Source organism: Actinoplanes sp. NPDC051388 (assembly GCF_055586225.1).
The window spans coordinates 509,543-551,673 of sequence record NZ_JBVJIP010000004.1 but is presented as its reverse complement, the minus strand read 5'-3'; the positions used below and the strand labels follow the sequence as shown (position 1 = coordinate 551,673).

At 69.0% G+C, this 42,131-nt stretch carries 33 protein-coding genes and 3 pseudogenes; 22 read left to right on the top strand and 14 right to left on the bottom strand.

Annotation, left to right across the window (positions count from 1 at the left end):
- A pseudogene (locus tag ACZ6TI_RS14225) lies at positions 1 to 325 on the bottom strand (hypothetical protein); the annotation flags it as partial.
- A 603-nt stretch (positions 326 to 928) separates the two neighbouring features.
- On the opposite strand from ACZ6TI_RS14225, the gene ACZ6TI_RS14220 reads away from it, so the two are divergent.
- Together ACZ6TI_RS14220 and ACZ6TI_RS14215 are read left to right on the top strand one after the other, a co-directional pair.
- Positions 929 to 1,915, top strand: a complete 987-nt coding sequence (locus ACZ6TI_RS14220) for an NAD(P)-dependent alcohol dehydrogenase (protein ID WP_465345446.1) — start codon at positions 929 to 931, stop codon at positions 1,913 to 1,915.
- 126 nt (positions 1,916 to 2,041) lie between these two features.
- Positions 2,042 to 2,293, top strand: a complete 252-nt coding sequence (locus ACZ6TI_RS14215) for a DUF7662 domain-containing protein (RefSeq protein WP_465345445.1) — start codon at positions 2,042 to 2,044, stop codon at positions 2,291 to 2,293.
- Between the two features lie 92 nt (positions 2,294 to 2,385).
- Here ACZ6TI_RS14215 and ACZ6TI_RS14210 read toward each other — a convergent pair whose 3' ends face one another.
- Positions 2,386 to 3,420, bottom strand: coding sequence for an SMP-30/gluconolactonase/LRE family protein (locus tag ACZ6TI_RS14210; protein WP_465345444.1), 1,035 nt, complete (start codon positions 3,418 to 3,420; stop codon positions 2,386 to 2,388).
- Between ACZ6TI_RS14210 and ACZ6TI_RS14205 the strand changes: the two genes are divergently transcribed.
- Positions 3,389 to 4,012, top strand: a complete 624-nt coding sequence (locus ACZ6TI_RS14205) for a TetR/AcrR family transcriptional regulator (RefSeq protein ID WP_465345443.1) — start codon at positions 3,389 to 3,391, stop codon at positions 4,010 to 4,012. The two genes, ACZ6TI_RS14210 and ACZ6TI_RS14205, sit on opposite strands and share 32 nt — an antisense overlap.
- A 346-nt stretch (positions 4,013 to 4,358) precedes the next feature.
- Here ACZ6TI_RS14205 and ACZ6TI_RS14200 read toward each other — a convergent pair whose 3' ends face one another.
- The 4 genes from ACZ6TI_RS14200 to ACZ6TI_RS14185 all read right to left on the bottom strand — a co-directional run bounded on the left by ACZ6TI_RS14200 (position 4,359) and on the right by ACZ6TI_RS14185 (position 5,831).
- Complete coding sequence (locus ACZ6TI_RS14200) at positions 4,359 to 4,778, bottom strand: DUF6069 family protein (protein ID WP_465345442.1); 420 nt, start codon at positions 4,776 to 4,778, stop codon at positions 4,359 to 4,361.
- Positions 4,771 to 5,217, bottom strand: coding sequence for an SRPBCC family protein (locus ACZ6TI_RS14195; RefSeq protein ID WP_465345441.1), 447 nt, complete (start codon positions 5,215 to 5,217; stop codon positions 4,771 to 4,773). The genes ACZ6TI_RS14200 and ACZ6TI_RS14195 overlap by 8 nt, the downstream gene beginning before the upstream one ends.
- Complete coding sequence (locus tag ACZ6TI_RS14190; protein ID WP_465345440.1) at positions 5,214 to 5,546, bottom strand: ArsR/SmtB family transcription factor; 333 nt, start codon at positions 5,544 to 5,546, stop codon at positions 5,214 to 5,216. Before ACZ6TI_RS14190 ends, ACZ6TI_RS14195 begins: the two co-directional genes overlap by 4 nt.
- 138 nt (positions 5,547 to 5,684) lie before the next feature.
- Entirely contained in the window at positions 5,685 to 5,831 is a 147-nt protein-coding gene (locus tag ACZ6TI_RS14185; RefSeq protein WP_465345439.1) for a hypothetical protein, read from the bottom strand.
- A 347-nt stretch (positions 5,832 to 6,178) separates the two neighbouring features.
- On the opposite strand from ACZ6TI_RS14185, the gene ACZ6TI_RS14180 reads away from it, so the two are divergent.
- Positions 6,179 to 6,895, top strand: a complete 717-nt coding sequence (locus ACZ6TI_RS14180) for a hypothetical protein (protein WP_465345438.1) — start codon at positions 6,179 to 6,181, stop codon at positions 6,893 to 6,895.
- Positions 6,896 to 7,173: 278 nt separating this feature from the next.
- On the opposite strand, the gene ACZ6TI_RS14175 is transcribed toward ACZ6TI_RS14180, so the two are convergent.
- A complete protein-coding gene (locus ACZ6TI_RS14175; RefSeq protein WP_465345437.1) occupies positions 7,174 to 7,440 on the bottom strand; it encodes a hypothetical protein in 267 nt (88 codons plus the stop codon).
- A 510-nt stretch (positions 7,441 to 7,950) separates the two neighbouring features.
- Here ACZ6TI_RS14175 and ACZ6TI_RS14170 point away from each other — a divergent pair.
- Positions 7,951 to 8,136: a hypothetical protein gene (locus tag ACZ6TI_RS14170; RefSeq protein WP_465345436.1), complete on the top strand. Its 186-nt coding sequence runs from the start codon at positions 7,951 to 7,953 to the stop codon at positions 8,134 to 8,136.
- Between the two features lie 56 nt (positions 8,137 to 8,192).
- On the top strand, positions 8,193 to 8,348 hold the full coding sequence (locus ACZ6TI_RS14165; RefSeq protein WP_465345459.1) for a hypothetical protein: 156 nt from the start codon (positions 8,193 to 8,195) through the stop codon (positions 8,346 to 8,348).
- Positions 8,349 to 8,399: 51 nt separating this feature from the next.
- On the opposite strand, the pseudogene ACZ6TI_RS14160 reads toward ACZ6TI_RS14165, so the two are convergent.
- The 3 genes and pseudogenes from ACZ6TI_RS14160 to ACZ6TI_RS14150 form a co-directional block, all read right to left on the bottom strand.
- Positions 8,400 to 8,608, bottom strand: a pseudogene (locus ACZ6TI_RS14160) (helix-turn-helix domain-containing protein); the annotation flags it as partial.
- A gap of 51 nt (positions 8,609 to 8,659) precedes the next feature.
- Positions 8,660 to 9,769, bottom strand: coding sequence for a glycosyltransferase (locus tag ACZ6TI_RS14155; RefSeq protein ID WP_465345435.1), 1,110 nt, complete (start codon positions 9,767 to 9,769; stop codon positions 8,660 to 8,662).
- A 581-nt stretch (positions 9,770 to 10,350) separates the two neighbouring features.
- Positions 10,351 to 10,593, bottom strand: a complete 243-nt coding sequence (locus ACZ6TI_RS14150; RefSeq protein ID WP_465345434.1) for a hypothetical protein — start codon at positions 10,591 to 10,593, stop codon at positions 10,351 to 10,353.
- 230 nt (positions 10,594 to 10,823) lie between these two features.
- Here ACZ6TI_RS14150 and ACZ6TI_RS14145 point away from each other — a divergent pair, with 230 nt between their 5' ends.
- From ACZ6TI_RS14145 to ACZ6TI_RS14135, 3 genes are read left to right on the top strand one after another with little or no spacing between them, the layout of a single operon-like run.
- Positions 10,824 to 16,787, top strand: coding sequence for an amino acid adenylation domain-containing protein (locus tag ACZ6TI_RS14145; RefSeq protein ID WP_465345433.1), 5,964 nt, complete (start codon positions 10,824 to 10,826; stop codon positions 16,785 to 16,787).
- Positions 16,784 to 17,005 carry an MbtH family protein gene (locus ACZ6TI_RS14140; RefSeq protein ID WP_465345432.1) on the top strand — a complete coding sequence of 74 codons (222 nt, stop codon included), beginning with the start codon at positions 16,784 to 16,786 and terminating at the stop codon, positions 17,003 to 17,005. Before ACZ6TI_RS14145 ends, ACZ6TI_RS14140 begins: the two co-directional genes overlap by 4 nt.
- 11 nt (positions 17,006 to 17,016) lie before the next feature.
- Positions 17,017 to 17,745, top strand: a complete 729-nt coding sequence (locus ACZ6TI_RS14135) for a sulfotransferase-like domain-containing protein (protein ID WP_465345431.1) — start codon at positions 17,017 to 17,019, stop codon at positions 17,743 to 17,745.
- Here the strand turns inward: ACZ6TI_RS14135 and ACZ6TI_RS14130 are convergent.
- The gene (locus tag ACZ6TI_RS14130) at positions 17,724 to 19,475 is read right to left on the bottom strand and encodes an ABC transporter ATP-binding protein (RefSeq protein WP_465345430.1); all 1,752 of its coding nucleotides are present in this window, start codon (positions 19,473 to 19,475) and stop codon (positions 17,724 to 17,726) included. The two genes, ACZ6TI_RS14135 and ACZ6TI_RS14130, sit on opposite strands and share 22 nt — an antisense overlap.
- A 111-nt stretch (positions 19,476 to 19,586) precedes the next feature.
- On the opposite strand from ACZ6TI_RS14130, the gene ACZ6TI_RS14125 reads away from it, so the two are divergent.
- The 5 genes from ACZ6TI_RS14125 (at position 19,587) to ACZ6TI_RS14105 (ending at position 23,584) form a co-directional block, all read left to right on the top strand.
- A complete protein-coding gene (locus ACZ6TI_RS14125) occupies positions 19,587 to 20,048 on the top strand; it encodes a metal-sensing transcriptional repressor (RefSeq protein ID WP_465345429.1) in 462 nt (153 codons plus the stop codon).
- 261 nt (positions 20,049 to 20,309) lie between these two features.
- Positions 20,310 to 20,540, top strand: coding sequence for a hypothetical protein (locus tag ACZ6TI_RS14120; protein ID WP_465345428.1), 231 nt, complete (start codon positions 20,310 to 20,312; stop codon positions 20,538 to 20,540).
- Positions 20,541 to 20,662: 122 nt separating this feature from the next.
- Complete coding sequence (locus ACZ6TI_RS14115) at positions 20,663 to 21,325, top strand: response regulator transcription factor (protein ID WP_465345427.1); 663 nt, start codon at positions 20,663 to 20,665, stop codon at positions 21,323 to 21,325.
- A 61-nt stretch (positions 21,326 to 21,386) separates the two neighbouring features.
- Positions 21,387 to 22,469, top strand: a complete 1,083-nt coding sequence (locus ACZ6TI_RS14110) for a sensor histidine kinase (RefSeq protein WP_465345457.1) — start codon at positions 21,387 to 21,389, stop codon at positions 22,467 to 22,469.
- Between the two features lie 368 nt (positions 22,470 to 22,837).
- Positions 22,838 to 23,584: an AfsR/SARP family transcriptional regulator gene (locus ACZ6TI_RS14105; RefSeq protein WP_465345426.1), complete on the top strand. Its 747-nt coding sequence runs from the start codon at positions 22,838 to 22,840 to the stop codon at positions 23,582 to 23,584.
- Between the two features lie 7 nt (positions 23,585 to 23,591).
- Here the strand turns inward: ACZ6TI_RS14105 and ACZ6TI_RS14100 are convergent, their stop codons facing one another.
- From ACZ6TI_RS14100 to ACZ6TI_RS14090, 3 genes are read right to left on the bottom strand one after another with little or no spacing between them, the layout of a single operon-like run.
- The gene (locus ACZ6TI_RS14100; RefSeq protein ID WP_465345425.1) at positions 23,592 to 24,863 is read right to left on the bottom strand and encodes a BNR-4 repeat-containing protein; all 1,272 of its coding nucleotides are present in this window, start codon (positions 24,861 to 24,863) and stop codon (positions 23,592 to 23,594) included.
- 12 nt (positions 24,864 to 24,875) lie between these two features.
- Positions 24,876 to 25,814 carry an FG-GAP repeat domain-containing protein gene (locus tag ACZ6TI_RS14095; RefSeq protein ID WP_465345424.1) on the bottom strand — a complete coding sequence of 313 codons (939 nt, stop codon included), beginning with the start codon at positions 25,812 to 25,814 and terminating at the stop codon, positions 24,876 to 24,878.
- Between the two features lie 45 nt (positions 25,815 to 25,859).
- Positions 25,860 to 31,781 carry an RHS repeat-associated core domain-containing protein gene (locus ACZ6TI_RS14090; protein WP_465345423.1) on the bottom strand — a complete coding sequence of 1,974 codons (5,922 nt, stop codon included), beginning with the start codon at positions 31,779 to 31,781 and terminating at the stop codon, positions 25,860 to 25,862.
- Between the two features lie 223 nt (positions 31,782 to 32,004).
- On the opposite strand from ACZ6TI_RS14090, the gene ACZ6TI_RS14085 reads away from it, so the two are divergent.
- The 8 genes and pseudogenes from ACZ6TI_RS14085 to ACZ6TI_RS14050 all read left to right on the top strand — a co-directional run.
- On the top strand, positions 32,005 to 33,258 hold the full coding sequence (locus ACZ6TI_RS14085) for an SMP-30/gluconolactonase/LRE family protein (protein ID WP_465345422.1): 1,254 nt from the start codon (positions 32,005 to 32,007) through the stop codon (positions 33,256 to 33,258).
- A 601-nt stretch (positions 33,259 to 33,859) separates the two neighbouring features.
- Positions 33,860 to 34,363 carry a SigE family RNA polymerase sigma factor gene (locus ACZ6TI_RS14080; protein WP_465345421.1) on the top strand — a complete coding sequence of 168 codons (504 nt, stop codon included), beginning with the start codon at positions 33,860 to 33,862 and terminating at the stop codon, positions 34,361 to 34,363.
- 38 nt (positions 34,364 to 34,401) lie between these two features.
- The gene (locus ACZ6TI_RS14075) at positions 34,402 to 35,094 is read left to right on the top strand and encodes a hypothetical protein (RefSeq protein ID WP_465345420.1); all 693 of its coding nucleotides are present in this window, start codon (positions 34,402 to 34,404) and stop codon (positions 35,092 to 35,094) included.
- Positions 35,095 to 35,668: 574 nt separating this feature from the next.
- The gene (locus tag ACZ6TI_RS14070; RefSeq protein ID WP_465345419.1) at positions 35,669 to 38,662 is read left to right on the top strand and encodes an AfsR/SARP family transcriptional regulator; all 2,994 of its coding nucleotides are present in this window, start codon (positions 35,669 to 35,671) and stop codon (positions 38,660 to 38,662) included.
- A 171-nt stretch (positions 38,663 to 38,833) separates the two neighbouring features.
- A complete protein-coding gene (locus ACZ6TI_RS14065; RefSeq protein WP_465345418.1) occupies positions 38,834 to 39,175 on the top strand; it encodes a M15 family metallopeptidase domain-containing protein in 342 nt (113 codons plus the stop codon).
- Between the two features lie 106 nt (positions 39,176 to 39,281).
- Positions 39,282 to 39,863, top strand: a complete 582-nt coding sequence (locus ACZ6TI_RS14060) for a hypothetical protein (protein WP_465345417.1) — start codon at positions 39,282 to 39,284, stop codon at positions 39,861 to 39,863.
- 36 nt (positions 39,864 to 39,899) lie between these two features.
- Entirely contained in the window at positions 39,900 to 41,285 is a 1,386-nt protein-coding gene (locus ACZ6TI_RS14055) for a GH25 family lysozyme (RefSeq protein ID WP_465345416.1), read from the top strand.
- Between the two features lie 62 nt (positions 41,286 to 41,347).
- A pseudogene (locus tag ACZ6TI_RS14050) lies at positions 41,348 to 42,131 on the top strand (hypothetical protein); the annotation flags it as partial.

Sequence of the window (42,131 nt, the reverse complement as noted above, 5' to 3'; positions counted from 1 at the left end):
CGTCGTAGGGGGAGTACCAGCGTCCGGAGGTCGCGGCGCAGGAGCTGTCGGTGACAACGGAGGTGCCGTCTCGTTTGAGGACGGTCTCGCGGGTGCTGCAGGTGCCGGAGATGGTGATCCAGTGCGGGAACTTGTCCCGCGAGTAGCCGCTCATCGAGCCCTGCGTGGCTACGGTCAGGCCGTGGAGCTGCGACTGCGCAGTCGCCTTCGACGGGATGCCCGGTGGTGTGGCCAGCGCCGGGGTCGCCGGTGCGAGTAGGCAGACGGTCGCCGCGATGGCGGTGGTGATCAGGGTTCGGACAGGGTGGCGGGATGTACGGGTCATGGCCTGCTCCCATCAACTGATCTTGGCGGCAAACGACTTCCTGCGCTGCCGGCCTCGATATTGATGGGTGCAAGTGTGAACGAGGGTGCGGTCCTAGTGAACATCCCGTAGCGGTCCTATCAGCGCCGCGTGACAGCCGTGTTCAGCACCACGTCGGTAGGACAGCCGCTGGTTTCCCGAGTAGGACGGCATCGCCGGATTTCCGTGATATCCGCGGTGGCACGACCGATCGGTGCCGTCCCTCGGTGGTGAGGCCATCGCGGTCGAGGCCACGAAGCCTGAGATCGACCGCCGGTCAGAATGAGCAAAGGCCGCAGACCTGTCGGACTTTCCGACGCCAGTCTGAGCCGTCATCCATGCTCGGGCCAGACCGAGGCTGACCTTTTGCTACGTGGGCGGAGCGCTCGCTGTGGCTCCGGCGAGGACGTGCCAAGCCGTCGAGGGCTCAGCCGAATTTCATGCCGTGCTGTCGGCGCCTTCGACGATCACGCGCACGATTCCGATGAGCGGGCGTTCCGCTCGTTCTGCGCGAGGGTGGTCGTCCTGGACTCGAGCTGATCGTCCTCAGCGGGCGCACAGAGGGTCTGCCGCATCATCGTCGGCATGCGAGCGGTGATGTTCGACCGGTATGGTCCGCCCGATGTGCTCACCCAGGTCGACCTGCTGACGCCCGTGCCGCGGGCGGACCAGGTGCTGGTCCGGGTGCACGCCACCACGGTTACCTCGGCCGAATGTGGGATGCGCCGGGGCGAGCCTCGGTGGGGGCGGATCATCATCGGTCTGCGTCGCCCGCGCCGGGGTATCCGGGTGCTCGGGTTGGAGTTCGCCGGCGAGGTCACGGCGGTCGGGTCGGCGGCGTGTCGGTTCGGGGTCGGGGATCGGGTCTTCGGCTTCACCGGCTTCGGCGTCGGCGCGAACGCCGAGTACAAGAGCCTGTCCGAGCGGGCGTCCATGACGACGATGCCGGCGGACGTGACGTACGCACAGGCCGCGGCCACGGTCGATGGATTCACCACCGCTTGGCACTTCCTGCACGATCTGGCCGAACTCCGACCTGGACAGAGAGTGCTGGTCATCGGCGCCTCCGGCAGTATCGGCGCGTATGCCGTCCAGCTCGCCAAGCACCTTGGCGCCGTCGTGCACGGCGTGTGCAGCGGCCGGAACGTCAAGCTGGTCGAGTCGCTCGGCGCGGAACGGGTGTTCGACTACACCGTCGAGGACTTCACCGTCAGCGGCGAGCGCTACGACGCGGTCTTCGACACGGTAGGTCGCAGTTCGTTCGCCCGCTGCCGGCCGGTGCTGGCACCGCGAGGCTGCTACCTGCCGACAACAGGCCTGGTGAACAATGTGCTCGCGGTCCGCACGGCGGTCACCGGTGGCCGGCGGGTCCGGACCGGGATGTCGGTACGCAAGCACGCGGCCCTGGCCGCGTTGCGCGACCTGCTCAGCGATGACCGGCTCCAGATTGTCATCGACCGGAGCTATCCGCTGGCCGAGATCGTCGAGGCCCACCGGTACGTCGACAGCGGACACAAGGTCGGCAACGTCGTGATCACTATCGTGGACGCGGGACACCCCGCCCTGCCGTGATCTAGGAGGGGCGCGCCACAGCCGAACAGCCCGGGGACGCGACCGTCGATCCCTGATCGGCAAAGACGAGCTGCACGCCGAGATCTCGCACTGCCTCGGCGGGCGGCGAGCCAGGAGAGCTTCGCTGTGGCGAAGTACCAACCACTGACAGCGTTTCTAGAACGACAGGAACGACCCTCGATTCAGATGTCGTTCCAGCGGCTCGAGCAGATCATCGCGGCGTCGCTGCCGCCGAGCGCCCGCGTGGACCGCACCTGGTGGGGTAACACCGTCAACCGATCCCGCGTCCAAGCACACGCGTGGCTAAACGCGGGGTGGGAGGTCGATGCGGTCAACCTCGCCAAAGAACTGGTGATCTTCAATCACAACCGGAGATGATCCGTCGGACCGATCCAGGCATGCAGACATGCCGATGAGTTGGTCGTGGAGTAGGTGGCTGGTGCCGAGACCGGGGGTCCGGGACCAGGTGATCAGGGCCAGCCGACGTGTGGGGCGGGTGCCTCGGTAGCGAGTACCTGTCCTGTTCTTGGGCCGCCGAAGGGATTCTCCGGGTTCCACACCGCGGCCATGATGAACAGCGTTTGTCCGTCCGGGCCGCCGAGCATGCAGGCGAACGGGTCGCGGTCCAGTTCGACGCGGTCGAGGATCTTGCCGCCTTCGGCCACCCGTACGCAGTCCCGTTGCCCTTGGGAGGTCCAGACCGCGCCCTCTGCGTCGATGCAGATTCCGTCCGGGCCAAGGCCGTCGGCGAACACCCGCCGGTTCGACAGCTGCCCGTCCTCGGCGATGTCGAACGCGGTGAGAGTGCCGGTGAAGGATTCCGAGATGATCAGGGTGCGGTTGTCCGGGGTGACCACCATCCCGTTGGGGAAGGCGATGTCGTTGGCCACCTGCCGCGCTTTGCCGTCCGGTGTGATCAATGCGATGTAGCCGGGCACGAAGTCCGGGCGCTGGTGCAGCGGAGTCTGGTCACCCGCGGCCATGTCTGTCATCGCCCGGTCGAGGAACGCCAGGAAGTCGAAGTCGGCGCCGTTGACGTAGACGTTGCCGCGACCGTCGACGGTGATCTCGTTGAACCCGCTCGGCAGCCCGTCGAGGTGTCCGTACGGGGTGAGGGATCCGTCCGCATCCTGCACCAGCAGCCGCACCCCGTAGTTGGCCGTGCCCGGAACGATCAGCAGCCTGCCGTCGGGCAGCCAGTCGATGGAGTGCGGGGACACCGTGGCGTCGTCCATCACCACCTCGCTGTTGCCCTCGACGTCGACCGCGACGATCTGGTTGGTGCCCCAGTTGCAGAACCACAACCTGTCGTCGTGCCAGCGCGGGCACTCCCCGATACCGAGCCCGTCGAGCAGTACACGGGTGACCCTTCGCGGTGCCGACACGATCCCTCCCGAAAGTAAACTGACCAGTACTTGCGAAACTAGACGGTATAGTACTGACCGTGGCAGGTACAGCGCCGGGTCGAGGCCAGTGAGCCCCCCGGAGACCCGCTCGGCCCGCAAGCGCCGCGCAATCCTGTCAGCGGCGACGGTCGTATTCCTGCGCGAGGGCTACGCCAGCACAACCATGGACCAGGTCGCGGCACTCGCCGAGGTATCAAAGCTGACGATCTACCGGCACTTCGCCGACAAATCAACCCTGTTCACCGAGGTCGTAACGAGCACCGTCGACCACGCCAGCAACGTGGTCCAGCAAGAAATCCTCGCGCTCGGCCGCACCGATGACCTGGAAGCCGATCTGCGCGCCCTGGCCCGCCGCCAGCTGGGCCTGGTGATGCAGCCGCACCTGCTACGGCTGCGCCGGCTCGTCATCGCCGAACTGGCGCGGTTCCCCGCGCTCGGAAGAATCTTCTACGACCGCGGCCCCGGACGCACGATCGTCACCCTCGCGTCGATCTTCGACAAACTCACCGCCGACGGCATGCTCAGCGCCGAAGACCCACACCTGGCAGCGACCCAATTCAACTGGCTCGTGATGGCCGAACCACTGAACCGGGCCATGCTCCTCGGCGTCGAGGAAACCCCGGCCACAGCGGACCTCGACCGCCACGCCGACCATGCCGTACGGACCTTCCTCGCCGCCTATCGGCGTTGACAAGCAACGAACCTCTGTTCGCCGTACCCAACCGCGGCAAGAACCTCCCGATGAGCTGCGCCAACGTGATCGAGGCGCAGGTGGATCTCGGTGGCGGGATACAACCCAAAACTGCTCCCCACGGGGACGGCTAGCCATAACGGCTGACCTGCCGATATAGCGGTATTGGATCACCGGGCGGTGCGTCCGCTGACGGGGTGATGATCTCGGCAGCCGGGTTCCGCCTGCGCTGGTAAGGCGTCGGCAGGCCTGGCGGCACGACCCCGTCTTGTAGATGGCTGGTGATCATGAGGCCCGCCGTCTCTCGTCCACGTCCCCAGGGCCGGCGCCGGAGGCCCGGCGAGGCTCACGCCGTCGAGGGCTCCCGTTGCCTCGTCCGGTGGCGCAGGGCCAGGACCGCGACCACCGTGATGGGCACGAGCACGACGTGGCACAGCGCCAACGTGGTCTTGCTCGTCGCGTCGAAGTCGGCCGGCAACGTCATCAGGGCGATCGTGCCCAGCGCCAGCACCGGCCCAATCACCAGCGCCGCCTTCGTCACCCAGTCGCCGAAGCGGGACAACAGCGCCACCGCGCTCAGCCCGATCAGCAGCGGCACGGCGCTGAACCCGGCGACCGTCACTGCGTCCACTTCGGACGGACCGGCGGCCGCGGTGAACCGGAACGTGCCGCCGGCGGCACGGCCCGCGGCGTACACCAGCAGATTGATCACGACCGCGGCGAGCACGCTGATCGCGACGACGGCGGGCCGCGGGAGCCTAGCCATGGCGCTTCAGGAATTCTTCGATGCGGTCGAGGGCGCCGGCCCAGACCTCGGCGACGAAGAAGTCTCGGACCTCGGGCACCGGGAATCCGCTCTGCTGCACGGTCATCAGCGTGCCGCCGTCCTTCTCTTCGAAGGTGATCTCGATGCGGGTGGTCATGGTCATGCCGTCCGGGCCGGATCCGGTGGACTCGGTGACCAGCCGGTGCGGGCGGTCGATCTCCAGGAAGGTCTGCGTCTCGCGGAACAGGGTGTCGCGGTCCGGCCCCCAGACCGCGGTCTGCTGACCGCCGACCCGCAGGTCGACCTCGATCTCCACGATGCCGGGTTGCTCGTCGAGGATGGTGTACCAGATCTTCTGCTTCTCGGCGTCGGTGTACGCGTCGAAGACCTGCTCGGGCGATGCCGGCAACAGCCGGGTCACCCGCATGTCCAAGGTCATGAGTCCTGCCCTTTCGTACGGAAGTAGGCCTCGAGACCGTCGAACCGACGCTCCCAGAGCCGTTGGTAGAAGTTGATCCAGGCCATCGCGTCATCCAGTCGCTCGGCGCCGAGCCGGCATTGCCGGGAGCGGCCGACCTTCGTGGTCTCCACGAGGCCGGCGTCCTCGAGAACCTGCACGTGCTTCTTCATGCCGGTCAGGCTCATCCCGGTGGGTCCGGCGAGCTCACCGATGGACTTCGGGCCGTCGCCGAGGCGGGCCAGGATGGCGCGCCGGGTCGGGTCCGCCAGGGAGGCGAAGACCCGGTCGAGGACATCTTGCTGAACCATGTGGTTCACCTTATGACACTGAACTTATTAGTTCAATGTCGGGTGCAGGATTTCCCGCGGCCATCACTCGACCGGTGCCCCTCCGCCGAGCAGCTCCGTCACGCGTTACCGCCCGACGCCGGCGTCACCGCGCGCCACTCAGCCTGCGTCGAGCCCGAGGGACGACGCCATCAAGGGGTCCATGTTGCCGATGTCCGGTCCGTGCTCACGGCCCTGCATGACCTCGTCGTCCGCGTCCGCCTTGGCTGAACACCACACCCCACGCACCCGGACACCCGCCAGCACGCCAGCACGCCAGCACAACCCGCAACGTATCAAGATCCCGGACCGCGGTGACATCCCAGCCAAGCCCGCACGCAAGGTCGCGACATTCAGCAACGGCGAACGCGCGGAACTGCCGACGAGTGGGCGGCTGTGGCTGATGCGTGCTTCGCGGGCCAGCAGCGAGCGTGCCTCAGAACGCCAGGATCTACCATGACGCCGTGGGCGGAATCGGAGAGTTTCAGCGTTGGTTCTGGAGTGTTCTGACCCCGAGTCGCTCGCGCGATTCTGGTCTGACGTCTCGGGATCCCATTGCCCGGACTGACGAATCCTCGGCGCCCCTGGAGGTTTCTGGACTCGGCCGAGGTGGCATGAGTTACGCGGCGCTGATCCGACCCGTGATCGACCGGGTGTACGTGGGCTTCCGCAGTGCGGGACGAGAGCGCATACAAGCGGTCTACGACGAGTACAAGGTGCGGCCGGGTTTCGAGAGCAGCTTCTATTTCGGGTTGCTGGCCCGACCGATGCCGGCCGACAGCTTCGCGGCGGTGACCACGTACTCCGGCTCAGACATGACCGTTGAGCTGGCGCAGGGCGTGGCCGAGGTCGACACCGATGGCGCCTGGCGGCTGACCGGGCTGGGCCGGCAGGTGGCGCTGGCGGTGCAACGTGGATATGGCGACTGGGCTGCGGAGCTCTGGGACCGGAAATTGATCGAGACGATGCCCGGCATGGCCGTAGTGCCCCGGCTCACGGAACTGGTCGGCCGCCTGCTGGAGGCGGGTCAGGCTACTCGGGGCCCGGCGTTTCGGGCGATGACCCCAGTGTACGAACCGCCCAACTCACCCGCGGCGCTGCGCCTGACCACTCGCCTCGGCGCGCTGCGCCACCACCGGGGCGACGCGCACCGGGCGGCCTGGGCAGCCTGCGGGCTCACGCTCGCGCAGCTGCGGGCGATGCCGGTGGACGACCCTCAGCGACGGGCCGTCGAGGACGAGACCAACCGGCTGGACGAGCCCATCTACAAGGCATTGTCACCGCAGGAGCGCGACGAGCTGCTCGCCGGGCTAGGAGCGCTGCCCGGCTGACCGGTTGCTCTACCGCATCCACGGACCAGCATGCGCGAATCACGGAATGCGTGCCAGAGCCGTTCGTTTGGCCCCACCATGACGGGGCGGATTCCCTCTGAATGGGGGAGGCTGGCGCGTCCAGTCCTCTCCGTAGACCCCGCGGGCAGCCTCAGGCGGTGAGGCCGTTCGCTCCGGCGAACATCAGCGTACTGCCGAGCGGCGATGCAACCGTGACGTCACCAACATCGATACACCCCGTTGCCCCGTCGAGCGTGAGGCTCCACGGCGGATGCCGGTCACCGAGCGGCTTCAAGTGCGACAGCGCTATCTTGATCTCCGCTCTGTCCCCAGAGGGAAACGACGGAGCCAGCGCCAGCGGTCAACATCCGGTTGCTGTAAACATCGTCCAGTTGCCTCGGTGCCCGGTTGTCGTTGCTGGACTTGCGGTTGTGATGAATCTCGATCCACTCAACGCCGCTCACCGCCGCCTCTTGCCGCCCCGCGTTGTACCCGCCTGCCCCGATCTCGTCGGAGAGGCTGGTCAACACGTCCTTCTCGTGCATGACTCTACCGATGGTCCAAGCGGCTGACCGCCACCGCCAACGGCAACGGCAACGGTCTCATCGCCCACGCCGGTGCCGCCGTGCTACGACTGACCGCGGACCGTACGGGTCTGATCCGGGCGCTGTCGGACGCTCTACACCGCGACGACTTCACGCCCGGCCATGACTGGGGTCGGGTGCTGACCGACACCGCGTCATGATGGCCGACGGCGGGAACATCATGCGCGCCATCGGCGTGTTCCGTTACCAGAGCGACCTCCTCGGCGAGGTCGCCTCCCCGGCCACGCTGAGTCGCGCGCTCGACGATGCGGGCCCGCATCGCCTCGACGCCGCTCGGCGCCCGGGTCTGGAACGTCGTCCCAGCCCACCACGGCGGTATCCCCGCGGCCTTGGCCCCCACCGGCGACCTCGGCGAGACCATCGTGCTGCGCATCGACGCGCACTTCATCGACACCGACTTCCGCGACGAACACAGCCGAGCGGCCGCGCGGCCGTTACGGACACCACCCCATGGCCGTCATTTGTGCGAACACCGGCGAATGCCTGGCCCAGCACTTGAGTCCCGGCACCGCCGGCGCCAACGACGCCGCCGATCACATCGCGCTGCTGACACGGGCCATCGCTCAGATCCCGGCCCGCTACCGGAGCAACATGCTCATCACCGCCGACGGCGCCGGCGCCACCACGACCCGCTGAACTGGATCACCGCACTGAACCGTCACGCCGACGACGGCGATCCCCGACTACGACCGATGCCCGGACTCCAGACCGATCGGACCGCCCAGGTGGCCATCGCCGGGCACGCCTTCGTGCAGAATCTGCGACGCGGCCACTACGACATCTCACTCGACACTCCGCCGGCCACCAGACTCGCCGCGGCGTTCACCTGTCTCGCGCGAGCCATCTGACCGGCGGCGGCCGAGGAATTCGTCGCGCTCGCCGAACAGATAATGCAACGGAGCCATCTCGTGTTTGCACAGCACCTGCCGTAGCCGTTCGCGGCCGAGAGCGACGTGCCGGTCAGGTAGCCGACGAGTTTGCGGATGCTCCAGCGGGTGAACGGTTGCCCGAGTTTCACCGGGCGAGTGTTGGCCGTCGTGACGATGAACTGCTCATCGTCATCACTGATCTGGCGGGGACGGCCACCCGCCATTAGGGTCCAGGCTGGCCATCCCCATCGACTTGGGCTCGCGGCCGATGCGGCTACGGTTCGACGCGGCTAACGGCTGCGGCTGACGGACCGGATCTCGCCACGCCGGCCGATCTCGTATCGGACGCCACGCCAGATGATGCTCCGCGCGACCAGCCCGCGAGCGAACAGCACCGGCACAGCGAGTAGCTCGTACGGCACGGACCACAGCGCTGTGGCCACGCCCGTGCCGGGGTACGCCCGCCGGACCAGCACGGCGGTGGCCAGGAACCGCACCGCGAGCGCTGCCGCGGCCACGACGAGCGCACCCGGCAGGGCCGGCCGGGTCGCTGGCACGGCAGCGGTTGCGAGCAAGGCGACGGCGGCCATCAGCACCGGGTGCCAGACCAGCAGGATCGCCAGATACGTGCCGAGCCCTTCCGCTCGCAACAGGGTCAGCCACTTCAGCAGCTGTCGTACCCCGCCGGTCAATGGCACCTGCTCGTACCGCATCGACACGGTGCGTGGCACCAGCTCATTGCGCAGCCCGGCCGCGACCACCGCCCGACCTATTGCCGCGTCGTCGCTGACCGTCGTGGTGAACGGTTCCAGCCCGCCGATGCGCTCGCGTGCGGCCGGGCTCATCAGCCACAGGCCACCGGTGACGAACGGCGCGTTGCGGGTCAACGCGAACGCTCCCATGTAGAGCTGGTAGTAGAGGTTGCTGTAGATGGCGACCAGGACGCCGCCTGCCGGCCCCGGGCCTCGGTAGCGGGGCAGCATATAGACCACGCCGGCGTCCCGCGCGGCCAGCGCGCGCAAGCCCGTGGCCAGGGTGTCCGGGTCGACGCGCACATCGGCGTCCATCGACGCGATCACGGGATGCCTCGCACCCGCCGCGGCGACGACGAGGTTGTGCTGCTTGCCCATCCGGTCGCCGGCCGATCCGGTGACCACCACCGCGATGTCGACGTTGGGGTGCCGCCCGCGCACCCGTTCCGCGACGGCGTAGGCCGGGTCGTCCTCGGACTCCATCGCGAACCGGTACTCGACCTGCCCCGGCAGTCGGGAGGCGACCAGTGCCTCGAAGTTGTCCTCGGTCGCCGCGTCGGCGCCTTTCACCGGCACGAGCACCGACAGCGGGACCGGATCGACGGCCGCTGCGGCCGGGTCGAGCCGGAATCTTGACGCGAAGGTCACGGCCGAACCAAGACACGCCAGGACCGGAAAGGCCGCGATTGCCAGGAATACTAACCCCAGGACCATGCACCGAGGATACGACGACCGTTCGGAGCGAGGCTCACGCTTGGTCGTCACGTCGAAGTCAGGTCCACGTCCTCAGCCTGGTCGAGGACCCCGCGTACCGGCGGGAGATGAACCGGATGCGCAACCTGCAGGAACAACGCCATGGCCTGGGCCACAAGGTGTTCCACGGCCGCAGACCAACTCGGCGCGCTCGGCTTTGTCTTGAACTGCATCAAGCTGCGGAACACCATCTATCCAGATCGCGCGCTGGCCACCTTGCGGGAGCTGGGTTATCCGGTACGTGACGTCGACGCGGCCCGTTTGTCGGTCTACCGACACGAACTCCCACGACCCGTATGGCAGGGGTCCGGCGCCCCCGTTTACCCCCCGAAAACCCCCGTCGGCGGGCGACAATCGGTGACAACTGCTGATCAATGCTTGGTTGCGTTTGTCCAGCTCAACGCAAGGTTTCGACAACCAATGACAAGTGATGGACCGTCGCGGTCGGTAACAAGGGGTCGCAGGTTCAAATCCTGTCAGCCCGACAGCGAAACGGACAGGCCACGCTCGTCGGCCATCCGACGCACCGCCTCCGGCGAGAGCGGCGGCAGGCGCCGGGTGCCGCGGTGGGAGGCCTCCTCGCCGATCACCGTACGCAGACCGGCGACGTCGCCCGGCCCGTCGTCGCGGAAGCTGACCACGACCACGGCATGAGCAGATGACCGTAGTTGGTTGCCGGATCGAGGCGCCGGGTTGCCCTTGCGCGGCTTTGCTTCCATGGTCACTCGGATTGTCCTGCCTGGTCATTGCTCATTTTCGGTGGCCGGCTAGTGATAGCGACGCAGCAGACCGCCTTCTTGTGCATCGGTTTCGCGGTGATTTTTAGCATGTTGCGTTTCTTGTCGGAGAACTCCACAGTTGCCGAGCATTACGCCAGTTGTGATCGTCGCTGCGACGGCGAACGTCCTAATGACGTCGGTCGCCGAGGCGCCGCTTCGAGGAGGCAGTTGTGCTCGACTTTCCGCCAGGCAACCCGCCGACGCTGCCGGAGTTGTTCGCTGCGCAGGTGGAGCGCGGTGCCCGGGAAACGTCCGTGGTGAGCGACGACGGCTCGATGTCCTTCGTGGAGCTGGACGAGCGTTCCAACCGGCTGGCCCGGCACCTCATCGACCAGGGCGTCGGCCCCGAGGTCGTGGTGGCGCTGCGGATGGGCCGCTCGGTCGAGTTCGTCGTGGCGGCCCTCGCGGTGGCCAAGGCCGGCGGGGCCTACCTGCCGGTGGACGTGGCCTATCCAGCGGCGCGCGCCGAGTTCATGATGGCCGACGCACAGGCCCGATGCGTGGTGACGACGAGCAGCGCCGGAACATTGCCGTCCTCGGCGATCACCGAGGTGGTACTCGACGACACGAAGATCGCGGACGAGATCGCCGGCCTCGACGCGAGCGCCATACGGAGTTCCGACCGCCACGAGACCCTGCTGCCGGAACACGCCGCGTACATCATCTACACCTCGGGCTCGACCGGCGTGCCGAAGGGCGTCGTGGTGACCCACCGCAGCGCGCAGAACCTCGTCCGGACCCAGGCCGGGATTCTCGGGCTGGGCCCCGGGCGCCGGCGGCTGCAATTCGCATCGGTCAGTTTCGACGCGTCGGTGTCCGAGGTGTGGACCACGCTGCTGTCTGGTGCGGCCCTGGTCGTGGCGGACGGATCGCGGCTGGTTCCCGGGCGCGAGCTGGTTGACCTGGTGCAGAGCCGAGGCGTCACGCATGTGACGCTGCCGCCCTCGTTGCTGTCTGCTGTGGAGGATGCCGGGGGCCTGCCGGGTCGGGTGACGCTCATCGTGGCCGGGGAGGCGTGCCCACCCGCGGTGGCGGCCCGTTGGTGCCGCGATCGGAGCATGCTCAACGCCTACGGACCCACCGAGGCCACGGTCGCGGCGACCGTGAGCGACCCGCTGACCGGCGACGGCACGCCACCGATCGGGCGGCCCCTGCCCAACGTTCGGGCGTACGTGCTGGATGAGCTTCTGCGGGAACAACCGGTCGGTGTCGCCGGTGAGCTGTACCTGGCCGGTGCCGGGCTGGCCCGCGGATACGCCGGACAGCCCGCATTGACCGCACAGCGCTTCGTCGCGAACCCGTTCGGCACACCCGGTGAGCGGATGTACCGCACCGGTGACGTGGTGCGGCGGCGGACCGACGGTCAGATGGAGTACCAGGGCCGCGCCGACGACCAGGTCAAGATCCGGGGCGTACGGGTGGAGCTGGGCGAGATCGAGTCGGCGCTGATGGGTTTGGCCGGCGTGGACCAGGCCGTCGTCGTCGCGCACGGCGACGGCGCGGATCGACGGCTGGTCGCCTACGTCGTGGCCGACCCCGATGGCCCGGACGCCGCCACTCTGCGGCGGGACCTGGCCGCGGTGGTGCCCGACCATCTTGTGCCCTCAGTGCTCATGATGGTCGACTCGATGCCGGTGACGGTGAACGGCAAGGTCGACCGTCAGGCTCTGCCGGATCCGACCGCCGACGCGGGTGTACGGGACTACGTGGCTCCGGTTGGCGCGGTCGAGCGGGCGCTGGCGCGGCTTTGGGAAGAGGTGCTCGGCGTTCCCCGCGTCGGTCGCACCGACGAGTTCTACCGCCTCGGTGGTCATTCGCTGCTGGCGACGCAGCTGGTGAACCGCGTCCGGACGACGATGAAGGTCGAACTGCCGGTCCGCGACCTCTTCGAGGCCTCGACCCTGGCCGACCTCGCCCAGCGGGTGTCGGTGCTGAAGGCCGGCACGCGCCCGGTGCTGCGGCGCCAGGTGCGCCCGGCGATGGTGCCGCTGTCCTACCCGCAGCAGCGGATGTGGCTGACCACGCAGTTGCGCGGCAACGACGGGGCTTATCACATTCCGGTGGTCGTCCGCCTGTCCGACGGCCTCGACGAGGGGGCCCTGCGTGCCGCGGTCACCGATGTCGTCCGGCGGCACGAGCCGTTGCGCACCCGCTTTCCGGTGCTGGACGGGCAGCCCCGGCAGCAGGTCGTGCCGATGGCCGAGCTCGGCGAGTTGCTCGTGCGCGAGTGCGTCGCACCCGGGGAACGGGAAGACACCGTCCGGCGTGTCGTCCGGGAAGGATTCGACCTGACGACGCAGATCCCGCTGCGGGCGCGTCTGCTGGAGCTCGGATCGGACGACTTCATGCTGGTCCTGGTTCTGCACCACATCACCGCAGACGGCGCCTCGATGGAGCCGCTGATGCGCGACCTGCAAGAGGCGTACGAGCGGAGACGCGCGGGCCGCCGGCCACAGTGGACCGAGCTGCCGGTGCAGTACGCCGACTTCGCCGTGTGGCAGCGGGAGCTGGTGCGGCTCGCCCGGCCCCGGCTCGCGTACTGGCGGGACCTTCTCGCCGATGTTCCTCACGAGCTGGCACTGCCGGCCGACCGGGGCCGGCCGGCCGAACCGACGTACCGCGGCCGGTCGGTGCCGATAACAGTGCCGGCCCAGGTGCACGAGCAGGTGACGGCGACGGCGCGCCGGCACGGTGCCACCGTCTTCATGGTGCTGCAGTCGGCCGTGGCCGCATTGCTCTTCCGGCTCGGCGCCGGCCCCGACATCCCGCTCGGGTGGCCGGTGTCCGGCCGGGTCGACGAGGCCTTGGAAGATCTGGTCGGCTTCTTCGTCAACACTCTGGTGCTGCGGGCCGACCTCACCGGCGACCCGTCCTTCGACCAGCTCATCGGCCGGGTACGCGAGCAGGACCTGCTGGCCTTCGGCAACCAGGACGTGCCCTTCGAGAGCGTGGTCGAGGAACTGAACCCGCCCCGGGCGCCGGGCCGGCATCCGCTGTTCCAGGTCATGGTCGCCTCGCAGGTCGGCCGGTCGGCGCGATTCGGCCTGGCCGGCGTGCGCTCGGAGCGGATGGGCGTGGGCTCCGGATCGGCGAAGTTCGACCTGAGCATTCAGTTCGTGGAGTTCCACGATCCGGCCGGCCGCCCGTCCGGCATCGGCGGCGAGGTGATGTATGCCTGTGACCTGTTCGACCACGACACCGCCGAGCGGATGGTCGGCATGCTCGGCCGTCTGCTGGCCGAGGCAGTGGTGCAACCGGGCCTTCCCATCGGCCGGCTGCCACTGATGAGCACGGAGGAGCGGCTCGCGGTCGAGGCGGCGAGCACGGGGGACGTACGCGATTGGGACGCGCGGCCCTGGCCGCATCACCTCATCGAGGAACACGCCCGCCGGAACCCGGACGCGACCGCTGTGCGCTTCGAGGGGGTGGATCTGTCGTACGGGGAGCTGAATCGCCGTGCGAACCGACTGGCGCATCACCTGATCACGCTCGGAGCGGGCCGCGACACACTCGTGGGCATCAGCATGGAACGTGGGTTCGACCTGGTCGTGGCCGTCCTGGCGATCTGGAAGACTGGAGGCGCGTTCGTCCCGCTGGACCCCGACCTGCCGGCCGCCCGCCTGTCGTCGATGATCGCCGACGCCGCCGTCAGCATCGTCGTCACGCACCGGGCCACCCACGATCGGCTGGCCGGTCACGACGACCTGCTGTTCTGTCTGGACGAGCCGGACAACGCTCTTTCCGCACAGCCCGCGCATGATCCCGGCGTGCCGGTCGACGGCGAGGACGCCGTGTACGCGATCTACACCTCCGGATCGACCGGCACGCCGAAGGGCGTAGTGAACGTCCGCGCGGCCGTCGGCAACCGGCTGAACTGGATGAACGAGCGGTTCGGCCTCGGCCCGGAGGGCCGGGTGCTGCAGAAGTCCCCGTTCACTTTCGACACCTCGGTCTGGGAGTTGTTCTGGGCGCTGATGAACGGGGCGACCCTGGTCATGTCCCGGCCCGGCGGGCACCGGGACGCCCGCTATCTGGTTGAGCTCATCCAGCGGGAGCGGGTCACGTTCGTCGACTTCGTCCCATCGATGCTCGAGATGTTCCTGCGTGAGCCGGACGCCGTGCGCTGCACCAGTCTGCGCCACATCATCGCCGGCGGGGAGACGCTGACGCGCAGCCTGCGGACCCGCTTCGCCGAAGCGCTACCCAGCACCGAGATCTACAACCTGTACGGGCCGACCGAGGCCGCCATCGGCGTGACGAGCTGGCTGTGCCGCGACGACGACGGCCGTAGCGCGCCGATCGGCGTCCCGATCGCCAACGCGCGCGTCTACGTGCTCGGTCCCGACCTCGGCCACGTGCCGCTGGGCATGCCGGGCGAGATCTACATCGCCGCACGTCCGCTCGCCCGGGGCTACCTGAACCGGGCCTCCCTGACCGCGCAGCGGTTCGTCGCCGACCCGTTCGTACCCGGGGAACGGATGTATCGCACCGGTGACCGCGCCCGACGGCGCGCCGACGGGGCGATCGAGTTCCTCGGCCGCGACGACGAACAGGTGAAGATCCGCGGCGTCCGGGTGGAGCTAGGTGAGGTCGAGGCGGCGCTGCTGGGGATGCACGGGGTGGAGCAGGCGGTGGCCATGGTGCATGGCGACGGCGTGGACAAGCGGCTCGTGGCGTACGTCGTCGGCTTCGACCCCGACCCGGTGCGGCTGCGCCGGCAGATGCCGGCGGTGGTGCCGGCCCACCTGGTGCCGTCGGCATTCATGGCGATGGACGCGTTTCCTGTCACCGTGAACGGCAAGGTGGATCGCCGCCGGCTGCCGGATCCAGGCGTGACGAACACCGAACAGGCTTACGAGGCGCCGGTCGGACCGGTCGAGAAGTCGTTGGCCGAGCTCTGGCAGCGCCTGCTCGGCGTGGCGCGGGTGGGTCGCGACGACAATTTCTTCGCGCTCGGCGGTCACTCGCTGCTGGCGATGCAGATGGTCAACGAGCTCCGGACACTGCTCCGCGTCGAACTGCCATTCCGGGCCGTCTTCGAGAGCCTGACGCTCGCCGGCCTGGCCGCCCGCATCGACGACCTGCCGCGGTTGCCGGATGCCGAGTCGCAGGCCTCGCCCGAGGACCGGATGCGCGTCCTGGTCGCTCAGGCGCTGGGCGTCGGCGAGGTGGCGGCCGAGGACAACCTCTTCGACCTCGGCGGCGGCCGGGAAACCGTCGAATCGCTCACGCGGGCCATTGGGGCCGAGTTCGGGGTAACCGTCAACCCCCTCGTGGTGTCTGCCGTGCCGACCGCCAAGGACCTGGCCGGGTGGCTCGCGGCCGAGCCGGAGGAGGCGACCCTTGACGTGGTGGTGCCGCTCCGGGCCGGTACCGGCCCGGTGTCGCTGTTCTGCATCCACCCTTTGGGCGGGCTTAGCTGGCTCTACTACCCGCTGGTCAACGCGATCCCGCCGCCCGTCGGCGTGTACGGGGTCCAGGCTCGCGGCCTGGGACCGGGCGAGGAGTTGCCGGCGACCGTGACGGCGATGGCCGCCGACTACGTCCAGCAGATCCGCCTCGTCCAGCCGGAAGGGCCGTACCACCTGCTGGGTCTGAGCACGGGCGGCGAGATCGCCCACGAGATGGCCGTGCAGTTGCAGCGTGGCGGCGAGGAGGTCGCCCTAGTCGCGATGCTGGACGCGCGCCCGACGCCGCAGCGCCCGGCGACCCAGGTGGAGCGGCTGAACGCGGTCGCCCGCCACTTCGACCTCAACGTCCCGGCCGAGCAGCGTCCCCACCTCACCGGCGACATCCTCTACGAGCAGCTCCGGCAGCGGCAGGGACCGTACTCGTTCCTGATGCGGCAGAAGGGCCGGGCCACGGTGGACTTCTACGAGAACATGATCAAGCTGACCGACGGCCACAAATTCTCCGTCCTCGAGGGCGACGTGCTATTCGTCGAGGCGATCGCCGCGCGCCCGGAGGAGCACTACTTCGCACCGATGTGGCACCCGTACGTCTCCGGCATCGTCGACGTCATGGCCCTCAACTACAAGCACCGGCAACTCGCCCGGGCCGAGGTGCTGGAGCTGATCGGCGCACGGGTGGCCGAACACATCCGTCTCACTCCCACGAAAGGGCCGACAGCGTGAGCAACCCGTTCGAACGCGAGGACATCAGCTACTTCGTGCTGGTCAACGACGAAGGCCAGCATTCGCTGTGGCCGCAGATGATCGACGTGCCGGCCGGCTGGCGTACGGTGCTGGGCCCGGAGAGCCGCGACAACTGCCTGGCCTACGTCGAGAAGTCGTGGTGGGACATCCGGCCGGCGAGCCTGATCACCCGCATGGCGTCGGCGCAGAACGATTGAGGGCCGCCGCCATGCACTCGAACCTGCTCTTCCTCTGGGGAACCCCCCGGTCGATGTCGACGGCGTTCCTGCGGATGATGGTGGAACGAGGGGACCACGAGGTCTTCCACGAACCGTTCTCGAGCATCGTCGTACAGGGCTGGACCGTCGTCGGTGACCGCATCGCGACCAGACACGACGAGCTGCTGAAGCTGCTCGAGGAGCGCGCCGACGAACACCCGGTGTTCGTCAAGGAGACCACCGAGTACGACTACCTCACGACCGGCGGTGAGTGCATCCCGCAGGTCGGGCAGCACACCTTCATCATCCGCGACCCGCGCTCGGTGATCCCGTCGCACTACGCCATGAACCCGGACATGGTCTGCGAGGAGATCGGGTACGGCTATCAGGTGCAGATGGCGCGGCGCGTCCGCGAGTGGACCGGCGTAAGGCCGTACGTGGTCGAGGCCGAGGATCTGCTCACCGATGCGCACGGTGCGGTCGAACGCTACTGCCGGCACACCGGAATACCGTTCCTGGAGTCATCACTGTCCTGGCAGCCCGGGGACCAGAAGGTGTGGAGCCGCACCTCGCAGTGGCACCGCGACGCGGCCGGCAGTTCCTGCTTCACTCGCCCCGCGCGCACCTACAAAGCCACAGTAAAGAACGACCGCTTTCTGTACGAGTGCTATTGGCACCATCGGCCGTACTACAACGTGTTGCGCAAGTGGTCGCGTTCTTACGCCGTCAACGCTGCATAGAAGCCGCCGATCGAGATCAGGCTGTCGTGGGTGCCCGCCTCGAGGATCCGGCCGCCGCGCATGACGACGATCTGGTCGGCATCGCGGATGGTGGACAGCCGGTGCGCGATGGTCACCGTGGTACGGCCGCGAGCGAGTTCTTCGAGAGCGCGCTGGACCGCCCGCTCGGTCGAGTTGTCCAGCGCGCTGGTCGCCTCGTCAAGCACCAGGATCGGCGGATCACGCAGCAGCGTCCGGGCGATGGCGATCCGCTGTTTCTCCCCGCCGGAGAACCGATGCCCGCGCGAACCCACGACGGTGTCGTAACCCTGGGGAAGCGCGACGATGACATCGTGGACCTGAGCGGCCCGCGCGGCCCATTCGACCTGCTCGTCGGTGGCGTCGGGTCGCGCGTACCGAAGATTCTCCCGAACCGAGGCGTGCAGCAGATAGGTGTCTTGGCCCACCATGCCGATCGTGTGGACCAGCTCGTTGAGCCGCAGTGCGCGTAGGTCGAAGCCGTCGACGGTGATCCGGCCCGCGGTCGGGTCGTAGAGCCGCACGATCAACGTGGCCACCGTGCTCTTGCCCGAGCCGGTCTCGCCCACCAGCGCGAGCGAGGAGCCGGGCGGCACGTCCAAGGTGATGCCGCTGATCGCGGGTTTCTCGCTGCCCGGATAGGTCAAGCTCACGTCCTCGAAGCGCAGGTGGCCGCGGACCGGCCGGGGCAGCCGCACCGGCAGAACGGGGTCGTCGACCTCGACCGGCAGGTCCAGGTACTCGAAGATGCGCGCGAACAGCGCCGTCGACGAACTCAGCGAGACGCCGACGTCGAGCAGGCCCATCATCGGCTGGAACAGCCGCGACTGCAGGCTGGTGAAGGCCACGATGGTGCCGATCGTCAACTTGCCGGCGGCAGGCGGCAGGCCCGCGCTCAGATAGATGATCGCCGGGATGGCGGCGAAGATGATGTTCATGGAGGCGCCCCGCCAGCGACCGGCAAGCTGCGAGCGCAGTTGCAGATCGACGAGGCGGGCCGACGACCCGGCGAAGCGTTCGATCAGCGCCGGGCCGGTACCCATGATCTTGCTGAGTTGCACACCGCTGATCGACAGGCTCTCCTCGATGATGACGTTGAGGTCGGCGAGCTCGCGCTGACGTTTCGCGGTGATCTCCTTACGCATCCGTGCGACCCGGCGGGCCAGGAAGAGCGCCGGCGGCAGCACGATCACCGACACGAGGAAGAGTTGCCAGGACAACACGAGCATGGCGACCGCCGTGGCGACGACGGTGGTCACGTTCGACGCGATCGAGGTGGCGGTCGAGGTGACGACCGCCTGCATGCCGCCGATGTCGTTGGTGATCCGCGACTGGATTTCGCCGGCGCGGGTGCGGGTGAAGAACGCGACCGACTGCCGGTGCAGATGGGTGAAGACGTCCACCCGCAACTTGTGCATGATCCGCTGGCCGACGGCGGTGGCGATCCAGGTCTGGGTGATGCCGAACACCGCGGTCAGGAAGGCCACCGCGACCAGACCGGCGACCAGCCAGCTCAGCAGATTCAGGTTCTGGGTGGGCAGCGCCTGGTCGATGATCCCGCGCAGCAGGAAAGGCGTAGCCATGCCGACCAGCGACGATGCGACGATGATGGCCGTGACCGCGGTCAGCCGTGGCCAATGCGGTTTGAGGAGGCCGCCGACGCGGCGCAGGGATACCTGGGGCGGCTGCTCCTCGTCCGTGGAACCATCCAAAACGTCGAACCTTCCTCCTGAGCGATGTGGCGTTGAGGGTACGGCGCAGAACCGGCCAAATCGCTGCTCCACCGATGATTGTGAAGTTGTCTGTTCGAGTGCACATTTTCGATGACCAAGAAATCGCAGGTGGGGGCCCGGATCGAGTCGGTCGAGCGGGCCGCGGGCCGGCCAAACGCGGTGCATTGGACGGAAGTGCCATCCGCGCCACGTGGTCCGGCGCTGACGTTCAAGACCGGGATGACGGTGACTTTCCAGGCTTCGACGGTTCCGCCCGGCTGCGTCCGGCGCCACCACGTCCCGAGGAATCAAGCACATGAACGACGAACACGGCATGTTTCCCTGCGCGGCATGGTTGCCGTGGTCACGGGGCGGGAAGCGGTTGGGCCTGGAGCGCTTCGGGATGCTCGGGCACTCCGCTGGCGGGGCCTACAGCGAGGACTGGACCCCGAGCCGAAGGACGGTCGGGATTGCGCCGATGCGGTGACTCAGCTCGCCGCCGTGTCCCGCGCTCTCGACCGAGTGGGCTTCAGGATCATTGCTAGCGGGGCTTCGGCAGTGCGTGAAGGCTGAGGAGGGCGGCGCTGACCAGAGCGTCGATCGCCACCACGACCGGCGCGCCGGTGTCGGTCCACACCGGATCTCGTCTTCCGGCGTGCGGCAGCAGGTCCGCGAGACGACCACGATCGCACTCACCAGGCCTTACGCGGTGGACATCGTAGGGACCGACCTTGCTCGCCGAGCGGGGCTCGATCTTTACGACCCCGCAACAGTGGATCACCTTGAATGATGTCTGCCGACGCCGAAGGGCGGCTCGGCAGAAAGGTCGACGTCATGAAGATCAAGAGTCCTCTCGCCGGGGCCGTGCTCGTCCTCGCCCTGGCCGGTGGCGGGGTGGCGATCGCGGCGTCCGTGGCCAACGCGGGCACCTCCGGCAAGACCGCCCCGGCGGGCCAGACTGCTGCCACGGACACGCCGGAGATCGGCGCGGTGGGTCAGACGGGTGACAAGCGTCCCGCTGGGGTGACCGTCGAGAAGGCTGAGGCGGCGACGCCGGCCAAGTAGAGCCACAGTGGTGGGCTGGGTCCAAGGTTTGACCGGCGCCCAGCCCGCCGTGGCGTCGTCCAGGCGAACCGGATGAGGGCACAACCGGGAGCGTAGGGTGAAAGCATCGAAGGGGAGCCTGCGTGAGAGTTCTGCTGGCGGAGGATGAGCGGATCCTCGCCCGAACCATTCGGAATGGGCTGCAGCGTGCGGGCTTGACGGTCGACATCGTTCATGACGGCCAGGCCGCGATGGAACTCTTGCAGTCTGAGGAGTACGAGGCGGTCGTCCTGGACCGCGACCTGCCGTTGCTCTCGGGTGATGACGTGTGCAAGTACATCATCTCCCACCGTTGCCCGGTGGGAGTGCTGATGCTGACCGCGTCGGCGGCGCTGGTCGACCGAGTCGCCGGTTTGCAGATAGGGGCTGACGACTATCTCGTCAAGCCATTCGAGTTTCCCGAACTCGTCGCGCGGCTGCGCGCACTACAGCGGCGGTCCGGTCATCGAGCACCGCCGGAACTCCGCTTCGGGGACCTTCGGCTCGACCCTTTCACGCACCAGGCGTTTCGTGGTGACACCTTGTTGTCGCTGAGTCCAAAGGAGTTTCGCATTCTCGAGCAGTTGCTGCGCGCGGATGGCGGCGTCCTCAGTGCCGGGACTCTTCTGCAGCGCGCGTGGGATGAGCACGCCGATCCCTTCACCAACTCCCCCCGGGTGGTCATCTCCACGTTGCGCAAAAAGCTCGGCAAGCCATGGCCGATCGAGACCGTTCCCGGTGTCGGGTACCGCGTTGTCCGCACCTGACGAGGAGAAGACTCCGCGGTTCGGCTCCCGCGGGTCCATCGGCACTCGCGTCATTGGGAGCATGGTCGCTGTCATCGCCGTGCTGGCTCTGGTCATGACCGCAACCATCACGCTGCTGATGACCTACGTTCCGGACAGCATTGTGGGTGCGGCGCCTGGGGTATCGCCCGACGGCAGCAGCAGTTCCTTTGCGTCGCCGGCGGGCGTATCGGGGCCAATGCTGCCTCGGCGAGAGGTCGAACGGCTGCTCGGGTTTTCGGCCGTTAGCGTCGCCGTCGTAGTCATCGCAGGAGCATTTGCCGTGCGCTGCATAGTGCGACGCTCACTCGCACCCTTGAATTTGATGATCGACGCGGCACGTCAGGCCGCGAAAACGAATCTGCGGGCTCGAGTGCCCGTCGGTCGTGGTCGGGATGAGGTCACCGACCTGGCTGTCAGCTTCAACATGATGCTTACGCGGCTGGACGACGCGTTCGAGGCGCAACGCCGTTTCGCCGCGAACGCCTCCCACGAACTTCAGACGCCACTGGCCGTCACACAAGCCGTTCTCGATGACGCGTTGGCCGATGCGCCGCCGGGATTGACACGTGAGCTCCTGCAAGACCTGCGCAACCTGAACAGCCGGAGCGTTCAAACCGTACGTACGCTGCTGGATCTGGCGGAGGCCCAAGGTGGCAAAGCCTTCCTGGGGCAGGTCGACCTGGCTCCTGTTCTCCGCGAGGAAGCGGAGAGTCATCAGGGAGCCGCGGTGGATCATGGCGTGACGATGCGCGCGGATTTCGATCATCCCGTCATTGTTGAGGCAGATGCGACTCTGGTCCGGCTCATGGTCCGCAACCTGCTCGACAATGCGATACGCCACAATCGTCGCGGTGGCCGGGTTGAGCTGGGCCTGCATGACGCGGGGCAGGAATTCGTCCTTGTTGTCGCCAACACCGGCGTACCGATGAGCGCGGACGAGGTCGCCAAGATTGTCGAACCATTCCATCGCGGCGCCGGGCGCCTGCAGATCCGGGGTAGCGGTCTCGGTGCCGCGCTTGTGGCCGCCATCATCGCTCGACACGGCTGGCAGCTTCGCCTGCGTCCCGGAGCAGGGGGCGGGCTGATCGCCGAGGTCCGGATGCCGCACGCCCAGGCAAGGTGAAACCGGCTCGTGCAGGGTGGACGTCCGCCGGCTCGGCTGCGTTCCAGCGGTGAACGCACGCGACATCGAGTCGGCTGGGTCACGTCGGGCGGCATCGGCCAGGTCCTCGCCGTTACGCAGAAAGCCGCCGGGCAGCGCGAGGCGGCCACGGTAGGGCTTCTTGCCCCGCTCCACCAGCAGCACCTGCGGCCGCCCCTCCCGCAGCGTGAGAATCACCAGGTCCACCGTGGCCTGCACGCTCGCGTGAGCGCGGTCGAGGAATCGCCATGGTCATCAGCACACCGCCTACTTGTCACATTGACACTAATCAGTTCGGGGATTACTGTCTGACAGACACAAAGTCGAGAACCTGACGGTGGGTGACCGCCATGAGCCACTTCCACCTGCTGGGCCCGGTGGAGATCGTCATCGGCGACGAGGAGGTGACGTTCGCCCGCCGCCAGCAGCGCGACCTGCTCGTGCTGCTGTTGCTGCACGCCAACCGCCCGCTCACCGTCGACCGCATCGTCGAGCAGATGTGGGGTGGCAGGCCGCCCTCCACCGCCAAGGCCCAGCTCAGCAATATGGTCTCCGCCATCCGGGGCAGGCTCGCCAGCGCCGCCACGCTCGCTCACCGGCACGGCGGCTACGTGCTGGACATCGCCGCCGACCTGGTGGACCTGTCCCGGTTCGCCAGCCTGACCGCGCGGGCCCAGGAGGCGCCCAGCCCCGCCGAGACGGCGATGCTGCTGCGCGCCGCCATCGGCCTGTGGCGGGGGCCGGCGCTGACCGGTGTCCGCGCCCCGTACGCCACCGCCGCCCGGACCGCCCTGGAGGAGCGGCGGGTCGGTGTGGTGGAGGACATGAACCAGGCGGAGCTCGACCTCGGCCTGCACACCCGCATCGTGTCCCGGCTCGCGGCGGAGGTCGCGGCACACCCGTTCCGGGAGCGGCTGCTGAGCCAACTGATGATCGCCCTGTACCGCAGCGGCCGCCAGGTCGAGGCGCTCGCCGCCTACCGCGGGGCGCGGCGACTGCTGGCCGACGAGCACGGACTCGAACCGGGCCCCGGTCTGCGGGCGATCGAGCGCCGGATCCTGCGCGCGGACCCGACGCTCGATCACGTTCCCCGGTGAGTTGCTGCTACCAGGTGTTGGTGCCGTAGAAGAGCTCGTGGGTGCCGGGGGAGGCCAGGTAGAGGTGGTCGGTCGCGCCGCGACGGATGACCGAGAGCCGCTCCACCGGCACCCCGGGCAGCAGCAGCCGCTCGGTCCAGGCGCCACCGCTGCGGCCGGCGGCGAACGCCTGGTCGCTCGCCTGCGTCTGCGCCTTGGCGTAGTAGATGCGGACACCCGAGCCGTACGCGGTCACGTCCACCGCGGCGGTGGTGTCGTAGCTGCCCTCGTACACCACTGAACGCCGCCACGCGCCGGCCCACTCGGCGAGCCGCACCCGGAACGGCCCACCCGGCGTCGACCGGTACCGGTAGGCGATCACCGGCTGCCCGTCGGCGGTGACGGCCACCTTCGCGCTCTGCACGCCCGGATCCACCGCCGCGTCCCGGTCGGTGATCTGCTCCTGCCCCTGCACCGGCTGGTACACGGCCGCGGTGCCCGGCCAGGTGGGCAACAGGATCCGGCCCCCGTCCGCGGTGGTGAACCGACCGGTGGCCCGGCTGTAGCGCAGGTACGACGCGTCGTGCCGCAGCCCGCTCGCGCCGCCGTACGCCCACTCCCAGACGATGTGCAGGTCGCCCGAGGGGTCGCTGGAGATGTCGTCGGGGTAGACGACGTAGCCATCAGCCTGGGCGAAGGTCACCACCCGCGACCACGCGTCGGCGACGTCGTCCCAACGGTAGAGGCGGCCGGCCGGGTACGCGCGGATGATGAGGTAGATGTCGCCGTTGTCGGTGCGGGTCGTGGCCGGGTACGTGTACTGGCCGCCGTGGTCCGGCATCTGCGCGGAGCGGTCCACGATGGACGTGACATCGCCCGGCGCGGTGGAGCGGTAGTAGCGCCAGTTGTCGTCGTGCATCGACGCGAACACGTGGATGTACCCGTCACCGTCGATCGCCATCGTCGGCTGGTGGTGCCCGACGTCGTCCGGATAGACGACGCATTCACCGGCGGCGGTACGCAGGCAGCCACGGGTCCAGGCGCCGTCGGCCTCCCGCCGGGCCACGTACACGGTGTGCCGGTCGGTGGCGCCGCCCTCGGACGCGCTGCCCCACGCGTTGTAGACCAGGTACGGCAGCCCGTCGAACTCGATCGGCTTCCACCACCCCGCCTGGTTGGAGGCGTCCATCCGGTACGGCACGAGGGTCGTGCTGACCGCCGCGCCGGCCGGGGTCGCCGGCACCACGATCCCGGCGACGACGCACAGGCAGGCGACCAGCATCGCACGGAACCTGCTCACCCTAACCTCCATTCAGGACACGCCGCCGGTGCGGACAGTCGGGTGTGTAGCGCCTTCCCAGTCCCAGACGAACGAGGACACCGAGCCGTACCAGAACACGTCCTCGTAACCGTCGCCGAGGAAGTCCCCCGCGACGGGCGCGTAGGTGCCGGTGATCAGCTCGTCGTGGACTTCCTTGCCGCCCGCTCTGAGATTCCACAATGGATCTATAGTGGAGGCGGTGTTGTAGAACAGGATGTCCGTCCACCCGTCCGCGAAGGCGTCCAGGGCGACCGGTCGATGCGCCGGCCCGGTGACCGGTCCGAACGCACTGATCGTCGGCGCGGCGAACCCGGTCACGAAGTCAACGAGGTGGTCGGCGTCGTTGCCACGACCGTAGAGGATGATGTCCGTGCCGCCGGTGCCGCTGAAGTCGCCGGCCAGCGGCACGTAGTCACCGGTGAAGTTCCGCACCGGCACGCTGACATGCGCGAGATCGCCACCGGGCGGGAACGTCCACAGTTGATCGGCCACCGCACCCGGCGCGTACCAGAAGACATCGTCGGTGCCGTTGTCGTCGAAGTCCCCGACGACCGGGTGGTACAGCCCGCCCTGGGTCTTGGCCACCTCCCGGCGTTCGGCGATGCCGTTGAAGTCCCAGATGAAGTCGCCCGCGTCCCCGGCCCCGAAGAAAAACAGCTCATCCTTGCCGTCACCGTCGAAGTCCCCGGTGAACGGCGTGTACGTGTGGGTGACGGGCAGCGTGTACGTTGGCCCCGACACGATGCCCGCACCCGCCTTGACGAACTCCGTGTACATCAGATCCAGGCCGTTGCCGGGCCGGTACTCGAAGATCTCGTCCCGTTCGTCCCCGATGAAGTCCCCCGCGACGCGGATGACGGTGGCCGCGCCCGCCGCCGGTCCGTCCGGCAGCACGCCGACCGTCGCGACGAGGACAACGATAGACGCCATTGTACTGGCGAACCTCTTTCTGCTGGCCGGCATGCGGCTTCCTCCCTACGGGCCTGAAATCTGAACGTGATTAGTGACGATGCCGCTCACGCACAGGCCAATGCCCGCGATGAGGGCAGGGGCTCCGGCCGCGGCCATCGGTCCTGCCGTGGCCACCTTCGTCAGGGCTCCGGAGCTTGCTGATTTTGCCGTGGCCGCGACGCCGACCGCGCGAACGGCACCCTCGATCAGGTCGCCGGTGAAGCCGTTGGTGCAACCGGCTGTCACCTCGTTCATGCCATCATCGATGTAGTCGGAAGCCGTGAACTCGCAGGGAATCCGGTTCGGGTATCGTCCCGCCTGCGACACCTGGCACGCGACACCCTCGGCGAAGTTGTCGAAGCTTTCGTCGACTCCTCCAAGCACGCACCCACCATCGGTGTGGTGGACGCAGGGGAAGTCAAAGTGGACGCCGCGCCCGAAGCCGTACCGGACGGCAGCGGCGTTGGCGCGCTTTGCCCGCTTGGCAATCGCCACCAGCCGCTTCGCGCCGCCCGGCTCCGCGATGGCTTTCCAGAAACCAGGATCCGGGTTCGCGGCCCGCATACCTATGAGGATCAGTGCCTGGCCGCTTCCCGCCCGCGCGACCGCCCTCCAGAAGGCCGGGTCCGGGTTCGCCCGGGCCATCGCCTTCAGCGTCGTGATTTCCCGCAGGCGCCGCACGTAGGCGGCTCGCAGTTCGTGTAGCGCAGAACTGTTGTACTTGTTGACTTTGTACTGCACCTTCCTCACCCATTTGCCGAGCGGTGCGCTGCTGCGCGTGTGCACCTTCAGCGCGCGGGCCAGATTATTGCTGTTCGTGGCCGGGCTCCATCGGGCGTTGTAGCCGACCCTCGGCCCGCCGCCGTTGGTGATCGGCACCCAGGCGCCGGACGGGTCGCTGAACGTGACCGGGTTGTTGAGCGCGTAGGCGTACGGGTTGAGGGACTGCGGCGAGTCGGCATCGTAGATCGGGTCAGGCGAGATGAACTGTCCGATCGACGGGTCGTCGTAGCGTGCGTTGAGGTGGGACAGGTTCGTCGTCTGGTCCTCGACCTCCCCGAGCCAGCCGCGGTCGGTGTCCGGGTCGCCGCCCGAGCGCTTCTGCCCGTGCGGTGTGTAGGTGCGGGTGACCTCCACCGCTCCGCCGGAGGGCAGGGTCGCCTCGACCGAGCCCTGCTGGTCGGCGACCAGGTAGTCGACGCCGCTCGGGGTCCGGGTGGCGACCGGCTCGCCGCTGAACGAGTAGCTGCGCACCGCGGTCACGCTCGTGCCGGCGATGTTCGCGGTGACCTCGTGGCCGGCGATGTAGATGGTGCGCCCCTCGGGTGTGGTGCGCAGCAGGCGGGCGCCGTCGGCGTCGTACACGTGGCCGGTGGTGCCGTCCGGGGTGGTGACCGCGGTCAGCATGCGTTCGGCGTCCCAGGCCAGGGTTTCGGCGCGACCGCCGACGGTGCGCGCGCTGAGGTTGCCGTTCGGGTCCCAGGTGTACCGGTCGGCGCCCACGGCGGTGGGGGCGTGCGGCCGGTCCGCGCCCGCGCCGGTCGGGTACGAGTAGGTGTCGGTGACGCCGCTCTCCACCCGTGAGCGCGTGTTGCCGTCCGGCGTGTAGGCGTACGTGTTGTCGTACGGCTCCGCGCCGGTGCCCTTCCCTGTGCCGTCGCAGGCCGCGGCGGTTGTGGTGTACGCCGAGGTGAGCCGGTCGCGCACGTCGTAGCCGTAGCACTCCCGCCACGCCTGGCCGCCGTCGGCCGTGGTCCGCGAGGTCAGCGTGCCGACCGCGTCGTACCCGAACTCGTGGTCGACCACGGTGGCGCCGTTGACCGCGCTGCGCATCCGTTCGGGTCGCTGGTCCGCGTCGTAGGTCCAGTTCCGGGCGAGCCACGGCTGGCCGTTCGGACGCGGGCCGAGGCCCATTGTGGACGGTCGGCCTCGATCGTCATAGGTGGCCGTCCACACGTATGGGTCGGCGCCGGACAGGGACGTCGGCAGCCCGAGGGTGTCGTAGTCGGTGGTGACCGTCTCCGCGGGCAGACCGCCGACCGCCGGGTACGCGACCGAGGTGAGGTGGTCCGCCCGGTCGTAGCCGAGGCGGACGGTGTAGCTTCCGGAGAGCCCGGGCACCCCGGCGGGCACCGTCCACCGTGTTCCGCGTGCCCGGCCGCGCTCGTCGTAACCGGTCACGTCGACCGCCCACTCGCCCGTCCCGGTGACCCGGACGGCACGGTCGAGCAGGCCCTTCTCCCCGGTGGCGTCGTACTCCCAGCGGGCCAGGACCGGACCGGTGGAGCTACCGCTGCGCCGGTGCGTGGGTCGGCCGATGGCGTCGTAAGCCGTGACGGTCACGCCGCCCTTGGCGTCGGTGACGGTGGTCTGGTTTCCGGCGTCGTCGTAGCCGAACGTCCAGTCACCGGCGTCGGGGTCGCTCTGGGACAGGCGCCAGCCGGCCTTGTTGTAGCCGTACGTGATCCGGTTGCCGGCCGGGTCCAGAATGGACGTCAGTCGGTCGGCGAGGTCGTACCCGTGGGTGACGGTCTGCCACGCCGTGCCGTCGTACTCGGCGATCTGTATGTCGCGGCCGAGCCCGTCGACCACCGTGCGGGACCTGCGCCCGCCGGGATTCTCCACCAGCGTGGTGTCGTGGGTGTAGGTGGTGACCGTCGCCGACTTTTCGGCGTCGTCCTGGTACCAGCCCTGCCGGGCGATCCTGCCCAGCGCGTCGTAGGTGTTGCGGGTCTTGTTCTCCCAGGACACCGGCAGCAGTCTCCAGCCGGGGACGCCGTCGACGGCCTGCGGCTCGGTCTGGGTGTCCACCAGGCCACGGTCGTTGTACGAGGTGCCGGTCACGATGACCTTGCCGGTCGCGGGTGAGTACGTCTGGGTCTGCCGGCCCCGCAGCAGCGAGTCGTAGACCACCCATGAGTCCTCGTACCGGACCGGGTCGGTCGCCTGCAACCGCCGGCTGCGCACGATCGGCGGCACCGACTTGTCGGCCGACACCGCGTATCCGAACTGGTAGGAGTACACATCGGATGGCGCGCTCTGCTCGGTCGGGCGCCGCACGGTCTGCGTCCGACCCAGCGGGTCGTAGCTGTAGGTGGTGACATGTCCGTTGGGATCGGTCTCCCGCAGCGGCGCGCCGCGCTCGGGCAACCACTCGGTGCTCGACGTGTGCGTGCTGTTCCCGGCACGCAGCGTGGTCGTGGACGTGCCGGGGAAGCCGCCGTTCGGTGTGCTGCCGTGGGCCGTCTCGGTGACCAGTCCCTTGGCGTCCGTCACCCGGTAAGCCCGGCCGAACGCGTCGTACGCCGTCTGCACCGTCGTGACCCACCTGGAATCGTCGACCCGGGTGCGTTGCTGTGTCGCGTTGCCGCGGGTGTCGTACACCGTCTCGGTCTGTGAGAGCACGTCGGTGGAGGAGCAGCCGCCGGCGAGCAGCGTGACGTTGGCGGGGTTGACCACGATAGCGCCGATCGTCGCGTACGTGGTCCGCGTGCAGCGTTCGTCGCCCTGCTGGTCCAGGCGACCCTCCTCGAAGACCGTCTCCGGCTGGAACCGGGCGTTGTACCCCGACGTGGTGCGCTGGCGCATGAAGCTGCCGGTGGTTGTGGCGGTGTGGGCGGTCGTGCGGTTCTCGCCGACCCAGGCCACGTAGTCCTGCGGGTCACCGCCGGCGAAGCTCAGGTGCGAGACCTGGTATTCGTGCAGGGTGGCGGACGCCACCGCGGAACTGGCGTCGAGCTGTGCCTCCATGTAGGTGCCGCCGGCCAGCCAGGGGTCATCCGGTACGGGGGTGTCGCCGAAGCCGGCGCCGGCTATCGGCCGGACCCAGGCCTGCCGCGTACCGCTCGGTAGGCGGTCCCCGTTCATGCCACGGTGCACGGTGACGCGGGTGCGTTCGACGCCCTCGGTGATCAGCGTCGTGCCGTAGCCGCGCCAGTCCGACCACGACTGGTCGGCCAGCGGCACGAACTCGTCATCGTCGTGGTGCCATGCCGGGGGGCCCTCGTACGCGTAGGCGGTGACCGTGGCGGGCTGTCCGCCGCCGAGCGTGTCCCGGTGCTCGACCCTGGTGGTCAGGTACTTGTGGAAGACCCGGGTGCGGGTGCCGACTTTCTGCGGGAAGCAGTCCTTCAGGTTGGTCTCCCACGGGCCGATGTACCCGTCGGCGCACCGGTTCTGCTGCCCGTACGTCACCGCGGTCGTGCCGCCGTACTCGTCGACGACGCCGGTGAGCCGATGATGTCCCATCCTTCGCCCGCCCGCCGCGGTCACGTCGACCCGGTTGGGCAGCTCGGTGTAGGTCAGCTCCACCTTCGGCAGGACCAGCGCCTGGTCCAGTCGGCCGTCCTCGACCCCGGTCAGCCCGACCCGGGAGATCGAATCCAGGTACAGCTTGGTGTGGCCGTCGTCGTTGGTCAGGGCGCGGTGGTACAGGTTCACCTGCTCGACGGGGCGCCACCGGTTGCCGGCTCGGACCTCGGTGCGTACCGCGGAGTACCGCCGGCCTGAGTAGAACGTCGGCGAGGTCACCACACAGTTGGCAGAACAGTGCAGGTCGGTCGGCACGTCGCCGAAGGGCGCGCGGTCCTGCGTGTCGATGATCACCCGGCCGGCCGGGAAGACGTCGCCGCCGGTGGCGGCCGGCTTGCCGTAGTCGATCCGGGCCAGGTAGCCGGCGCGCACATAGGACGCGTCTGACAGCAGCGCGCCCTGCGACAGGTACTTGTTGGTCTCGGTGCTGTAGTAATACGTGGTGGCGATGCCGTTAGGATCGATCACCTGGTCCAGGTTCCACCGCCACGCCTGGCTGCACACGCCGGGGGAGGAGCACGGGTCGCCGGCCGCGGCGGCGAACACCGGCACCGTCCACGTCGAGTTCGTCGCCGCTGCGGAGCCCGGGTCGCTGCCCCGCCCGAAGAAGTACTGCGTGCCGTCCGGCGTGGTGACCTTCCAGTACTCCCGGTTCTCGTCACCGTTGGCGTACGTGCCGTGCAGGTGGTCCACGGTCCAGCCCGCGTGGTCCTTCAACAGCCAGCTGTCGTACGTGGTGTCGGTGGCGAGCATCTCCGACGCGCGACCGTTGAGGGAGATGGTCGCGTTGTGGCCGTTCCAGCACAGGTCGCCGGTCGTCGCGCAGGGCTTGTATCGGCGTTCGACGTAGGCTGACGCGAAGTCGCTCCAGCCGACACCGGACGGCGGTCCCTGGGTGTTGCGGGTGGACACCAGCCCGTCGACGGCACCGGAGGAGTACCCCAGTCCGACCGCCGGCGCCGCGCCGATCGGTGGCTGCGGCACCGTGACGTCGTACGACCACGAGAACTCGCCCGTGCCCGGTGTCACCTGCCAGTTGTCCGAGACCGCCAGTGGCGAGGCGGCGTAGTTGCCGGTCTCGCCCGACACGTCCGAGGTGACCGCGAGCAGGGTACCCGCCGCCGCGGTGACCACGAGCCGCGACGACGCCGTGTCGTTGCGCGATGGCAGCCTGCGCCCCGTCGCGCACTTTGTGGGTCGGGGTGTGGCGAGCGCGCAGTCGGGCAGCGCCACGACGGCCAGCCGATCGGCGTACCCACCGCCGTAGGCCTTCGCGAAGCCCGAGTAGTCGATCGCGACCTCCACCGGTCCGGCCTGGACACCCTCCACAGGGGACAACCGAACGACGGGACCCGAGGCGGCCCCACGGGTAGCCTGACGGTCCAGCACCTCGACGCGTACCCGGTCGCTCGCCGCGCCGCGCGCCACGACCTGCGCGCCCGCGCGCGGCCAGCTGACCGTGGGCGCGCCGGCCGGTGTGTCCCTTCCCAACGGTGCGGAGGCCGCCCGCCGCACCGGCGTCGACTCCGGCCCCTTCCCCGCCTCTCGTACCCCCGACAGCCAGTCCGGCCTGGCGCCGGCCGTCGCCGCCCCAAGCGGCACAGTGAGCCCGGACGCCACAACGACCAGAGCCATCGCGACAGACGCGACCCGCCCGCTGACTGTGAACCCTCGCAACCCGAGCATCGTCGTCTCCCCTGTCGCCAACGCATGATGGCGCGAGAAACGTAGCCCCGGCCATTCACCCGGCCGTTCACACGCCGGTTCACCAGCGGGCTGTGACCTGGGCGGGACTGCGTCGCCCGCACCCTTCGTCATGCCTACGACTCAGGGGCAGTTAGGACTTACTCGTCCAGGGGTGTCCACCGCCGACGCCGCCCTCGCCGACCCGATCGCCACCACCGCAGCCGTGTACTGGCTCGGCTACGACGCCCCCGACGACGTCCCCGCCGCCGGCCGGCCATTCGCCCCGCGGCGCGGATCACTATGCGACAGGCGCATAGCGCCCATCGGCGAACTGCGTTGGCTGGATGAGGCGCCCCCGGGCACGCTCGTTCACGTGACGCCGTCGAGTGGATCTGAGGGTGTCACCTTCCCGGTCAACCTGATCACCTCGCTCGAAGGGCTCATCATGAAGACACTGCTCCGCCGCGCCATCCTGGGTGCCGGCGCCATCACGACGGTTGTCGCACTCGCAGCGTCCACGCTTGCCCCCGCGGCGGCAGCGGGCGCCGGCCGCGGCGAGGCTTCCACCCACATCGGCCTGCCCGACGGCTTCCCGCCCGAGAGCATCGCGATCGAGCAGGGCACGGCGTACCTCGGCAACCGCGTCGACGGCGACATCTTCGCGCTCAACCTCGCGACCGGCAGGGGCGAGGTGATCAGCGAGGGGCCGGGGCCCGGCGCGGAGTGCCAGATCGCCTGCGGCTCGCTCGGGCTGACGATCGACACCCGCCGGCACCGGCTCTGGGTCGCGGGCGGCGGGGGCGGCAACGCGCGCGTGATCGACCTGCGCAGCGGTGCGGTGCTGGCCGAGTACCAGCTGGCGCCCGCGGGCACGTCGACGTTCATCGACGACGTGTTCCTGACGAACCAGGCTGCCTGGTTCACCGACGCGTTCGACAACGCCCTCTACCGGGTCAAGGACGGCCGGGTCACGAAGGTGCCGCTGCGCGGGGAGTGGGTGCAGGTGCCGGATGGGTTCAACGCCAACGGCATCACGACCACCCCCGACGGCCGGGCTCTGCTGGTCAACAACTCCACCACCGGCGAGCTCTACCGCGTGGCGGAGAACGGTACGGCGACCCGGGTCGACCTCGGCGGGCAGACCCTGGCCCACCCCGACGGCATGCTCCGTGAGGATCGCACCCTGTACGCGGTGCAGAGCGACATCAACGCCGTCGCCGTCGTCCACCTCGACCGGTCCGGCACCAGTGGCAAGGTCGTGGACACGCTGACTTCGGCAGACTTCGACATTCCGACCGCGATCGCTCGCCACGGTGCCCGGCTCTATGTGCCCAACGCCCGATTCGAGGTCGAGGAGACGCCCGAGACCGAGTACTGGTTGACCGCGCTCGCGGCCCGCCGCGGGCCCGGACACGGCACGGAGTAGCGAGACCCCGATGCCGGCCGGCAACCGGCCTTGCGGTTGCCGCGCTGCTGACCGGTTGCGGCACCGTCGCCACCTCGGCGCCGGTGCTGCCCGGCAGCACCGTCCCCCGGCTCAAATCGGTACCGATGCAGCAAGAACCCCCGGCAGAGACGTTCCAGCTGAAGTAGCTCCAACTCTTCGAAGGGTGCCGAATGCGCTTGAATCAGCCGGAGCATCCGGAGCGCCGCCGATCAGCTGCTGTCCAGCTCCGGCTAACTCGAAATCGACCGTGACCGGACGCGCGGTAGCGTCCCGGCCGCGGTGGCGAACGGCGCTATCACCTTTGCGCTATCCCCGAGGCATCGGCTACGTCTCCATTCGTGTGATCGCGACCAGCGCGACCCATGCCCAGACGGCGCAAACAGTTGTCCGTGCCTACCTCTATCGATAGAGCCGCAGGTGCGGCGGACCGCTAGTGCGCGCCCCGCACAACGCCTCGTCAGCGGGCGGGTGCGCCTACTGCCGGCGCGGCGGGGATTTTCGCCTGGCATGCAACGGCTGGCGAGCCAGTGCCGTAGAAGAGGCGTCCGATTGTGAGCGTGATGAGGAAGGTCATGGATATATGAGACGGCGTTCCGGACAGGATCGCGAGTTCACCGACTTCGTGACGGCACGGCGTCCCGCGCTGGTGCGGATCGCTGCGTTGCTTGTCTCCGGTGATGCCGCCAGGGCCGAGGATGTGGTGCAGACGGCCCTCGTCCGTCTGTACACGGCGTGGCCGAGGGTGCGGCAGGAAACCGTTGACGCGTACGCGCGACGGTGCGTCGTGAACGCGGCGATCGACGAGCGCCGGAGCCCTTTCCGCAGGCGGGAGCAGACCTGGGCCGAGGTGCCCGATGTCGCGATCGAGGAAACACGCAGTGACGAGGCAGCGGTGCTCGCCTTGCTGGCGACGCTGCCGGCAAGCATGCGGGCTGCGGTGGTGCTGCGCTACGTCGAAGGGCTCAATGTCGCCGAGACCGCCGACGCCATGGGATGCAGCGAGGGCAATGTCAAGAGCCAGAGCGCACGTGGCCTGGACCGCCTGCGCTCCCGCTTTCCCGTTCAGGCACACCACTTCTCCTGACCGATCCCCAGAACCGAGACTGAAGAGAGAGTATTGACATGCCAGATCTCATGGATGTCTTGCGTAACCTGCCGCAGGCCGTCACCACTGACCCGGCCGACCTGGATGTCGTTGCCGCCGACGTGGCCCGCGGACATCACGCCGTGACCCGACGCCGCCGCCAGCGCCTCACGCTGTCCGGGGCGGCTGTCGCCGTTGTCGCCGCCGTGGCTGTGGGTGCCGCCCAGATGGGTCAACCGCCCAGCGGCCCGGTCACCAATGCCGGCGGAGGCAGCGCGACGGCGCAGGCGACGCGGCTCCGGCTGGTGGCCTACACCGGCGAACAGCCCAGGGGCTTCAAGGTCAACACTGTGCCCGACGGCTGGCAGGTGATCTCCGATGACGCGTCATCGTTCGTCGTCGCGCCACCGGGACGGGACGTCAGCCCGCCGAAGCCCGGGCACGCCTTCAGCCTGGCGGACCGGATCGCGGTGTCCCTTCAAGGGCTGACGACCTTCGACAAGGACCAGCAGGTTCAGAAGGTCGATATCAACGGCGAAGAGGGACAGATCGGGTTCGCGCAGGAGTCCGAAGGCAAGGCCTCGGATACGCGTTGGCTCATGTTTCCCGACGTCTCAGGTCGTCGCGTCCTGGTCCAGATCCCGGCCTCGGTGAACCTGGCCGACGATCAGCTCGTGAGCTTCGCCCGAGGAATCAGCGTCACTGATCAGGTGCAGGAGATCGGCGGCTGATCCGGTTTGCTCGGCACTGAGGCGGCGCGGCGGATCGCCGCGCCGCGGATGCCCAGGCAGTTCCACAGCGGAACCGCTCCGCAAGGCGGGGCCTGGCACGCTCGGCGCGTCGATCCCGCGCTCCGACGACGCGTCCCTGTTCACCACCCTGAGCAACGACCACGCCTGCTAGATCTAGCGGCTACCGCGTTGTTCTACCCATGCCATGGGTTGCTCCCATCGGGATCGGGGTCATTGCGGTGTGCGTGGACGCTTCGATCCGCTGGTGCTGGCAAGTGCGGCTGCGCGTCTGCGCAGCCATGACTCATGAACCTTGAGAAGGTCTGCCGCCTCGGCTGGTGTGTAGACCTCGAGATCGGTGATGGCGGCGGACCGCCGTCGAGTTGCGTGGTAGTCCGGCTATGCGTGGTTCCTTGCGCCGGCCCGATGGGCGACGTGCATGGCGAGCGTTCGAGATCCAGCGGTCACGCCATGGCCGGAGATGATGGCATACCCCTCTTACCGGCACCCCGGCTACGCGAGGCGTAATCTACGCTGCAGGGCATCTACGGCGGTGCATACGGGGGAAGCGTAGATGGAGTTCCGGCTGCTCGGGCCTGTCGAGGCGGCCCGCGATGGCGGACCGGTCAGCATCGGCGGCACCAAGATTCGCACGTTGCTGGCCGCGCTGCTCATCGAGCCGGGCCGCATCGTGCCGACCGACCGCCTGATCGACATCCTCTGGGACGATGACCCGCCCGGCACTGCCCGTGCGCTGGTCCAGACCTATGTGTCCACATTGCGCCAGGCGATTGGCCACGAGGTTGTCGTCACTCACGCGCCGGGCTATCTGGCTCACATCGCGCAGGACGCTCTCGACCGGTGCCGGTTCGAGACGTTCGTCCGCGCTGGGCGCACCGCCGCGGCCGAGGGCCGCCACCGGGACTCGGCGAGTGCGTTTCGCGCCGCGGAGATGCTGTGGCGCGGGCCCGCACTCGGCGGGGTGCGCAGTCGCGTCCTCGCGGCCGAGGCCGCCCGCCTCGACGAGCAGCGGGTCGCGGCCACCGAGGCCCGGATCGCCGCGGACCTGGAGCTCGGCCGCACCAACGAGCTGATCGGCGAGCTGACCGTCCTGGTCGAGCAATACCCGACCCGCAGCGCGATGCGCGGTCAGCTGATGCTTGCGCTGTACCGGGAGGGCCGCACCGGGGAGGCGCTCACTGTGTTCAGGCAGGGCCGCGACGCGCTTGTCGAGGAGCTCGGCATCGAGCCCGGCGCCGAGTTGACCGCCCTGCACGAGCGGATCCTCCGCGCCGATCCCGAGCTGCTCGGCCGGCCGTCGGCCACGCTGCCTGTCCCGCGGAAAGGGCCGGCTCAGCTGCCGCCCGACTCACCCGATTTCATCGGACGCGAAGCCATGGTCGAGGAGTTGGAGACCGCGCTGACCAAAGGGCCGATCGTGGCGGCGCTGGTTGGGCCGGGCGGCGTCGGCAAGTCCGCGCTCGCCGTGCACGTCGCCCATCGGGCCGGCGCCGGCCACCGCGACGGGCAGCTCTACGTTGACCTGCGTGGCAACACCGACACCCCGGCTTCACCGGCCGAGGTCCTCGGGCGTTTTCTTCGCGCCCTGGAACCGCAGCAGACGGTGCCGGACGGCGCCGACGAGCGGATGGACGCCTACCGCACCCTGCTGGCCGGCCGCCGGGTGCTGATCGTGCTGGACGACGCCGCCAACGAGCAGCAGGTGCGGCCACTGCTGCCGGGCAGCGGCGGATCCTCGGTGCTGGTCACCTCGCGTAACCGGCTCGGCGGCCTGGCTGGCGCCTGGCTGGTCGAGCTGGGCCTGCTCTCCACCGCGGAGGCCACCGCTCTGCTGGCCCGGGTCGCCGGCGCCGACCGCATCGCACCCGCGGCCGAGGCCGCCGCGGAGATCGTCGCCGCTTGTGGCAACCTGCCGCTCGCCGTGCGCGTGGCCGGCGCCCGGCTGGCCACCCGTCGACAGTGGACGCCGGCGCTGCTGGCATCCCGGCTGCGCGACGAGCGCCGTCGCCTGGACGAGTTGTCGGCCGGCGATCAGCAGATCCGGAGCAGCATCGCGCTCAGCTTCGACAGCCTCGACCCGGTCGCGCACACCGCGATCTGCTGGCTCGGCCACCTGGGCCTGTCCGACTTCCGCTCCTGGGTCCTGGCCTACGCGCTGGATGTCGAAATCGGCGCGGCGGAGCAGATCCTCGAGCAGCTCGTGGACGCGCATCTGGTCGACTACACCTACGTCGACGACACCGGGCAGGTCCGCTACCGGCTGCACGACCTCATCCGCATCTACGCGCGGGAGCAGGCTGATCGCCACGAGGCGCGCGACGGTCTGATCGCCGCCACCCGCCGGGTCGTCGAGGCGTGGTCGGCGGCGCTGAGCCGGCTGTCCCAGCACATCGCCGACCACGTGACCTCGGGCGCCATCCTGCCGGTCGCGCCGCGCCCGCGCGGTGACGCCGACCCCGAGGTGCTGGGCAGCTCGGTCACCGATCCGCGCGGCTGGCTCGACACCGAGCAGGCTTCGTTGGTGCTGGCCGTCGAGCGCGCGGCCGAGCTGGGCCTGGCCGAGCAGGCGGTGGCGGTGGCCGCCGTCCTCTGCGCCTCCCGATACGCTCTCGGCAACGTGCCGGACCTGTGGGACCGGGCGCATCGGGCGGCGCTCGCCGCAGCCCGTGCCGCCGGTGACGCGCACGGCGAGGGTGTGCTTCTGGCCGAGCTGGGTCAGCTCCGTTACGAGCAGGACCAGTTCACCCAATCCCGCCAACACCTTGCCGAGGCGGCCGAGCGGTTCCGCGACCTCGGTGACATCCGTGGCCAGGCCAGCGCGCTCAGCGCCCTCGGCCTGGCCTGCCGGGAGCAGGGTTACCTGCCGGAAGCGGTGCACTTCCTCAAACAGGCCTCGGAGCTGGCGCACGAGCTCGGCGACGACCGGGCGGCCGGCCATTGCGCCCGGGTGCTCGGCTCGGTGCATCTGGAGCGGGGCGACTTCGCGGCGACCGAGGACGCGCTGAACGCGGCGATGGCCGCGTACCGGCGGGCAGGCAGCCGCCGCGGCGAGGCGTTGACGCTGCGCACGATCGGGCTCGCGCATCGCGCGCAGGGCCGGCTTCCCGAAGCCGAGCAAGCGCTGAATCGGGCGCTGGCCATCTTCGAGGATCTCGGCGACCAATCACTGATCGCGTTCTCCCGGCGTGCGCTGGCCAAGACCTACGTGCGGATGGGTCGGCTCGCGGAGGCTCGGGAGCCGCTGGCGGAGGCGCTCGCTGTGCATCGGGCGGTCGGCGATCGCTGGGGCGAGGCCATGGTGCTGCGCACGATGGGCGAGCTGGACCTGGCCGCCGGCCGGCTGGACGACTCGGCCACGTGGCTGGGCGCGGCACTGGGGATCTTCCGCGAGCAGGAGGCGGCGCTGTTCTGTGCTCGTACGCTCCGCGACGTCGCGGACCTGGAGCAGGCCCGTGGCGACCGGCCCGCGATGGAGGCCGCCCGCGCCGAGGCGCTGCGAACCTTCCGCATGTTCGGCGCCCGCGAGTACAACGAGCTCTGTAATTGAATTACAGGGAATCTTGAGCGGACTTCACGACGGTGACGGGTTAGACGCCCACCACTCTCGATGGAGCCCTCGATGCCCCTCAATGGATCAGCCGAAGCACTGGTCGACGTCGGAGACTCAGCCCCGCTGAGGGTGCCCTCCGGACGACGCGCGTACGTACGCTTCGGCGTGGTGGAACGGCTGGTCGTGGCGCAGAGCCTGCTGCCGCGCGACGTTCACCTGGTTGTCGTCGCCGGTCACAGCGCGGAGGACGCCGCACACGCGACCGGCGGCGCGGTCGACCTCACATTGTTCCGCGCGGATGGCGACCTGCCTGACGACCTGCCCTGCTGTGCCGGCGACCCGGTCGCCCCGGCACCGGCCGCCCGCCTGCAGACGCTGACCGAAGCGCTGACGGCCGCCGGACTGGTCAACGACGTGCAGCGGTGGTGGCACTGGTCCTACGGCGACCCGTCCTGGGCGCTCGCCGCCGGGGCGCCACAACCCCGCTACGGCCCTGTGCCGCGTTTCTAGAGGTTCTACAGCCGAATTCTGGCGCCCCCACGGATTGTCATCGGTGCCCGCCGAGCACGGCAGGTCACACCCCGAACACGCGCAGCAGATTCCTTGGAGGTCTCTCATGCAGAAGCAGTCGATGCCCGGCGTGGTCATGGCGGCGGTCGCCGTGCTCTCGCTCGCCGCTTGCGCCTCTGGCGGCGAACCGACGGCACGACCGGCGCCGCCCACGCCGGTGGCGTCGCCGGAGTCCACGCCCGCCGTCGCGTTGACGCCTGCCTCGCCGACCAATGCCGCGCCGGCTGACACGAAGCCCGCCGCCGTGAAGCAACGGGGCACCAAGGCGGCCGCGGGTAACCCGGCCTCGATCCCCCCGCCGGCCGGAGGCGGCGGCCTGCCGTCGACGGAGCTGCCGAAGCCGGACGCCTCGGACAAGGCCTGCACGACCACGTTCCTGCTCGCCCATGTGCGGGCCGAGCCCAGCGGACCGCCGGCGGGCTTCAAGGGAGTGAAGATCTACAACTGCGCCCACGGGTACGCCCGGATCTACGCCGCGCCGAACCCGGTGACCGGCGAGGACCTCATGGGTGACCAGTTCTTCCTCAAGCGCACCAGCGCCGGCTGGAAGACCATCGCCCGCGGCCTCGGCACCGACTGCGGCGACAACCGTCCCGAGCTGGTCGCCGCCTGTGCCTCCTTTGCGTGAGTCACCACCCAAACCGACCTTTTCTGGAGTTGCGCCATGCATCTGAGCAGATCGTTCCCGCCCACGACCGGGCGCCGTCGCGGCCGCGCCGTCGCGTTGGCCATCGCCGCCGCGCTGCTGGTGACGATGACGCCGTCGATCGCATCACCGGCCACGGCTGCGGTCATCGCCGCACCCGACGAGCCCAACGGCCGGGCCTCGGCCGCACACGATCCGGGCGCCACCCGAACCGCAACGCGGGGGTCCCAGGCCGCCTTGCCCGTCGGCTACACCATCAACGGCCGCGATGTGTCCAGTCACGACCATGCCGGTGGCAAGACGGTCAACTGGCCCGCCCAGCGCGCGGCGGGCGACGAGTTCGCCTTCGTCAAGGCGACCGAGGGCACCGATTACACCAACCCCTACTACAGCCAGGACTACAACGGCGCCAAGGCAGCCGGACTCTATGCCGGCGCCTATGCCTATGGCCGGCCCGACCTCGGCAACCCAGTCGGTCAGGCGGACCACTTCGTCAACCAGATGCAGTGGACGACCGACGGCAAGACCCTGCCGCCGTTCCTCGACCTGGAGTGGCCGTACTTCAACACGGTCGACTCCTGTTACGACCTCAGCCCGGCTGAGATGCGCAACTGGATCAGCGCGTTCCTGACCCGTGTCCAGTCCCGGATCGGCCGGACCCCGATGATCTACACAAACGTCAACTGGTGGAACCCCTGCACCGGCAACAGCACCGCGTTCGGCAACTACTTGCTGGACATCTCCAGCTGCCTGTCCTCACCACCGTCCACACCCGGCTGGGGGAGTCGTTGGACGTTCTGGCAGTACGACATCCCGGAGTGCGGCCGCGGCAACACCACCGACTCGAACGTCTTCAACGGCTCTCTCGCCGACCTCGCGGCCCTCGCGGGTGGGGTGTCGGGGACAGCGGGGTTGTCCGGGGTGTCCGGTGACTTCAACGGTGATGGCGTCGGTGACATCGTCACCCGGGCCGGAGACGGCACCCTGACGGTCTACCCCGGCAAGGGTGTGATCGCCACCGACGCGACGGTGAATGCGCCGGTGCGGATCGGGACGGGCTGGCAGGGCTTCACCGCGCTGACCACTGGTGATCTCAATCGGGACGGCGCCGACGACGTCATCGCCCGCGCCGCCGACGGCACCTTGACGGTCTACCCCGGCAAGGGCGTGATCGCCACCGACGCGACGGTGAACGCTCCAGTGCGGATCGGGACGGGCTGGCAGGGCTTCACCGCGCTGACCACCGGTGATCTCGACCGGGACGGCGCCGACGACGTCATCGCCCGCGCCGCCGACGGCACCTTGACGGTCTACCCCGGCAAGGGCGTGATCGCCACCGACGCCACCGTCAACGCTCCGGTGCGGATCGGCACCGGCTGGCAGGGCTTCACCGCACTCACCTGACTCCGCCCTGTTCGAAGTTCCACCTCTCTCGCTGTTCCACCCCTCTCGGAAAGGACCACTCCATGTCTCATCGCCCCATCCTCCGTCGCGGAACGAACATCGCCCTCGCGCTCGCCCTCGCGACCACCGCGGGTGTCACGGCAGGCGTCGCCGGCACCGCCGCCGGCCGGCCGGCGGCCGCCGAGGCAGCCTCCACCATCGGCGGCCCAATCTCCCGGGCCGAGGTTCTGGTCCGCGCCCAGTACTGGGTGGATCAGCGCATCACCTACACCCAGACCGGCACCTGGGCCGGCGACGGGGCGGGCAGCTCGTACCGCCGGGACTGCTCTGGCCTCGTCGCGATGGCGTGGCACCTGGGAGACCTCGGCCTGCCGAACGGCACTCGCAACAGCCCGGTCACCGGCGACTACCAACACCCGCACGACTATCGGCACCCGTGGACCAGCGTGGGCGGCGGCCTCAACGCCATGCAGCCGGGCGACGCGATGGTAAAGGACGGGCACATCGAGTTGTTCGCCCGATGGAGAAATCCGGCCAACCACGGCGAAGGCGCGTACGTCTACTCGTTCAACACCACGGGCGAGACGGTGCAGAACCCGTACGCGGCGTCGAACTACGGCAACTGGGGCTCGAACAGCTGGTCAGATCTGCAGACCTACGACCCGATCAAGTACGACAACATTGTCGACTCGCCCGGGGCGACGGCGGGGTTGTCCGGGGTGTCCGGTGACTTCAACGGTGACGGTGTCGGTGACATCGTCACCCGGGCCGGGGACGGCACGCTGACGGTCTACCCCGGCAAGGGCGTGATCGCCACCGACGCGACGGTGAATGCGCCGGTGCGGA

Coding starts and splice junctions, on each gene's coding strand:
- ACZ6TI_RS14195 (WP_465345441.1), bottom strand. CDS start 5,217: ATGACCTTGGACATGCGGGTGACCCGGCTGTTGCCGGCATCGCCCGAG.
- ACZ6TI_RS14070 (WP_465345419.1), top strand. CDS start 35,669: ATGGAGTTCCGGCTGCTCGGGCCTGTCGAGGCGGCCCGCGATGGCGGA.
- ACZ6TI_RS14180 (WP_465345438.1), top strand. CDS start 6,179: ATGAGTTACGCGGCGCTGATCCGACCCGTGATCGACCGGGTGTACGTG.
- ACZ6TI_RS14090 (WP_465345423.1), bottom strand. CDS start 31,781: ATGGCTCTGGTCGTTGTGGCGTCCGGGCTCACTGTGCCGCTTGGGGCG.
- ACZ6TI_RS14190 (WP_465345440.1), bottom strand. CDS start 5,546: ATGGTTCAGCAAGATGTCCTCGACCGGGTCTTCGCCTCCCTGGCGGAC.
- ACZ6TI_RS14175 (WP_465345437.1), bottom strand. CDS start 7,440: ATGCACGAGAAGGACGTGTTGACCAGCCTCTCCGACGAGATCGGGGCA.
- ACZ6TI_RS14125 (WP_465345429.1), top strand. CDS start 19,587: ATGACCAAGAAATCGCAGGTGGGGGCCCGGATCGAGTCGGTCGAGCGG.
- ACZ6TI_RS14095 (WP_465345424.1), bottom strand. CDS start 25,814: ATGGCGTCTATCGTTGTCCTCGTCGCGACGGTCGGCGTGCTGCCGGAC.
- ACZ6TI_RS14105 (WP_465345426.1), top strand. CDS start 22,838: ATGAGCCACTTCCACCTGCTGGGCCCGGTGGAGATCGTCATCGGCGAC.
- ACZ6TI_RS14170 (WP_465345436.1), top strand. CDS start 7,951: ATGGCCGTCATTTGTGCGAACACCGGCGAATGCCTGGCCCAGCACTTG.
- ACZ6TI_RS14060 (WP_465345417.1), top strand. CDS start 39,282: ATGCAGAAGCAGTCGATGCCCGGCGTGGTCATGGCGGCGGTCGCCGTG.
- ACZ6TI_RS14080 (WP_465345421.1), top strand. CDS start 33,860: ATGAGACGGCGTTCCGGACAGGATCGCGAGTTCACCGACTTCGTGACG.
- ACZ6TI_RS14120 (WP_465345428.1), top strand. CDS start 20,310: ATGAAGATCAAGAGTCCTCTCGCCGGGGCCGTGCTCGTCCTCGCCCTG.
- ACZ6TI_RS14150 (WP_465345434.1), bottom strand. CDS start 10,593: ATGGAAGCAAAGCCGCGCAAGGGCAACCCGGCGCCTCGATCCGGCAAC.
- ACZ6TI_RS14165 (WP_465345459.1), top strand. CDS start 8,193: ATGCCCGGACTCCAGACCGATCGGACCGCCCAGGTGGCCATCGCCGGG.
- ACZ6TI_RS14200 (WP_465345442.1), bottom strand. CDS start 4,778: ATGGCTAGGCTCCCGCGGCCCGCCGTCGTCGCGATCAGCGTGCTCGCC.
- ACZ6TI_RS14135 (WP_465345431.1), top strand. CDS start 17,017: ATGCACTCGAACCTGCTCTTCCTCTGGGGAACCCCCCGGTCGATGTCG.
- ACZ6TI_RS14220 (WP_465345446.1), top strand. CDS start 929: ATGCGAGCGGTGATGTTCGACCGGTATGGTCCGCCCGATGTGCTCACC.
- ACZ6TI_RS14055 (WP_465345416.1), top strand. CDS start 39,900: ATGCATCTGAGCAGATCGTTCCCGCCCACGACCGGGCGCCGTCGCGGC.
- ACZ6TI_RS14110 (WP_465345457.1), top strand. CDS start 21,387: ATGGTCGCTGTCATCGCCGTGCTGGCTCTGGTCATGACCGCAACCATC.
- ACZ6TI_RS14075 (WP_465345420.1), top strand. CDS start 34,402: ATGCCAGATCTCATGGATGTCTTGCGTAACCTGCCGCAGGCCGTCACC.